The 55276-nt window shown below is 71.9% G+C and carries 53 protein-coding genes (2 of these 53 running past the window's edge); 20 read left to right on the top strand and 33 right to left on the bottom strand.

Annotated features, from left to right (window positions below):
- A protein-coding gene (locus ACFQ6X_RS12200) for a glycosyl hydrolase (RefSeq protein ID WP_383179867.1) crosses the window boundary here: on the top strand, positions 1 to 1665 show its 3' portion. The gene continues 1113 nt to the left of window position 1, outside the view; the window shows 1665 of its 2778 coding nt (coding positions 1114-2778); its start codon lies beyond the left edge, outside the window; its stop codon occupies positions 1663 to 1665.
- A 30-nt stretch (positions 1666 to 1695) separates the two neighbouring features.
- Here the strand turns inward: ACFQ6X_RS12200 and ACFQ6X_RS12195 are convergent, their stop codons facing one another.
- From ACFQ6X_RS12195 to ACFQ6X_RS12175, 5 genes are all read right to left on the bottom strand, one after another.
- A complete protein-coding gene (locus tag ACFQ6X_RS12195; RefSeq protein WP_383179864.1) occupies positions 1696 to 2736 on the bottom strand; it encodes a LacI family DNA-binding transcriptional regulator in 1041 nt (346 codons plus the stop codon).
- A 140-nt stretch (positions 2737 to 2876) separates the two neighbouring features.
- Positions 2877 to 3302 (bottom strand): ATP-binding protein, encoded by a 426-nt coding sequence (locus ACFQ6X_RS12190; protein ID WP_383179861.1) that lies wholly within the window; start codon positions 3300 to 3302, stop codon positions 2877 to 2879.
- Positions 3303 to 3427: 125 nt separating this feature from the next.
- Positions 3428 to 3838 (bottom strand): hypothetical protein, encoded by a 411-nt coding sequence (locus tag ACFQ6X_RS12185; protein ID WP_383179858.1) that lies wholly within the window; start codon positions 3836 to 3838, stop codon positions 3428 to 3430.
- Between the two features lie 186 nt (positions 3839 to 4024).
- Positions 4025 to 4867, bottom strand: a complete 843-nt coding sequence (locus ACFQ6X_RS12180) for an anti-sigma factor domain-containing protein (protein WP_383179855.1) — start codon at positions 4865 to 4867, stop codon at positions 4025 to 4027.
- Positions 4864 to 5454, bottom strand: coding sequence for a sigma-70 family RNA polymerase sigma factor (locus ACFQ6X_RS12175; protein WP_383179852.1), 591 nt, complete (start codon positions 5452 to 5454; stop codon positions 4864 to 4866). The genes ACFQ6X_RS12180 and ACFQ6X_RS12175 overlap by 4 nt, the downstream gene beginning before the upstream one ends.
- Before the next feature lie 320 nt (positions 5455 to 5774).
- Between ACFQ6X_RS12175 and ACFQ6X_RS12170 the strand changes: the two genes are divergently transcribed.
- Positions 5775 to 8363: a glycoside hydrolase family 9 protein gene (locus ACFQ6X_RS12170; protein ID WP_383179849.1), complete on the top strand. Its 2589-nt coding sequence runs from the start codon at positions 5775 to 5777 to the stop codon at positions 8361 to 8363.
- 64 nt (positions 8364 to 8427) lie between these two features.
- Here ACFQ6X_RS12170 and ACFQ6X_RS12165 read toward each other — a convergent pair whose 3' ends face one another.
- Positions 8428 to 9330 (bottom strand): hypothetical protein, encoded by a 903-nt coding sequence (locus ACFQ6X_RS12165; protein ID WP_383179846.1) that lies wholly within the window; start codon positions 9328 to 9330, stop codon positions 8428 to 8430.
- Positions 9331 to 9669: 339 nt separating this feature from the next.
- Between ACFQ6X_RS12165 and ACFQ6X_RS12160 the strand changes: the two genes are divergently transcribed.
- Positions 9670 to 10242, top strand: a complete 573-nt coding sequence (locus ACFQ6X_RS12160) for a dihydrofolate reductase family protein (RefSeq protein WP_383179843.1) — start codon at positions 9670 to 9672, stop codon at positions 10240 to 10242.
- Positions 10243 to 10262: 20 nt separating this feature from the next.
- Here the strand turns inward: ACFQ6X_RS12160 and ACFQ6X_RS12155 are convergent, their stop codons facing one another.
- Positions 10263 to 10472: a DUF397 domain-containing protein gene (locus ACFQ6X_RS12155; RefSeq protein WP_383179840.1), complete on the bottom strand. Its 210-nt coding sequence runs from the start codon at positions 10470 to 10472 to the stop codon at positions 10263 to 10265.
- Positions 10453 to 11295, bottom strand: a complete 843-nt coding sequence (locus tag ACFQ6X_RS12150; RefSeq protein WP_383179837.1) for a helix-turn-helix domain-containing protein — start codon at positions 11293 to 11295, stop codon at positions 10453 to 10455. Before ACFQ6X_RS12150 ends, ACFQ6X_RS12155 begins: the two co-directional genes overlap by 20 nt.
- 103 nt (positions 11296 to 11398) lie before the next feature.
- On the opposite strand from ACFQ6X_RS12150, the gene ACFQ6X_RS12145 reads away from it, so the two are divergent.
- Positions 11399 to 11668: a hypothetical protein gene (locus ACFQ6X_RS12145; RefSeq protein WP_383179834.1), complete on the top strand. Its 270-nt coding sequence runs from the start codon at positions 11399 to 11401 to the stop codon at positions 11666 to 11668.
- Positions 11658 to 11891 (top strand): hypothetical protein, encoded by a 234-nt coding sequence (locus tag ACFQ6X_RS12140; RefSeq protein WP_351174530.1) that lies wholly within the window; start codon positions 11658 to 11660, stop codon positions 11889 to 11891. Before ACFQ6X_RS12145 ends, ACFQ6X_RS12140 begins: the two co-directional genes overlap by 11 nt.
- Positions 11892 to 12024: 133 nt before the next feature.
- Here the strand turns inward: ACFQ6X_RS12140 and ACFQ6X_RS12135 are convergent, their stop codons facing one another.
- From ACFQ6X_RS12135 to ACFQ6X_RS12115, 5 genes are all read right to left on the bottom strand, one after another.
- Positions 12025 to 12378 carry a PRC-barrel domain-containing protein gene (locus tag ACFQ6X_RS12135; RefSeq protein WP_383179830.1) on the bottom strand — a complete coding sequence of 118 codons (354 nt, stop codon included), beginning with the start codon at positions 12376 to 12378 and terminating at the stop codon, positions 12025 to 12027.
- Between the two features lie 157 nt (positions 12379 to 12535).
- Positions 12536 to 12706 carry a hydrophobic protein gene (locus tag ACFQ6X_RS12130; protein ID WP_351174534.1) on the bottom strand — a complete coding sequence of 57 codons (171 nt, stop codon included), beginning with the start codon at positions 12704 to 12706 and terminating at the stop codon, positions 12536 to 12538.
- Positions 12707 to 12896: 190 nt separating this feature from the next.
- Positions 12897 to 13682, bottom strand: coding sequence for an ABC transporter permease (locus tag ACFQ6X_RS12125; RefSeq protein ID WP_383179827.1), 786 nt, complete (start codon positions 13680 to 13682; stop codon positions 12897 to 12899).
- Positions 13679 to 14647 carry an ATP-binding cassette domain-containing protein gene (locus ACFQ6X_RS12120; protein WP_383179825.1) on the bottom strand — a complete coding sequence of 323 codons (969 nt, stop codon included), beginning with the start codon at positions 14645 to 14647 and terminating at the stop codon, positions 13679 to 13681. Before ACFQ6X_RS12120 ends, ACFQ6X_RS12125 begins: the two co-directional genes overlap by 4 nt.
- A gap of 12 nt (positions 14648 to 14659) precedes the next feature.
- A complete protein-coding gene (locus ACFQ6X_RS12115; protein WP_383179823.1) occupies positions 14660 to 15328 on the bottom strand; it encodes a DUF4097 family beta strand repeat-containing protein in 669 nt (222 codons plus the stop codon).
- Positions 15329 to 15551: 223 nt separating this feature from the next.
- Here ACFQ6X_RS12115 and ACFQ6X_RS12110 point away from each other — a divergent pair, with 223 nt between their 5' ends.
- The gene (locus tag ACFQ6X_RS12110) at positions 15552 to 16319 is read left to right on the top strand and encodes a helix-turn-helix domain-containing protein (RefSeq protein ID WP_383179822.1); all 768 of its coding nucleotides are present in this window, start codon (positions 15552 to 15554) and stop codon (positions 16317 to 16319) included.
- Between the two features lie 74 nt (positions 16320 to 16393).
- Here the strand turns inward: ACFQ6X_RS12110 and ACFQ6X_RS12105 are convergent, their stop codons facing one another.
- From ACFQ6X_RS12105 to ACFQ6X_RS12095, 3 genes are all read right to left on the bottom strand, one after another.
- Positions 16394 to 17917 carry a PTS transporter subunit EIIC gene (locus tag ACFQ6X_RS12105; protein WP_383179819.1) on the bottom strand — a complete coding sequence of 508 codons (1524 nt, stop codon included), beginning with the start codon at positions 17915 to 17917 and terminating at the stop codon, positions 16394 to 16396.
- A gap of 47 nt (positions 17918 to 17964) precedes the next feature.
- Entirely contained in the window at positions 17965 to 18939 is a 975-nt protein-coding gene (gene murQ, locus ACFQ6X_RS12100; RefSeq protein WP_383179902.1) for an N-acetylmuramic acid 6-phosphate etherase, read from the bottom strand.
- 74 nt (positions 18940 to 19013) lie between these two features.
- Complete coding sequence (locus ACFQ6X_RS12095) at positions 19014 to 19931, bottom strand: MurR/RpiR family transcriptional regulator (RefSeq protein ID WP_329208596.1); 918 nt, start codon at positions 19929 to 19931, stop codon at positions 19014 to 19016.
- A 103-nt stretch (positions 19932 to 20034) separates the two neighbouring features.
- On the opposite strand from ACFQ6X_RS12095, the gene ACFQ6X_RS12090 reads away from it, so the two are divergent.
- Both ACFQ6X_RS12090 and ACFQ6X_RS12085 read left to right on the top strand, forming a co-directional pair.
- Positions 20035 to 20403 carry a hypothetical protein gene (locus tag ACFQ6X_RS12090; RefSeq protein ID WP_383179815.1) on the top strand — a complete coding sequence of 123 codons (369 nt, stop codon included), beginning with the start codon at positions 20035 to 20037 and terminating at the stop codon, positions 20401 to 20403.
- A complete protein-coding gene (locus tag ACFQ6X_RS12085; RefSeq protein ID WP_383179812.1) occupies positions 20400 to 20681 on the top strand; it encodes a DUF4031 domain-containing protein in 282 nt (93 codons plus the stop codon). The genes ACFQ6X_RS12090 and ACFQ6X_RS12085 overlap by 4 nt, the downstream gene beginning before the upstream one ends.
- Here ACFQ6X_RS12085 and ACFQ6X_RS12080 read toward each other — a convergent pair.
- Both ACFQ6X_RS12080 and ACFQ6X_RS12075 read right to left on the bottom strand, forming a co-directional pair.
- Entirely contained in the window at positions 20623 to 21906 is a 1284-nt protein-coding gene (locus ACFQ6X_RS12080; protein WP_383179899.1) for a Cmx/CmrA family chloramphenicol efflux MFS transporter, read from the bottom strand. The genes ACFQ6X_RS12085 and ACFQ6X_RS12080 overlap by 59 nt on opposite strands.
- A 72-nt stretch (positions 21907 to 21978) precedes the next feature.
- Positions 21979 to 22626: a hypothetical protein gene (locus ACFQ6X_RS12075; RefSeq protein WP_383179809.1), complete on the bottom strand. Its 648-nt coding sequence runs from the start codon at positions 22624 to 22626 to the stop codon at positions 21979 to 21981.
- A gap of 93 nt (positions 22627 to 22719) precedes the next feature.
- On the opposite strand from ACFQ6X_RS12075, the gene ACFQ6X_RS12070 reads away from it, so the two are divergent.
- The 5 genes from ACFQ6X_RS12070 to ACFQ6X_RS12050 all read left to right on the top strand — a co-directional run bounded on the left by ACFQ6X_RS12070 (position 22720) and on the right by ACFQ6X_RS12050 (position 28213).
- A complete protein-coding gene (locus ACFQ6X_RS12070; RefSeq protein WP_383179897.1) occupies positions 22720 to 23469 on the top strand; it encodes a LamB/YcsF family protein in 750 nt (249 codons plus the stop codon).
- Positions 23466 to 24101 (top strand): allophanate hydrolase subunit 1, encoded by a 636-nt coding sequence (locus tag ACFQ6X_RS12065; RefSeq protein ID WP_383179806.1) that lies wholly within the window; start codon positions 23466 to 23468, stop codon positions 24099 to 24101. The genes ACFQ6X_RS12070 and ACFQ6X_RS12065 overlap by 4 nt, the downstream gene beginning before the upstream one ends.
- The gene (locus tag ACFQ6X_RS12060) at positions 24098 to 24958 is read left to right on the top strand and encodes a biotin-dependent carboxyltransferase family protein (RefSeq protein ID WP_383179803.1); all 861 of its coding nucleotides are present in this window, start codon (positions 24098 to 24100) and stop codon (positions 24956 to 24958) included. The genes ACFQ6X_RS12065 and ACFQ6X_RS12060 overlap by 4 nt, the downstream gene beginning before the upstream one ends.
- A gap of 134 nt (positions 24959 to 25092) precedes the next feature.
- On the top strand, positions 25093 to 25788 hold the full coding sequence (locus ACFQ6X_RS12055; RefSeq protein WP_383179800.1) for a copper homeostasis protein CutC: 696 nt from the start codon (positions 25093 to 25095) through the stop codon (positions 25786 to 25788).
- A gap of 145 nt (positions 25789 to 25933) precedes the next feature.
- Positions 25934 to 28213, top strand: a complete 2280-nt coding sequence (locus tag ACFQ6X_RS12050) for an MMPL family transporter (RefSeq protein ID WP_383179797.1) — start codon at positions 25934 to 25936, stop codon at positions 28211 to 28213.
- Between the two features lie 48 nt (positions 28214 to 28261).
- On the opposite strand, the gene ACFQ6X_RS12045 is transcribed toward ACFQ6X_RS12050, so the two are convergent.
- Both ACFQ6X_RS12045 and ACFQ6X_RS12040 read right to left on the bottom strand, forming a co-directional pair.
- Positions 28262 to 29248 carry a lytic polysaccharide monooxygenase gene (locus ACFQ6X_RS12045; protein WP_383179794.1) on the bottom strand — a complete coding sequence of 329 codons (987 nt, stop codon included), beginning with the start codon at positions 29246 to 29248 and terminating at the stop codon, positions 28262 to 28264.
- Positions 29249 to 29525: 277 nt separating this feature from the next.
- On the bottom strand, positions 29526 to 31607 hold the full coding sequence (locus ACFQ6X_RS12040; protein ID WP_383179791.1) for a HelD family protein: 2082 nt from the start codon (positions 31605 to 31607) through the stop codon (positions 29526 to 29528).
- Between the two features lie 360 nt (positions 31608 to 31967).
- On the opposite strand from ACFQ6X_RS12040, the gene ACFQ6X_RS12035 reads away from it, so the two are divergent.
- Positions 31968 to 32156 (top strand): hypothetical protein, encoded by a 189-nt coding sequence (locus ACFQ6X_RS12035; RefSeq protein ID WP_383179788.1) that lies wholly within the window; start codon positions 31968 to 31970, stop codon positions 32154 to 32156.
- A gap of 1 nt (position 32157) precedes the next feature.
- Here ACFQ6X_RS12035 and ACFQ6X_RS12030 read toward each other — a convergent pair whose 3' ends face one another.
- Both ACFQ6X_RS12030 and ACFQ6X_RS12025 read right to left on the bottom strand, forming a co-directional pair.
- On the bottom strand, positions 32158 to 33801 hold the full coding sequence (locus ACFQ6X_RS12030; protein WP_329208587.1) for a DNA repair helicase XPB: 1644 nt from the start codon (positions 33799 to 33801) through the stop codon (positions 32158 to 32160).
- 169 nt (positions 33802 to 33970) lie between these two features.
- Positions 33971 to 36436 (bottom strand): helicase-associated domain-containing protein, encoded by a 2466-nt coding sequence (locus tag ACFQ6X_RS12025; protein ID WP_383179785.1) that lies wholly within the window; start codon positions 36434 to 36436, stop codon positions 33971 to 33973.
- Between the two features lie 64 nt (positions 36437 to 36500).
- On the opposite strand from ACFQ6X_RS12025, the gene ACFQ6X_RS12020 reads away from it, so the two are divergent.
- On the top strand, positions 36501 to 37577 hold the full coding sequence (locus tag ACFQ6X_RS12020) for a hypothetical protein (protein WP_383179782.1): 1077 nt from the start codon (positions 36501 to 36503) through the stop codon (positions 37575 to 37577).
- A 42-nt stretch (positions 37578 to 37619) separates the two neighbouring features.
- Here ACFQ6X_RS12020 and ACFQ6X_RS12015 read toward each other — a convergent pair whose 3' ends face one another.
- Genes ACFQ6X_RS12015 through ACFQ6X_RS12000 form a run of 4 tightly spaced genes read right to left on the bottom strand, consistent with a single transcriptional unit; the run spans position 37620 to position 41552 of the window.
- Positions 37620 to 38585 (bottom strand): ABC transporter substrate-binding protein, encoded by a 966-nt coding sequence (locus ACFQ6X_RS12015; protein WP_383179779.1) that lies wholly within the window; start codon positions 38583 to 38585, stop codon positions 37620 to 37622.
- Entirely contained in the window at positions 38582 to 39463 is an 882-nt protein-coding gene (locus tag ACFQ6X_RS12010) for an ABC transporter ATP-binding protein (protein WP_383179776.1), read from the bottom strand. The genes ACFQ6X_RS12015 and ACFQ6X_RS12010 overlap by 4 nt, the downstream gene beginning before the upstream one ends.
- Positions 39460 to 40545, bottom strand: a complete 1086-nt coding sequence (locus ACFQ6X_RS12005; protein ID WP_383179772.1) for a FecCD family ABC transporter permease — start codon at positions 40543 to 40545, stop codon at positions 39460 to 39462. The genes ACFQ6X_RS12010 and ACFQ6X_RS12005 overlap by 4 nt, the downstream gene beginning before the upstream one ends.
- Positions 40542 to 41552: a FecCD family ABC transporter permease gene (locus ACFQ6X_RS12000; RefSeq protein ID WP_383179769.1), complete on the bottom strand. Its 1011-nt coding sequence runs from the start codon at positions 41550 to 41552 to the stop codon at positions 40542 to 40544. Before ACFQ6X_RS12000 ends, ACFQ6X_RS12005 begins: the two co-directional genes overlap by 4 nt.
- 160 nt (positions 41553 to 41712) lie before the next feature.
- Between ACFQ6X_RS12000 and ACFQ6X_RS11995 the strand changes: the two genes are divergently transcribed.
- Complete coding sequence (locus tag ACFQ6X_RS11995) at positions 41713 to 42333, top strand: HAD family hydrolase (RefSeq protein ID WP_383179766.1); 621 nt, start codon at positions 41713 to 41715, stop codon at positions 42331 to 42333.
- 9 nt (positions 42334 to 42342) lie between these two features.
- Here ACFQ6X_RS11995 and ACFQ6X_RS11990 read toward each other — a convergent pair whose 3' ends face one another.
- Positions 42343 to 42579, bottom strand: a complete 237-nt coding sequence (locus tag ACFQ6X_RS11990) for a hypothetical protein (RefSeq protein ID WP_351165523.1) — start codon at positions 42577 to 42579, stop codon at positions 42343 to 42345.
- 167 nt (positions 42580 to 42746) lie between these two features.
- Between ACFQ6X_RS11990 and ACFQ6X_RS11985 the strand changes: the two genes are divergently transcribed.
- Positions 42747 to 43130, top strand: a complete 384-nt coding sequence (locus ACFQ6X_RS11985; RefSeq protein ID WP_329208578.1) for a cold-shock protein — start codon at positions 42747 to 42749, stop codon at positions 43128 to 43130.
- Positions 43131 to 43167: 37 nt separating this feature from the next.
- Here ACFQ6X_RS11985 and ACFQ6X_RS11980 read toward each other — a convergent pair whose 3' ends face one another.
- Genes ACFQ6X_RS11980 through ACFQ6X_RS11965 form a run of 4 tightly spaced genes read right to left on the bottom strand, consistent with a single transcriptional unit; the run spans position 43168 to position 46713 of the window.
- Positions 43168 to 44064, bottom strand: a complete 897-nt coding sequence (locus ACFQ6X_RS11980; RefSeq protein WP_383179761.1) for a 1,4-dihydroxy-6-naphthoate synthase — start codon at positions 44062 to 44064, stop codon at positions 43168 to 43170.
- Complete coding sequence (locus ACFQ6X_RS11975) at positions 44036 to 44749, bottom strand: futalosine hydrolase (protein ID WP_383179758.1); 714 nt, start codon at positions 44747 to 44749, stop codon at positions 44036 to 44038. Before ACFQ6X_RS11975 ends, ACFQ6X_RS11980 begins: the two co-directional genes overlap by 29 nt.
- A gap of 29 nt (positions 44750 to 44778) precedes the next feature.
- Entirely contained in the window at positions 44779 to 45261 is a 483-nt protein-coding gene (locus ACFQ6X_RS11970; RefSeq protein ID WP_329208575.1) for a DUF2771 domain-containing protein, read from the bottom strand.
- Between the two features lie 27 nt (positions 45262 to 45288).
- Positions 45289 to 46713, bottom strand: coding sequence for an MFS transporter (locus ACFQ6X_RS11965; protein WP_383179754.1), 1425 nt, complete (start codon positions 46711 to 46713; stop codon positions 45289 to 45291).
- A 447-nt stretch (positions 46714 to 47160) separates the two neighbouring features.
- Here ACFQ6X_RS11965 and ACFQ6X_RS11960 point away from each other — a divergent pair, with 447 nt between their 5' ends.
- Together ACFQ6X_RS11960 and ACFQ6X_RS11955 are read left to right on the top strand one after the other, a co-directional pair.
- On the top strand, positions 47161 to 48096 hold the full coding sequence (locus tag ACFQ6X_RS11960) for a DUF3027 domain-containing protein (protein WP_383179751.1): 936 nt from the start codon (positions 47161 to 47163) through the stop codon (positions 48094 to 48096).
- A gap of 598 nt (positions 48097 to 48694) precedes the next feature.
- Positions 48695 to 51883 (top strand): sacsin N-terminal ATP-binding-like domain-containing protein, encoded by a 3189-nt coding sequence (locus tag ACFQ6X_RS11955; protein ID WP_383179749.1) that lies wholly within the window; start codon positions 48695 to 48697, stop codon positions 51881 to 51883.
- A 10-nt stretch (positions 51884 to 51893) separates the two neighbouring features.
- Here the strand turns inward: ACFQ6X_RS11955 and ACFQ6X_RS11950 are convergent, their stop codons facing one another.
- Positions 51894 to 54296: an HAD-IC family P-type ATPase gene (locus ACFQ6X_RS11950; protein ID WP_383179746.1), complete on the bottom strand. Its 2403-nt coding sequence runs from the start codon at positions 54294 to 54296 to the stop codon at positions 51894 to 51896.
- Between the two features lie 115 nt (positions 54297 to 54411).
- A complete protein-coding gene (locus ACFQ6X_RS11945) occupies positions 54412 to 54708 on the bottom strand; it encodes a DUF2530 domain-containing protein (RefSeq protein ID WP_383179743.1) in 297 nt (98 codons plus the stop codon).
- A 236-nt stretch (positions 54709 to 54944) separates the two neighbouring features.
- Between ACFQ6X_RS11945 and ACFQ6X_RS11940 the strand changes: the two genes are divergently transcribed.
- A protein-coding gene (locus ACFQ6X_RS11940; RefSeq protein ID WP_383179740.1) for an NCS2 family permease crosses the window boundary here: on the top strand, positions 54945 to 55276 show its beginning. Its footprint extends 1126 nt past the window's final position; the window shows 332 of its 1458 coding nt (coding positions 1-332); the start codon lies at positions 54945 to 54947; its stop codon lies off the right edge, out of view.

Here is a 55276-nt window from a genome sequence, read left to right as displayed (position 1 = left end):
TCCGGGGCCAGTGACACGTACTGGACGGGCAAGGCGCTCGGGCGCCTCGCCCAGCTGGTGCCCGTCGCCGACCAGATCGGCCAGACGGGCATCCGGGACAAGCTCCTCGGCCTGATGAAGGGCCGCCTCCAGGAGTGGTTCACGGCAGGCGGGGCCAGCGAGTTCAGCTACGACAAGGACTGGAAGACGCTGACCGGCTACCCGGCCTCGTACGGCAGCGACACCGAGCTCAACGACCACCACTTCCACTACAGCTACTACGTGTACGCGGCGGCGATCGTCGCCCAGTACGACCAGGCATGGGCCGCCGACTCCGCCTGGGGCACCATGGTCAAGACCCTGGTGCGGGACACCGCCAACCCCAGCCGTACCGACACCGCGTACCCGTTCCTGCGCGGCTTCGACGTGTACGCGGGCCACAGCTGGGCCTCCGGCCACCAGGGCTTCGCCGCGGGCAACAACCAGGAGTCCTCGTCGGAGTCCATCAACCTCAGCGCGGGCCTCGTCCTGTGGGGTGCGGCGACGGGTGACACCGGGCTGCGCGACCTCGGCAGCTACCTGCTGACCACCGAGTCGGAAGCGATCACGCAGTACTGGTTCGATGCCGACCAGCAGGTCTTCCCCGGCTCCTTCGGCCACGACACGGTCGGCATGGTCTGGGGCAGCGGCGGCGCGTACTCCACCTGGTGGACCGCGAACCCGGAGGAGATCCACGGCATCAACGTCCTGCCCGTCACCGGCGGTTCGCTGCACCTGGCCCGTGAGAAGGCCGCCATCAAGCGCAACATCGCCGAGATGGAGCGCGAGAACGGCGGACCGGCCGTCGAGTGGCGCGACCTGCTGTGGCAGTTCGAGTCGCTGGCCGATCCGGCCCTGGCGAAGGCCAAGTGGGACGCGGGCAACGCGGGCTACACCCCGGAGCAGGGTGAGTCCAAGGCGCACACGTACCACTGGATCACCACGCTCGACACCCTGGGCGCACCCGATCTGACGGTCAGCGGGAACATCCCGACGTCCGCCGTCTTCGCCAGGAACGGCGTCCGTACCTACGCCGCTCACAACTACGATTCCACCGCCCGCACCGTCACCTTCTCCGACGGCAAGACCCTCTCGGTGCCGGCCCGCTCCACGGCCACCGGCACGGGCGCCGGCGGCGACCCGGATCCCGAGGAGCCGGGCCCGTCCACGGGCAACACCTTCCGGCTGAAGTCCGGCGGCACCCTCACCACCGCCACGGACGGCGCGGCGGGAGCCGACACGCTGGCCTCGGCGGACGGCGTCAACCGGGACGGTACGCCGTACAAGCCGACGGTCTACGAGATCAAGAAGGTCGACGGGACCCTCGCGGCGGGTGCGTCCACCGCGTTCCGCCTCCGGGTCGACGCGGGTACGAAGGTCGGGCTCGCCCCGCAGGTCAGGGTCAGCTACGACCTCACCGGTGACGGCACGTTCGACCGGGTCGAGACCTTCCGCTACTTCGCGACCGACCCGGTCACGGGGTGGGAGGAGTACACCCAGGCGGTGGGCACCGCGGCGGTGACCGGAAGTCTGGGCAACCTCACGGCCGGAACGGTCCGTCTGGAGATCTGGAACGCGCTGGGCAACGGCACGTCCCAGGTGCAGACCGGCACGGACGCGGCGGTCGTGAAGATCCCGTACGTCTGAGCGTGACCCTGTGCGGCGGGTCCCGGCCTTTCAGGCCGAGGCCCGCCGTACGAGTGTGGTCGGTGTGATCACCGAGTCGGGGGCGCCCGCCCCCGCACGGTCCTTGTGCAGACCGCGCAGCAGCAGCCGGGCCATCAGCCGGCCCTGGCCCTCGATGTCCTGGCGGACGGTGGTCAGCGGAGGGTCGCAGACCTCGGCCACCGAGTCCATGTCGTCGAATCCGACGAGTGCCACCTGCCCGGGCACCGCGATCCCGTGTTCGCGCAGCACCCGCAGCGCACCCGTGGCCATCAGGTCGTTGGCCGCGAACACCGCGTCCAGATCGGGCCGCCGCTCCAGCAGTTCCGCCATCGCCCGCGCCCCGCTCTCCACGGTGAACGCCCCCTCGGCGACGAGCGTCGGGTCCATCTCCAGCAGGATGTCCCGGTAGCCGTCGAGGCGGTCCATCGACGAGGTCTGGTCGGGCGGCCCCCCGATGTACGCGATCCGCTCCCGCCCCAGGTCCCGCAGGTACTGCACGGCCACCCGCGCCCCGCCCCGGTTGTCGGCGTCCACGTACGGGACGGCCTGATCGCCCGGGGCCGCGGTCCAGCTCGGCCGGCCGCCGTACACCGTCGGAATCCCGGCCCGCCGGGTGATCGCGGGCAGCGGGTCGTCGGTGTGCAACGAGAACGCGAGGGCCCCGTCGACATGGCCGCCGGACAGATAGCGCGCGATCCGTTCGAAGTCCGCGGGCCCTTCCACGATCAGCAGCACCAGCTGGGTGTCGTGGGCGGCCAGTTCCTTGCTGATGCCGCGGAGCTGCTGGGAGAAGAACGGGTCCGAGAAGATCCGGATCTCCGGCTCCGCGATGACCACGGCCACCGCCCCGGTCCGCCGGGTGACGAGTGTCCGGGCGGCGTGGTTGGGGATGTACCCGAGCTCCTCGACGGCCCGGAGCACCTTGTCGACCAGCGGTTTGCGGACGCCCTCGCCCCCGTTGACGACCCGGGACGCGGTGGCCCGGGAGACACCCGCGAGCGCCGCGACGGCTTCCAGGGTGGGCCGGGACCCGGGATGCTGCTCGTCCAAGGCGGGCGCTCCTCGTTGCTGGGCGGCGGCACGGGCAGACGTGGCACCGCCGGATCGCCTACAGCCTAACGCCGGGCCCGGTCAGCAGACTGAGAGCGCTTCCAATCGGTGGTCCCGGGCGCCGGTGTCCCCGGTCCGCTTCAGGCGTCGTCGAAGGCCGCGTGCACGCACTTGCCGTCCGCGAGCGGCTCGGTGAACACCCGGGCTCCCAGGTCCTCCGCGATGTGCAGGCCCATGCCGCCGGTGCCGTCGGTCAGATCCGGGGCACGGGGGGCCGGTGGGGCGCAGGAGCAGTCGGTCACCGCGATGTCCAGGGTGCCTGCGGCGGTGGTCAGGGTCAGGGTGCTGGGCCCGGGGGCGTACCGGACCGCGTTGGTGACCAGCTCGGACACGATCAGCAGGACGTCGTCACGGCGGCCCGGGTCGAGCGAGGGCCAGATCCGGTGGAGGAAGGCGACGGCTGCCCGGCGTGCGTGCGAGGGGGCTTCCGGGCCGGTCGGCAGGGGGATGGTCTGCGTGCCCAGTCGGCCGGGCGTGACGGGTGGGGGTGCGGTCGTTGTGGTCATGACGGTGTCCCGATGAGGACGCGGCGTCCTTGCGGGACGCCGGACGGAGTGGTGCCGGAGTAAGCGAGGGGGTTCCCGGGCCTCGGCCCGGGAACCCCGTTCTGAGCGGAGGGGATACGGAACGCTCACCTGTGGTGGCAGTTCCAGTGGCCCTTGACCCAGTGCGTGTCCCAGTGGCCGGGGACGTAGACGTTCTTCCAGTGGCCCTTGTGCAGCTTGCCGTCGTGCTGCCAGTAGCCCGCGTGGGACTTGCCGTGGTGGTCCTTGTAGGCGGGGTGCCAGCTCTTGTGGTCCGAGCGGTACTCCTTGTGCCACTTCTTCTCCCAGTGGCCCTTGACCCACTTCTTCTCCCAGTGCCCCTTCTTCCAGGTGCAGCGGTCGTTGTGGTCGTGGTCGCCGGTGACGGACGAGGTCGCGGCCGTGGGGGCGGGGGCAGCGGTCGCTGTCCCGGCGGCGCCCAGGGCGGCACCACCGGCCAGCAGGCCGGCTGTCGCGGCTCCGGCCACCAGGCGGCGGACTCGGACGGAAACAGTCATCGGACTCACCTTCCTCTCACTGGTCGGCCACCCGCGTCAGCGGCGTACTCCCGTATTCAGTCCGGGAACTCGGGTCCCGTCCTTGCCGGATACGGCACCGAGGCCGTGAGTGGCTCTACACAAGGGATTCGGAGGCACCGGGGAGAAGGTTTGGGGTGAATCGCGAAAAATATTCAGGCGTCCGTCTCAGGCAGGGAGGTCGACCGAGCCGAACGGAACGGTGGTGGGCCGCGGGGACCCTCCGGCCGGTTCGACGGACAGGGCCACCGCTGTGGCATCGTCCACCGGTCCTTCCAGCAGGGACAGTTGACGCCCCGGATTCCGGCTGAGCAGCCCGGCAGGCACGGGTGCTCCGTCCTCGATGAACCAGGCCTCGTAGACCTTGTCCGCAGGAAGTTGCGGCAGGCCGGACACGGCGAGCGTGGCCGCGTCCTCGCTGCGTGACACGGCGACCGTGGCTGTGCCGCCGCCGCGCAGCTCCTGCGTCTCGACCCGGACGTCGGGGGCCGTGAGCACCCGCGCCACGTTGTCCTGCCGCTCCTGCGCCCGCTGGGTCGCCGCTCTGGCGTCCTCCGCTTCCCGGTGCTGCCACGTGGCGACGCCGACGGCTGCCAGGACGGCAGCCACGGAGGCCGCGAGCGCCAGGCGCGGCAGCTGCCGCGCCTGGCTGCGGGCCGTACCGTCGGCCTGCGGCAGGGGTACCTCCTGCGGCCCGGGCACCTCCTGCGGCCCGGGTGCCTCGTGGGGTCGGGGCGCCTCGTGCGGCCCGGGCACCTCGTGCGGTCCGGGTGTCTCCCGCGCCTCCTGCGGTGTGTCGGCCACCTTGCGGAGGACCTCCTCCCGCAGGGCGGCAGGCGGCGTCACCGCCGTGGCCCGGCCCAGCAGCGCGGCCGTGGCCTGCAGTTCGGCCACCTCCCGGCGGCAGGACTCGCACTCCTCCAGATGCCGCTCGAAGTCCAGGCGCTCGTCCTCGGTGAGCGCGTGCAGGGCGTAGGCGCCGGACGACTCGTGCGGGTCCACGGGGCTCACGGCTTCGCCCCCAGGCAGTCGCGCAGCCGGATCAGCCCGTCCCGCAGGCGGGTCTTGACCGTCCCCAGCGGTACGGACAGAGACTGCGCCACTTCCTTGCAGGTGAGCCCTCCGTAGTAGGCGAGGGTCACGGACTCGCGCTGGATGTCGGTGAGGGCGCGGACGCAGCGGCGCACCTGCTGCCACTCCAGACGGGTCTCCACCCGCTCGGTCACCTCGTCGAAGGGCGTCCCGGAGTTCAGCAGCGCGGCCCTGCGCTCACGGTCCGCGCCGGCCTGGGCCGCCCGTACGCGGTCCACCGCCCTGCGGTGCGCCAGGGTCATGATCCAGGTCATCGCACTGCCGCGGTCGGGCTTGAACCGGCCGGACGTACGCCACACTTCGAGCAGCACGTCCTGGACCACCTCCTCCGACTGCGCCGGATCCCGCAGCACCCGGTGAACCAGGCCCATCACCGGCCCGGCGGCCCTGTCGTAGACGCCGGTGAAGGCGTCCCGGTCCCCTTCGGCGGTCCAGAGCATCAGCTGGTCCAGATCGGGCTCCTCCGTGGCTTGCCCGGCTTCCCCTCCGCGATCGGCGGATTGCACCTGGATACCTCGCTGACCTGTCGACGTGGGCACGGCGACCGCTCCCTGAGCGATATAAGCACCCAATGGCCACGAAGGCTCTGTATGTGTATCGAAGCGGTGAATTCCCGCCGCGGGGCAAGGCCTGCCCGGACCCTCGCGGCATTCTCTGTCATGACCCTGGCGGAATTGGCGATCCGCCCCCACAATGCTGTGGGAGCGCTCCCATTTCTCTGTTCCCGGCCCCACCCAGCCGACGAAAGGTCCTCCCGGTGAATGCCTCACCACTCTCCGCGCGGCCCGCGCCCGCCCGCCCCCGGCACGGACGGCGCGGGTTCGGAATGTCAGCCGCCGCCTTACTGTTCGCAGCGGCACTGGCGGTGCCCGGTACGGCCGGTGCCCAGGAGGCCGACCCCGGCCCCGAACAGATAGCCAACGGCGACTTCGCCGCCGGCACCGCTCCCTGGTGGTGGACGGCCAACACGTCCGGCGCCGTGACCGAGGGCCGGCTCTGCGCCGCGGTCCCGGCCGGCACGGTCAATCCGTGGGACGTCATCATCGGCCAGAACGACATCCCGATCGTGGCGGGCGAGAGCTACGCGCTCAGCTACACGGCCTCCTCGACCGAACCCCTCACCGTCCAGACGCGCGTCCAGGAGGCCACCGCTCCGTACGCCACGGAGCTCGCCACCGCCGACCCCGTCGGACCGGACGCCGTGACGGTCACCCACGTCTTCACCGCCTCGGCCGACCGTGCGGGCGCCCAGGTCGCCCTGCAGATCGGGGGCGGTGACAGCGCCACCACCTTCTGCCTCGACGACGTGTCGCTGCGCGGCGGAGCCGAGCCGCCCGTGTACGAGCCGGACACCGGGTCGCCGGTCCGCGTCAACCAGGTCGGATATCTGCCCCACGGCCCCAAGAAGGGCACGGTGGTCACCGACGCCGACGCACCGCTTCCCTGGTCCGTGAAGGCCGCCGACGGTTCGACGGCCGCCACCGGTACGACCGTTCCGCAGGGAGAGGACCCGAGCTCCCGCCAGAGGGTCCACACCTTCGACTTCAGCAGCCTGACCACCGCGGGCGACGGATACACCGTCGAGGTCGACGGCCAGGTCAGTGAGCCGTTCTCGCTGCGCGCCGACCTGTACGACAGCCTGCGCTCCGACGCGCTGGCGTACTTCTACCACAACCGCAGCGGCATCCCCATCGACGCGGACCTCGTCGGCGACGCCTACGCGCGGCCCGCCGGACACATCGGCGTGGCGCCCAACAAGGGGGACACGGACGTCCCGTGCCAGCCCGGAGTCTGCGACTACCGGCTGGACGCCTCGGGTGGCTGGTACGACGCCGGCGACCACGGGAAGTACGTGGTCAACGGCGGGATCTCGGTGGCCCAGCTCATGGCCACGTACGAGCGCACCCTGACCGCCGCCGATGCCGAATCCGCGGAGCTCGGGGACGGCGCGCTGCGGGTGCCGGAGCGGGGGAACGCCGTACCGGACATCCTCGACGAGGCGCGCTGGGAGCTGGAGTTCCTGATGCGGATGCAGGTCCCGGCCGGTGAGCCGCTGGCCGGCATGGCCCACCACAAGATGCACGACGCCGAGTGGACCGGGCTGCCGCTGGCCCCGCACCTCGACCCCCAGCAGCGTGAGCTCCACCCGCCCTCGACGGCCGCCACGCTCAACCTGGCCGCCGCGGCCGCCCAGTGCGCCCGGCTCTACGCCCCGTTCGACGCGGCCTTCGCCGGCCGCTGCCTGAAGGCCGCCCGGACCGCCTGGGCCGCGGCCGAGGCGCACCCGGAGGTCCTCGCCGACCCGAACGACGGCACGGGCGGCGGCACCTACAGCGACGGCGATGTCTCGGACGAGTTCTACTGGGCCGCCGCTGAGCTGTTCACCACGACGGGAGAGGACGCGTTCCGTCAGGCCGTGCTCTCCTCCGCCCTGCACGGCGACACCGACGCGGTCTTCCCGGCAGGCGGCGGAATCTCGTGGGCCTCCACCGGCGGACTGGGCGTACTCACGCTGGCCACCGTGCCGAACGGCCTGACCACGGCACAGCTCGGTGAGGTCCGCTCCGTCGTCACCACGGCCGCCGACCGCTACGCCGCGCAGTCCCGTGCGCAGGTGTACGGGCTCCCGTACGCCCCGAAGGACGAGGACTACGTCTGGGGTTCGAACAGCCAGGTCCTGAACAACATGGTCGTGCTGGCCACGGCCCATGACCTGACCGGCGAAGCCGCGTACCAGGACGCGGTGCTGAGCGGTGCGGACTACCTCCTCGGCCGCAATCCCCTCAACCAGTCGTACGTCACCGGCTACGGCGAGCGGGACTCCGACAATCAACACCACCGCTTCTGGGCGCACCAGAACGACCCGGACCTTCCCCACCCCCCGGCCGGCTCGATCGCGGGCGGACCGAACCTCACGGCCGTCGCCGCCGGTGACCCGGTCGCCGCGGAGAAGCTGGGCGGCTGCGCACCCGCGATGTGCTACCTCGACGACATCGGCTCCTGGGCCACCAACGAGGTGACCATCAACTGGAACGCGCCGCTCGCCTTCATCGCCTCGTACTTGGACGACGCGGGCGACGGACGGGGGACCACGTCGCGCACGTGCGCGGTCTCCTACACCTCGCACCCCTGGAACAGCGGCTCGACCGTCACGGTGAAGCTCAAGAACACCGGCCCGGAGCCCGTTTCGCCGTGGCAGCTGACCTGGCTGCTGCCCGGCGAGCAGGCGGTCAGCCACACCTGGAGCGCCGAGTTCGACCAGCACGGCAGGACGCTCAGCGCCCGGCCGCTGTCCTGGAACCGGGTGATCGCGCCGGGTGCCACGGTCGACTTCGGGTTCAACACCAGGGCTTCCGGCGCGGCGGCCGCCCCCAGCGCGTTCAAGTTGAACGGCCGTTCCTGCACCTCGGGCTGATCTCCCGCCCGCGATCGTGCCCGGGTGCGGTGTCCGCCGGAAGGCGGGCCGCGCCCGGGCACGATCAGTGCCGGGTGCGCGCCATGGACTCCCTGGCCCTGACGGTCCGGTCCTGGCGGGGGACGAGGCCTGCCCGGACCGCCGTCATCCGCTCGCGCACCCCGGTGGTGGGCACCGCTCCGGGGGGACCTGAGGGGCCCTCCACCGGTTCGTCGCGGCACGGACCGCACCGGCCGCCGCGCAGCGCCTCGGGGCTGCCGGGCGCACGGCACACGCTGCACTCCAGGGTGCGCAGGACGGTCCGGGCGGCCGGGTGGGTCCGCTCGGGCGGCAGCTTGTCGATGAGGCGGCGCCGGACGAGGGACGCGGGGTGGTGGACGACGGCGGGGAGCCCCTCGGTCAGGGCGCGCAGCGTTTCCGCCTCGGTCGCGCCCCGCTCGAACCACTCGCCGACCTGTGGTTCCAGGCTCACGCAGTCCGCCGCCGACAGGCTCAGCGAGGGTGCGGTACGGCCCAGGGCGGCCAGCAGGACGAAGGCCCGTGAGCGGGTGGGGCGCTGAGTCTCCTGCGGTACGTCGCCCCGGGTGAAGGCCGCCCACCAGTCGTCGTCGCGCGCGGTCCGGGAGAAGAACGTCCGGGTGACCCAGAGCAGTACCTCGTCCGTCGCGACGCACTCACTGCCCCGGCGCAGGTACCCGGCCGCCTGGATCCGGTTGAGGGCGGTACGCAGGGCGCACTGCCCGTACGGGAGCCACTTGGCCAGCGTCTTCACGGAGATGTCGGCGCCGTCGGGCAGCCGGTCGATGTACGCGGCGACGGCCGCCTCACGAGGCGGAAGCCGCGCGAAATCGCGCTCACTGCGGGGTCGTTGGCCCGGAGCCGAGCGCTTGCCGTAGCCGGGGCCGGCCATCGGGTGCGGGGGCTCGTACGGGGTGGAGGGGGCAACACTAAACTGGCTCGCAGCCATCGGATCGCGCTTTCGATCGAGGTGGTCAGACCCCTGTCAGGTGTTCCAGCACCGGGCGGGGGTCGCTCGTTATTCGGAACGCTAGAGCGTCGCAACCCTCCGTCGCAAGTCGGTCACGAAAAGTCAACCCGCCAGGCAGGGAGGGCGGGTGGGAAACAATCCCTCCACCCATTCCGCTGAAAGAGCGCTCGGGACTCGCCGCTTGAGCTCCGGCCGGCCGGCGCCAAAAGGGGGTGCGCCGAGAAGCGGGCGGGTGATCGTCGATGAGTTTCTCCACGATCCGCAGTCAACCCCGTTGAGAATCGACACAAGAGACACCGACACTTCTGGAGACCTTCGATGCGCACCCTGATCACCACCGCCTTCATCTCACTCGACGGCGTCGTGGAGGCCCCGGGCGGCGAGCCCGGCTACCGGAACTCGGGCTGGACCTTCAAGGACATGGAGTTCCTTCCCGAAGCGTTCGAAATCAAGGGCCGGGAGCAGAAGGAAGCCGCCGCGATGCTGTTGGGCCGGGCCAGCTACGAGGCGTTCAGCCCGGTCTGGCCGGGCATGGAGGACTTCGCCGACTACAAGGTCATGCCGAAGTACGTCGTCTCCACCACGCTCACCGAGGACGCACTCGTCTCGGACTGGGGCACGACCACGATCCTGCGCTCGCTCGACGAGGTCGCCGCGCTGAAGGAGACGGACGGCGGCCCGATCATCGTCCACGGCAGCGCAGCCCTCAACCGGAGCCTCTCGGACGCCGGTCTGATCGACCGTTACCACCTGCTCGTCTTCCCGCTCCTGCTCGGTGCGGGCAAGCGCCTGTTCAGCGACACGGACAAGGACACCCAGAAGCTGCGGCTCGTCGAGCACGAGGCGTACCCCAACGGTCTGCAGAAGAACGTCTTCGACGTCGTCCGCTGACCGAGGCTCACCCGACCCGCCTACGTGTGCTTGAGGTCGGTGACGAAGGCCGCCCACGCGGCGGTCCGGAACACGAGCGCCGGGCCGTCGGCCACCTTGGAGTCCCGGACGGGAACGATGCCGGGGTGGCTTGTCGCGACCTCCAGGCAGTCACCGCCGCTGGCTCCGCTGTACGTGGACTTGTGCCAGGTCGCCGTGGACAGGTCGTAGTCAGAGCTGCTGATCTTCATGGGCGTAATCCTCCGCCACCGACTCGATCAGGGCCAGGGACGCTTCCGGTGACAATGCGCTGGCCGCAACGAGATCGTAGGTCAGTTCGTAGTGCCTGACGGTTGCTGGATCGTCCTGCAAGTGGCCTGTGCCCAGGCCCTGGAGGTAGGCGAGCGGAGGGGCGTCGGGGAACGACATCAGTTTGAGCTGGCCTTCGAGGGCCATATGCGCCCCTGCCGAGAAGGGCAGCACCTGGACAATCACCCGACGCCGGTGGGCCAGCGTCGCCACGTGCTGCAGTGCGCCCGCCATCACGGCTGCCCCGCCCGACTTCCTGCGTAATACGGCCTCGTCCAGAACCGCCCACAACATGGGTGTTGTTGGATCGCTGAGCAACCTGGCACGCTCCAACCTCGTTGCCACCAGTTCGTCGATTGCTTCTTCTGGATGTGTCGGAAGCCCTCCTCTGAACACGGCTCGCGCGTAGGCCTCCGTCTGCATGAGCCCTGGGATCAGCTGGGGCGCGTACTCCCGGATCGTCCCGGCGACCGCCTCCGCCTCCGCCGCCTCCGCGAAGTGGTCCGGGTACTTCGACTGCTTCAGCGCGACGCAGTTCCGTGCGAAGAATCCGCCCGCGCTCAGCACCTCGTCCAGCTTCTGGGCCTGGTCCGTCTGCATCCGTCGCGTTCCGGCCTCCAACTGGCCGATGAAGGAGCCGCTGACGAACAGGGGTATGCCCAGCTCGTCCTGGGAGAGGCCCGCCGTCTCTCGTCTGTGGCGGAGCTCGGCGCCGAGGAGGGCGCGGGGCGAGGACGAGGGATCGAGCTTCTTCGGTCCGGGCAAGGCGACTCCCTGTGACACACGTACGGGTGTTGGAACTGCACCTCTTCCACGGTAGCGAGGAATTGGACACGCTGAGTAGGCATGGCAACTACTCAGCGTGGAAATGGGGAAGATCATGATGACGGCTACAGAACGGCGCAAAGAGGCGGCAGGCAGAGTACGGGCGGCTGAGGACGCGGTGGCGCGCCTGCGGGCCGGGCTGGCGGGGGTCGGCGTGAAGCTGCCGTCGCTGCGGATCGACCTGGTGTCGTGTGCGGGCAGCGGGCCGGTGCCGCTGGTCGACCTCGGTCGCTGCACGATCGACACGGCCCTGCGGCTGAGTGCCGAGCTGGAAGAGAAGAAGCGGGAAGCGGCGGCGGCTCATGACAGTTGAAGGACTGGAACCGTGCCTGCCGGAGCCCGGATCATTCGCGGTGGACGGCCGCGACGGGCGGGTGGGCCGGGTGATGGGGCGCGTCGGACCGTACGTACAGCTGCGTCCGCCGGGCGGCGGTGCGGAGTGGGACTGCCCGCCCGAAGCCGTCCGGCCGGCCCCGCCGGGGCTGGTGCTGCGGGCCCGGGTGACGGAGATCAACCGGGAGGGCCGGTTGCCGTGACGGGGAGGGGTGGCGGTGCGGGCGCCCGGGTGCGACGCCGCTCTGCGGAGCCGTCCCGGCCACAGCTGAACGGCGGGGGTCCGCCCGTGTGTCCGGGCCGGACCCCCGCCTCTCCCAGCGGTGGCGCGTGGCCTCACATGAGGCGGTAGCTCATGTAATAGCTGTCGAGCTGGGCGTGGTAGCCCGGGTCGGTCGTGTGACTGTGCCGGTTGAACTCCGGGGAGTCCTTGATCTGGTCCTTGGTCAGGTCGACGAAGATCGTGCGGTGTTCGGTGTCGATGCCCTTGACCGTGCCGGCGGGCAGCAGGACGTCCTTGCCGAAGATCCAGACGCCGGTGTCGACGACGAGGTAGGCCGAGCCCGCCTCGTCGGAATGCTTGTCGACCTTTCCTACGCTTCCGTCCGTCGCCTCGACCGAGTAACCGGTCAGGTCGGCGCCGGAGGTGTGACCACTTGTCGGCTGGTAACCCCACAGATGGCTGTTCATCATTGGCTCCTTTCGCGACGGTCTTTTCGTGTTCGCTGACTCGTGTGCCCTCATTCAGGGAAGGCACGCATGCCGCTCCACGGGAAATGAAGAATGCGGGTGGGCCCGGAATCGGAGTCCGGGCCGACCCGCATCGTCAGGTGCTGGTGGAGGCGTTCTACCAGCGGTACCACCGGCCGCGTCGGCCACCGCTCGCCGTCGGGCGGACGACGAAGCCGATCAGCCACACGACCAGGACGATAATTGCAATCCACCACAGCGCCTTGAGTGCGAATCCGGCACCGAAGAGAATGAGAGCGAGCAGAAGAACGAGGATAAGGGGAACCATTGTTATCAACCTCCAAGGCTTCTGGTGCCCTTGAAGTAATTACTTACACCCGGATCATCCATGGATTCTTCTCGGGACCGCCACGGGACGGCCGGCGGTGGTGCGGGCGAAAGGCCCGTGGCCGCCATCGGGAGACGGCGGCCACGGGCCTTGTCGGGGTGGGCGGGGTGCGGCCCGTTCGGCATGTCGACTACTTGGGGTCGCGGTCGAACTGCGCCTTCGACCAGCGGTAGCCGAGGACGGTGAGGCCCAGGCACCAGGCGATGGTGATCCACCAGTTGTTGCCGATCTCGGTGCCGAGGAGGAGTCCGCGCAGGGTTTCGATGGCGGGGGTGAAGGGCTGGTACTCCGCGATCGGCTGGAACCAGCCGGGCATGGAGTCGACCGGGGTGAAGGCGCTGGAGATGAGCGGCAGGAGGATCAGCGGCATGGCGTTGTTACTGGCCGCCTCCGCGTTGGGGCTGCCCATGCCCATCCCGACCGCGATCCAGGTGAACGCCAGGGAGACCAGCGCCAGCAGCCCGAAGGCCGCCAGCCACTCCAGGAAAGTGGCATCCGTGGAGCGGAAGCCCATGGCCACGCCGACGGCGCCGACGAGGACCACGCTGATGATCGCCTGCAGCACACTCCCGGCGACGTGTCCGAAGAGCACGGACCCGCGGTGGATGGCCATGGTGCGGAAGCGGGCGATGATGCCCTCGGTCATGTCGCCCGAGACGGACACCGCGGTGCCGACCACGGTCGAGCCGATCGTCATCAGCAGGATGCCGGGGACGATGTACGCGATGTAGGCGGAGCGGTCCCCGCCGCCGATGCCGGCGCTCATGGTGTCGCCGAAGATGTAGACGAAGAGCAGCAGCAGCATGATCGGGGTGAGCAGCAGGTTCAGGGTGAGGGACGGATAGCGGCGCGCGTGCAGGAGGTTGCGGCGGAGCATCGTGGACGAGTCGCGGACGGCAAGGGAGAAGGAGCTCATCGGACAGCCTCCTTGGGCTGGCTGGGCTGGGTGGGCACGCTGGCGCCGGTGAGGGCGAAGAAGACGTCGTCGAGGTCGGGGGTGTGCACGGTCAGTTCGTCGGCCTCGATGCCGGCCGAGTCCAGCCGGTCGAGGATGGTGCGCAGTTCGCGCTGGCTGCCGTCGCTGGGGATCTGCAGGGACAGTGCCTCGTCGTCGCGGGTGATGTCGGTCAGGGCGGAGGTGGCGGCCCGGTAGGCCGCCGGGTCGGTGAAGCGGAGCCGGACGTGCCCGCCGGGGATGAGCCGCTTGAGCTCGTCGGCACTTCCTTCGGCGGCGATCCTGCCGTCGTTCAGGACCGCGATGCGGTCGGCGAGTTCGTCGGCCTCCTCCAGGTACTGGGTGGTGAGGAAGACGGTGACGCCGCCCGTGACGAGTTCGCGGATGATCTTCCACATGTTGTGGCGGGAGCGGGGGTCGAGGCCGGTGGTCGGTTCGTCGAGGAAGATGATCCGCGGGTTGCCGACCAGGGTCATCGCGATGTCGAGGCGGCGCTTCATGCCGCCGGAGTAGGTGGACGCGGGCTTCTTGGCGGCCTCGACGAGGTCGAAGCGCTCCAGGAGCTCGGCGGCGACCCGGCGTCCCTCCTGCCTGGACAGGTGGTGCAGGTCCGCCATGAGGAGCATGTTCTCCTCGCCGGTGATCAGCCCGTCCACGGCGGAGAACTGACCGGTGACACCGATCGCGGCACGTACCGCCTGCGGGTCGGCCGCGAGGTCGTGGCCGCCGACGCGGATCTCGCCGGAGGCGGGGTCGGGGGTGATGAGGGTGGAGAGGATCTTGACGGCGGTGGTCTTGCCGGCGCCGTTCGGGCCGAGCAGGGCGAAGACCGTTCCTTCGGGGACGGTCAGGTCGACGCCGTCGAGTACGAGCTTGTCGCCGTAGGACTTGCGCAGCCCGTTCGCCGCGATGGCCAGGTTGGTCATGATGCGTGCTCCTCAGAGGCTGCGGGCGGTGATGTCGCCGTAGGAAGTGGTTGCGTGGATGTTCAGACCGGCGGTGCCGTCGGTGTTCTTGAGCGCGTTGTTGATCCGGCCGTAGGCGGTACCGGCGTCCAGGGATGCGGAGACGCCGCGGGCGGCGCCGACCGAGATCTCGCCGGACTCGGTGCGCAGGGTGACCGTGCCGCCCATGGCCTCGGTGATGCGGAGGTCGCCCTTCTGGGTGCTGATCTCCGCGGGTCCGCCCAGTCGGCCGACCTCGATGTCGCCGGCCAGGAGGGCGAGGCGGGCACTCGCCGTCTCGTCGAGCTTGACCGAGCTCTGCGCGCCCTCGAAGACGACGTTGCCGAGCCGTCCGACGCCCCGGAGCTCGGAGTCGGCGGCCTTCGCCTCGACGTCGGAGCCGGCGGGCAGCTGGACGGTGACCTCGACGGATCCGGAGCTGCCGAGGATCCGGTTCTTCGCCGGGGCGGCCGCGATCCGCAGGACGCCGTCGGCGTATTCGACGGTGATGTGCTCCGCCGCCTTGATGTCGCGGCTGTTCGAGGCGTCGGCGGGCAGGACCTCGACCGTGGTGTCGGCCCGGTCGGCGGCGATGAACCGGATGCGCCCTGCGGGGATGTCGAGGACGGTCGAGACCTGGTTGGGGGTGTCGAACTTCTGCATTGTTCTCTCCTTCGACTTTGTGTTTCTGATGAGTGAAACGCTACGTTGCGTTCGAAGTTCTGGCAACGTACCCGTTGCGCAAAATCGCCATCAGTACTGGTCAGAGTCGAGAAATCGTTGCAACGGCTTGTCCTCTAATGCAACGGCTGACACTCGTTGCGTTGCAATGGAATGAGTGTGAACGCTATGCTGGCGGCATCAAGGAAGAACGAAGGAGATCGCGATGCCGGGAGGCAGGCTCACTCAGCAGGAACGCCAGCAGATCGCGCTGGGGCTGGCCGACGGACTCGCCTACGCGGAGATCGCCAGAGGGCTCGACCGTCCGACCTCGACGATCACGCGTGAGGTGATGCGCAACGGCGGTCCCGCCGCCTACCGCGCCGACCTGGCCCACCGCGCCACCGAACGCCGCACCCACCAGCGCAGGCAGGCCGCGCCCCGGGACCCGAAGGCATCTCCGCAGCCCTACGGACGCGACGCCGAAGCCGTGCGCGCGTACGAGGAGACGTTCACCGACGTCCTCATGCAGACGGGCCTGTCCAACAAGATGATGGCCCGGGTGCTGGGCTGTCTCTACACCACCGACGCGGGCAGCCTCACCGCGTCCGAGCTCGTGGAGCGCCTCCAGGTCAGCCCGGCGTCGATCTCCAAGTCGATCGCGTTCCTCGAGGGCCAGGGCCTCGTCCGCCGGGAACGCGACGAACGCCGCCGCGAGCGCTACATCGTCGACGACGACGTCTGGTACCAGTCGATGATGGCCAGCGCCCGGTCCACCGCACAGCTCGTCGAGACCGCACGGGAGGGTGTGGGCGTCCTCGGCCACGACACCCCGGCAGGCGTCCGCCTCGAGAACATCGCCCGCTTCCTCGACTTCGTCAACGAGAGCATCACCCGCGCCGCGGAGCAGGCCCGCGACATCCTCTACGCGGCACGCGAAGCGACCCCGGGTGCCGCTGCCGAGCAGCCTTCGGACGACGTACAGCCGTCCTGAAAACGCGCGTCGGCGGTACCCGGTCGCCGCGGACCGGGTACCGCCGACGGATCAGGCGGGTGTGCGTGGGTCGATCAGACTCCGGCGGGTTCCTTCGCCGGGGCGCCGGGGGCGGTGCCCGGGTCCGTCGTCGCCTGGCCGCCCGTGGCGGCGACCGTCGACGGGACCGGTTCCTGGGAGACGTTGAACTCCGTCAGCAGGGCCTGGCTGAAGCCGAAGAAGTACGTGGCGACGAAGCCGGCGACGTAGCCGACCGCCAGACCGCCCGCGTAGATCGCGATCGTCGAGCCGAGGCCGTGGTTGCCGTCCAGGAGCGGGAACAGGGCCCAGCCGGACGGGCCGATGGCCGTGGAGCCGACCGAGTCGCCGAGCTGGTTGAACAGGCCGACGAAGCCGCCGCCGAAGGCACCGCCGACACAGGCCGTGATGAACGGGCGGCCGAGGGGGAGCGAGACGCCGTAGATCAGGGGCTCGCCGACACCCAGGATGCCTGCGGGGAGGGCGGACTTGATGGTCCGGCGGATCGACTCGTTACGGGGCAGGCGCAGGTAGACCGCGGCCGCCGCGCCGACCTGGCCGGCGCCGGCCATGGCGAGGATCGGGAGCAGGACGGTGAAGCCCTGCTGCTCGATGAGCGTGGTGTGGATCGGGATCAGGGCCTGGTGCAGGCCCAGCATCACCAGCGGGAGGAAGAAGCCGCCGAGCAGGAAGCCCGCGCCCGCACCGCCCGTGGAGAGCAGCCAGTCGGCGAACGTACCGATGGCGGAGGAGACCTCACCGGCCACGTACATCAGGCCGAAGATCGTGACGAGGCCGGAGATCAGGACCGTCAGGGTCGGGGTGACCAGGACGTCCAGGGCCTCGGGCACCCAGCGGCGGCACCACTTCTCCACGTACACCGCGAGGACCGCGGCACCGAGTGCGCCGAGGACGCCGCCCTGGCCGGGGGAGAGGGTCTGGCCGAAGGCGTCGATGTTCGCGACGCCGGGGAAGACGATGATCGCCGCGACCGCACCGCCCAGGATCGGCGTACCGCCGAACTCCTTCGCCGTGTTGTAGCCGACGAAGACCGCGATCAGCGCCATGAAGCCGGAGGCCATCGCGGCCAGGGCGGGCGTGACCGTGGTCAGCCAGCCGAGGTTCACCAGCAGGCCGTTGAGGCCGGCGATGATGCCGCAGCCGATGAGGGCCGGGATCAGCGGGACGAAGACGTTCGCGATCTTGCGCAGGAACAGCTTGAACGGGGTGGCGTTCTTCGCCTTCCGCTGCGCCTTGATGGCCGCACCCTGCGCCGCCAGCTCCTCGGAGGTGTGGACGACGGGAGCGGCCGAGGCGCGCTCCTGTTCGACCAGCTGCTCGAACTCCGGGGTCACCCGGGCGACGGTGCCCGGACCGAGGACGATCTGGTACGTGTCGTCGTCGACCACGCCCATGACGGCCGGGAGGGCCTTGAGGGCGTCGTCGTCGACGAGCGAGCGGTCGTGCAGGCCCAGCCGGAGCCGGGTCATGCAGTGGGCGATCGAGCTGACGTTCGCTGCGCCACCGACGAGCGGAAGGATCGCGGCGGCGGTGGCGCGGTTCTTGTCTTCAGTAGCCATGGTGCGTGGTGCCTTGCTGTGCGGGGGGTGGGGGCGGTGCAGCGGGGTCAGGTGGTGCGGACGGCCGCGAGGGCGGCGCGGAGGTGGCCGTGGGAGTCGGCCAGGAGCGTGGCGGCGGTGGGGCCGTCGACCTCGCCCAGGATCGTGAGGATGGCGTTCTTGACCTCGCCGTCGGTGGCGGCGAGCGCCGCCTCGATCTCCTGGTCGGAGGCGCCGGTGGCGAGGGAGACGATCCGGCGGGAGCGGGCGCGCAGCTTCTCGTTGGAAGCGCGCACGTCGACCATCAGATTCCCGTACGTCTTGCCGAGCCGGATCATCGTGATCGTCGACAGCATGTTGAGGACGAGCTTCTGGGCCGTGCCCGCCTTGAGACGGGTCGAGCCGGTGAGCAGCTCGGGGCCGACGACGATCTCCAGGCCGTGTTCGGCGGCTGCGGCGAGCCCGGAGTCCGCGTTGCAGGAGAGGCCGATGGTGAGTGCGCCCTTGGCACGGGCGTGCTCGACGGCCCCGATGGCGTACGGCGTACGGCCGGAGGCGGAGATGCCGACCACCGTGTCGTCCGCGGTGAGGCCCAGCTCGTCCAGGTCCGCGGCGGCCAGCTCCTTGCTGTCCTCCGCGCCTTCGACGGCCTTGACCATGGCGGACGGGCCGCCCGCGATCAGTCCGACGACCTCGGACGGGTCGGTGTTGAAGGTGGGCGGGCACTCGCTGGCGTCGAGGACGCCGAGGCGGCCCGCGGTGCCGGCGCCCGCGTAGATCAGCCGGCCGCCGCGCGCCATGCGCTCGGCGGTGGCGTCGATCGCGGCGGAGATCTGCGGCAGCTTGTCGGCGACCGCTGCGGGGACGGTGGCGTCCTCGCCGTTCATGATCCGCGCGATGTCCTGCGTGGGGAGCTGGTCGATGTCGGCGAGCTCGGGGCGGAACGCCTCGGTGGTCAGCGTGGCGAGCTGGGCGCGCAGCTCGCCGTATCCGCCGGCGGCGGAGTCGGCGGTCGTGGCGTCGGTGTCGGCGGTGGAGGTCATGGACAGCGGCTCTGCTTTCTCGTTCATGTGCGGTTCAGCGGGTGCGGGTGCGGGTGCGGTTCAGCCGGTTCGGTTCAGCGGGTGCGAGGGGTACGGCGGTGGGCGAGCGCCTCGTACGACGCGGCCAGTGCAGGGGCGGCCGTCTCGTACGTGCGCTGGGCGACGCCTATGAACAGGCAGTCGACGACGAGGAGCTGGCTCGTACGGCTCGACATGGCGGCCGGCCGCAGCTCGCTCTCGCGGGCGGTGGACGTGGTGAGGACGTGGTCGGCGTACTGCGAGACCGGTCCGTCGGGGCGGCCGGTGATCGCGATGGTCGTCGCGCCGCGGTCGAAGGCGACCCGGAGCGGCTCGATGACGTCACCGGTCGAACCGGAGTGCGTGATCGCGATGGCCACGTCGCCGGAGCGGAGCTGCACGGCGTTGGTCACGGCGAGGTGCGGGTCCATGTGGGCATGGGCGATCAGCCCGATGCGGAGCAGCTTCTGCGCCAGGTCCTGGCCGACGAGGGAGGAGGCGCCGACGCCGTAGATGTCGATGCGGCGGGCGGTCGCGGCGGCGGCGACGGCGGCGCCGAGCTGGACGGTGTCCAGACCGGCGGCGGTGTCGGCGAGGGTCTGCTGCTCGTCGTAGGCGAGCTTGGTCACGACGTCGGCGATCGGGTCGTCGACCGCGATGTCGGCGGTGACGGCCGGTGCGCGGCCGGACAGCTGGTGGGCGGCGAGGCCCGCGAGTGCCAGGCGCAGGTCCCGGTAGCCGGGGTAGCCGAGGAGGCGGGCGGTGCGGACCACGGTGGCCTCGCTGGTGCCGGTGAGTTCGGCGAGACCGGTGACGGTGAGGGCGGCGCACCCGGCGGGGTCACCCGCGACGGCTTCGGCGACCCGCTGCATGGAGCGGGTCATGGACGGGGCGAGGGTGCGCACCTTGGCCGCGAGTGCCGCCGGCGCGGGCGGTGAATCGGCGCTGAAACTTTCCTTCACGTCATTGGTCACATTTGAAAGATATTTTCAAGACGGAAGGCCGTCAACCCCCCTTTGGTCCCTACCTCTGAAGGATCAAGGCCGGCGCCCGCGGCGCCCGGGTGACAATGGGGCTATGGAGTTGAACACCCTGGAGCAGGAGCTGCACACCGCGCGTGCGCTGGTGATGGCCGACCTCGTCGCGGGCGACGTCGCCGAGGCCGAGATCGTCTCGCTGGTCGAGGACGCGGTGACCCACCGGCGGTGGTGGGTCGAGCAGTGGCCCGAGGGCGTGTCCTTCGTCACCGGCCTGATAGCGCAGGACGTCCAGGACGCGCTGCTGGAGCGCTACGGCCGCTGGCCGCTGTGCCCGGTGTGCACGGAGGACGGGCCGCACGCGCTCGACGTGGAGCCGGAGCTCGGCCCCGATCCGCACTGGGTCTGCACGAAGGCGACCGTGTCCGTGGCGCCCGTGGGGGCGCTCGCCGAGGTGCTGGGCCGGTGACCGTCTATATCGACCCGCCGACCTGGCCGGGGCACGGACGCCTGTGGTCGCACCTGGTCAGCGACGTGTCCTTCGAGGAGCTGCACGCCTTCGCCGCCGGGATCGGCTGCCCGCCGCGTGCCTTCGAGCGCGACCACTACGACGTACCCGAGGCGCATTACGCGGACGCGGTGCGCGCCGGGGCGAAGGAGGTCGGCTCGAAGGAGATCGTGCGCCGGATCACTGCCGCGGGACTCCGACGGCCGAAGGGGCGCCCAGCCCCGTCCGTTCCGCAGTGACCTGAGTGACCTGTGCGGGCACACCCGCGCCCGCACGTGCGCCCGTGTCCTTCCCGCCCGCGATCCGCCGCGACGGCCTGCCGCCGCCGCCGAGCCGCAGCGAGACCACCACGGCGGCCAGGCCGAGCACCAGCATCCCGGCTCCCGCCCAGGCCGTGGCCGGGAAACCGAAGTCCGCGTCGATGACCGTGCCGCCCAGCCACGGGCCGCTCGTGTTGCCGAGGTTGAACGCGGCGGTCGTCGTCGCACCGGCCAGCGTCGGGGCCACGCCCGCGACGTTGAACATCCGGGCGTTGAGCGCCGGGGCCGTGTAGAACGCGGACAGGCCCAGCAGGAACGCCAGGACGACCACGGCGACCGGGTTCGACGCGAACAGGGCCAGGGCCACGAGGAAGACCGTCGACGCCGTGATGCCGCTCAGCAGCACCCCGAAGAGGTGCGCGTCCGCGACCCGGCCACCGATCGCCGTACCGATCACCGCACCGACCCCGAACAGTGCGAGCACCCACGGCACCCAGCCCGAGCTCAGCCCCGCGACGTCCGTCAGCAGGGGTGCGAGATAGCTGAACGCGCAGAAGACACCGCCCGCGGCGAGCGCCGTGATCACGATCGAGAGCCACACCTGGCGGTCCCTGTAGATCGCGACCTCGCGCCTGAGCTGCGGCTTCTCGTCCGGCAGCGGAATGCGCGGAATCCGGGTGGCGACCCCGGCCAGGGCCACGGCGGACGCAGCGCCCACCGCCCAGAACGCCGAACGCCAGCCGAAGTGCTCCCCGAGGAACGCCCCCAGCGGCACCCCCAGCACGTTCGCGATCGACAGCCCGCCGATCATGACGGCCATCGCCCTGGCCCGCGCGTTCATCGGCACCATCGCGATGGCGACCGCCGCCCCGACCGCCCAGAAGCCCGCGCACGCGAAGGCGCTCACCACCCGGGAGACGAAGAGCACCTCGTACGTCGGAGCCAGCGCGCCCGCGATCTGGCCCAGGCCGAAGACCGCGATGAGGGCGATGAGTGTCGTGCGGCGTGGCAGCCGGAGCGTGGCCACGGCCAGCAGCGGGGCGCCGACCACCATGCCGATCGCGAACGCGGATATGAGGAGTCCGGCCTGCGGGATCGACACATCCATGTCGTCGGCGATGGGTGGCAGCAGCCCGGACAGCATGAACTCGCTGGTACCGAGAGCGAAGACCGAGAGGCCGAGGATGTACACGGCCAGTGGCATACGGGGACGGCTGGAAGCAGAGTCGGGCATGACAGTCACCAACAGTGCCCCCTACCTGGGAATTCCCGCGTCTCAGTGGGTGAGCAGCTCCAGCTCCGTCGTGAGGTTCTGCCGGGCCCGCGGTTCCCAGGCGGCGACCCCGTGGGGCGTACGGAACAGCCGGGGCAGTCCGAGCAGCTGCCGCAGGACGGCGGCACGGCCCTCACGGAACGCGTCGTCCGGCACGAAGCCGTACTCCTCGCGGACCTGTGCCGCGTACGTCCCGTACTCCTTCGGGGCCGCCGCCAGGATCGCCAGGTCCGCGTCGCAGAGCACCTCGCCATTGGTGTCGCCGTCCGCCGGATCGTGGGTGACGGTCAGCCGGACCAGCCGGGCGACCTCGGCCGTGGCGGCCCGAGGGACGCCCGCCTCGGCCAGGGCGCGCTCGGCGAGGGTGGCGCTGCGTTCCTCGTTCTCGGTGCGGTCGGGGCGGTAGACGGCGTCGTGGAACCAGACGGCGAGGCGCACCAGGTCCGGGTCGGCTGCGTGGCCGGCGAGGGTGTCGACGCGGTCCAGGACCTGGGTCAGGTGGGCGGTGGTGTGGTAGCGCCGCTGCGGTTCGGCCCAGCGGACCAGGAGGTTGTCGGCGTACGGCAGCGGGTCGGGGCCGGGGGCTCCGCCCCGCGCGGCGACGAGGGCGTCCTGCCAGCGGCTGCGGAGGGTGTCGGCGGTGTCGGTCATGGGACGACCTTAGAACTGCCGGATCTTGTCGGTTCACCGAACTCTCGTTAGCGTGCGGCCGTGAAGGAACCGGTGGACCCCACGCACATCCTGATGGATCTCAACGCGGACCTCGGCGAGGGGTTCGGGCGCTGGACCCTCACCGAGGACGAGGCGCTCCTGACCTGTGTCACCAGCGCGAACGTGGCCTGTGGCTTCCACGCGGGCGACGCCTCCGTGATGCGGCGCGTCTGCGACACGGCGGCGGCCCGGGGGGTACGGATCGGGGCGCAGGTCTCCTACCGTGACCTCGCCGGGTTCGGGCGCCGGGCCATGGACGTTCCGTCCGCCGAACTCACCGCCGAGATCGCGTACCAGATAGGCGCCCTCCGGGTCTTCGCCGAGGCGGCGGGCTCCACGGTCTCGTACGTCAAACCGCACGGTGCCCTGTACAACCGCACCGTCCGGGACGACGAGCAGGCCGCGGCCGTCATCGAAGGCGTGCTGCTCGCCGGCGGCCGTCCGGCAGTCCTCGGGCTGCCCGGATCGCGGCTGCTCGACCGTGCGGAGGCGGCCGGCCTGACGGCCGTCGAGGAGGCCTTCGCCGACCGTGCGTACACCCCGCAGGGCACGCTCGTGCCGCGTGGCGAGGAGGGCGCGGTGCTGCACGACGCGGACGAGGTCGTACGCCGCAGTGTCGGCATGGCCGTCGAGCGGGCCGTGACGGCCGCGGACGGCAGCCGCATACCGGTCGGTGCGCGTTCCCTGTGCGTCCACGGGGACACCCCCGGGGCGGCGGCGCTCGCCCGACGGGTCCGGGCGGCGCTGGAGGAGGCCGGCGTGTCCGTGCGGGCGTTCGCATGAGCGCGATACGGGTGCTTCCCGCCGGCCCCGGGGCCCTCCTGGTCGAGCTTCCCTCCGCGGAGGCCGCGGAGGCCTTCCACGCGGAGCTGCTGCGCCGCCGGGCGGACGGCGCCCTGCCCGCGGTGCGCGAGATCGTCCCGGGCGCCCGGACGGTACTGCTGGACGGGGTGGAGGACCGCTCGCTGGCCGGTCGGCTGCCGGCCTGGGAGATACCGCCGTTGCACCGGGGCGCCGGGGAGGCCGTCGAGATCCCCGTCGTCTACGACGGCCCGGATCTCGGCGACGTGGCCGAGGCCTGGGGCGTCGCCGTCGCCGACGTACCGCTCATCCACGCCGGTACGGAGTTCCGGGTGGCCTTCTGCGGATTCGCACCCGGGTTCGGGTACCTCACGGGGCTGCCGGAGCATCTGCACGTACCGCGCCGGGCCACCCCGCGGACCCGGGTGCCCGCCGGTGCGCTAGCCCTCGCGGGGCCGTACACCGGGGTGTACCCGCGCCCCTCGCCCGGCGGCTGGCAGATCGTCGGCAGGATGCCGGAACCGGGCGCCCTGTGGGACCCGGCCCGCGAACCGGCGGCGCTGCTCGGCCCGGGGGCACGGGTGCGCTTCGTGGCGGCAGGGGTACGCGGATGAGCCCCCGGCTCCAGGTTGTCCGGGCCGGGGCACTGACGACGGTGCAGGACGAGGGACGGACCGGCTGGGCACACCTCGGGGTGCCCCGGGCGGGGGCGCTGGACGGGCCCGCCCGGCGACTGGCCAACCGGCTCGTCGGCAACACGCCGGACGCGGCGGTCCTGGAGACCACGCTCACGGGCTGCGCGGTCCGCCTGTCGGGTACCCGGTCCGTGGCCGCCGTCGTCGGCGGCGCGGGCTGCCGCGTGACGGTCGACGGGCGGCCGGTGGCCTGGGGTGCGCCCGTGCGCGTACCGGAAGGGGCCGTGCTGGAGGCCGGGCCCGCGGTGCACGGCCTGCGCAGCTACCTGGCGTTCGGGGGCGGCCTGGTGCCGGAACCGGTGCTCGGCAGCCGGTCCGCCGACCTGCTCTCCGGGCTCGGCCCGCCGGTCCTGCGCGACGGTGACGTACTGCCCCTGGGCCATGGGCACGGCTGCCCGCCCGCCGACGCGGTGCCGTGGCCGGGTGCGCCCGCCGAACTGGTCCTCCCGCTGCACCTCGGCCCCCGCCACACGTGGTTCACCGGGGCCGCGCTCCGCACACTGACGACCGCCGCGTACCGGGTCTCGGCGCAGAGCAACCGCATCGGACTGCGTACGGAGGGGCCCGCCCTGGAACGCGCCCGCGACGGGGAACTGCCGAGCGAGGGCATGGTGCTGGGCGCCGTCCAGGTGCCGCCGGACGGGCGGCCCGTGGTGTTCCTCAACGACCATCCGACGACGGGCGGCTACCCGGTCGTCGGTGTGGTCGCCGACTCGGCGCTGGCGGGGGCCGCACAGGCGGTTCCCGGGACGCGCGTGAGGTTCGTGCGGGCGTAGCGCCGGGAAGCCGTCGCCCTCGCACGTTATGTTCAGGAGCCATGCGTTCTCATGGGGAGCTGCGCCCTCGGGCGACCGCCCCGTAGGCTGGTCATTGGACTAGACCTGCAGCCGCTCCGAAGGAATGGAACCCCATGAGCAACCGTGCAGTCCTGGAGGTGATCGCTCTCGACGCGGAGGACGCGGTCGCAGCTCAGGCCGGTGGTGCGGACCGCCTCGAAGTGGTCACCGACATGGCCGCGGACGGCCTGACACCGTCCCCGAAGACCCTCGCGGAGATCCGGTCCGCCGTGGACATCCCGCTGCGCGTGATGCTCCGGGTCGCGGACGGGTTCGCGGTCGGCGACATCGACGTCCTCGTGGAGAAGGCGCGCGAGATGCGGGCCGAAGGAGCCGAGGAGTTCGTGCTCGGCTTCCTCGACCGGGACGGCCACGTCGACCTCGTCGCCGTCGAGCGCCTCGTCGCCGAGCTGAACGGCTGCCGCTGGACCTTCCACCGCGCGATCGACCGGGCTGTTGACCGGGACGCCCTGCGCAAGCACCTCGCGGAACTCCCCGGCCTGGACACATACCTGACGGCGGGCTCGGCGGCCGGCGTCGACGAGGGCATTCCGACCCTGCTGGACGAAGCGGCTCGCGCGGCCTCGGGCCAGCCCGGTTACGAACCGCAGATCCTGGTCGGCGGCGGACTGCGCCTGGAACACCTGCCGCGCCTGCTCGCCGCGGGCATCGACGCCTTCCACATCGGCGGCGCGGCACGGCCGGGCGGCTGGTCGGGGCCGGTGGACGTGGCGGCCGTACGGGAGTGGCGCGCCGTGCTCGACAGGTGAGGTGCGGCTGCCCGGCGTCCTGACCCGTGAACTCCGGCAGGCGCCGGGCGCGTCACCCGTTCCGTCACTCCGGGAGTGCCGGGGGAGTCGAACGGCACTTGAATGCTGAGTGTCCCTGGTGCGCCGCTCCACCCCCGGAGGCCACATGCCACTCTCCCAGTCCGTCCACGGCCGCGGTGCGCGGTCGAGCCGTGCGGGCGTGCTGCGCAGGACCGGGGAATGGTGCGCCCGCCACTTCGTGATCGTCATCGTCCTGTGGCTGGCCGCGCTCGCCGGGGCCCAGGCCCTGCAGCACGTGTACGGGGGCGACTACTCCGACGACTTCTCGATCCCCGGCACCCAGTCGCAGGACGGGCTGGATGTGCTCGAGGCGCACGCTCCCGCGGCGGGCGGCTACAGCAGCCAGGTGGTGCTGCACGATCCGGGCGGGCCGCTCAGCGCGGTCAGCAGCGAGGTCTCGACCGTCGTGGCAAGTCTTCAGAAGCTGCCGGACGTGCTGTCGGCCCAGAACCCCCTGTCGTCGGACGCCCCCGCCACCACGCCGAACGTCGGGCCGCTCTCCACCGACGGGAAGACGGCGTACATCACCGTCCGGTTCAGCGTGCAGCCCTCCACCCTGGGCTCCGGCTACCTCGACGGGGTGGACGCGGCCGTCCAGCCGCTGCGCGCCGAGGGCGTTGAAGTGGAGTACGGCGGTCCGCTGGGCGAGCTGGCCCGGCCCGAGGCGAACGACCGGACGAGCGAGGCCATCGGGTTCGCGGTGGCCGTACTGGTGCTGCTCATCGGCTTCGGCAGCCTCCTGGCCGCCCTGCTGCCCCTGGTGACCGCCCTCGTCTGCGTCGTCTTCGGGCTGGCCCTGCTGGGGCTGCTGGCCGCCGCGATGACCTTCGCCACCGTCTCACCGACACTGGCCACGATGATCGGGCTCGGGGTCGGGATCGACTACGCGCTGTTCCTCGTCACCCGGCACCGCCAGAACCTCATGGACGGCAGGGATCCGGTGACCGCCGCCGGGATGGCCACCGCCACCAGCGGGCGGGCCGTACTGCTCTCCGGATGCACGGTGATCATCGCCCTCTGCGGACTGTGGGTCTCCGGGATCTCGTTCATCGGCAAGCTCGGCCTGGCCGCGGCCGTCACCGTGGTCACGGCCGTCCTCGGCGCCCTCACCCTGGTGCCGGCCATGCTCGGCCTGATCGGGCGGTACATCGACCGGATCCACGTACGCAAGCCGGTGGCGGAGACGGAAGCGGATCCGCAGGAGGAGGCGGGTGCGGACACCGGGAAGGCCGCGCACGGCAACGCCGGCGGCGGCACCTGGCACCGCTACGCGCAACGCGTCGAGCGCAGGCCGTGGTGGTTCCTGGCCTGCGGTGTCGTGGTGCTGGCCGTCCTCGCCATCCCGCTCTTCTTCATCCAGCTCGGCCACATCGGGGACGGCGCCGACCCCAAGTCCTTCACCGACCGGCGCGCCTACGACCTGATGTCCTCGGCGTTCGGACCGGGTTCGAACGGCCCGCTGACGATCGTGATCGACCAGAGCGCGGTCGCGCAGGACGACCGGTCCGCGCTGGAGTCCCAGGCCCAGCAGGCCCTGACGAAGGTGCCGGACGCCGCCCTCATCACCCCGCTCACCCCCACGTCGGACGGGGACGTCCTCACGGCCACCGCGTACTCCGTGGCCGCGCCGCAGGACGAGAGGACCACGGAACTGACCAACCGGCTGACGGACGACGTCCTGCCGGACGCGGTCTCCGGCACCTCGGCGAACACGTACGTCACCGGCACGACCGCCGCCCAGGTCGACTTCCTGGACATCGTCTCCAGCCGGCTGCCCCTGATCATCGTGGTGGTGGTCGGCCTCGCCTTCCTCGTGATCCTGGCCGTGTTCCGGGGACTGCTCGTCGCGGTCAAGGCGGCGGTGCTCAACGTGCTGTCGATCGCGGCCTCGTACGGGGTCGTGGTGGCCGTCTTCCAGTGGGGCTGGGGCGGGCCCGCACTGGGGGTGTCGGGCGATGTCCCGATCGAGAGCTACGTGCCGATGATGATGTTCGCCATCGTCTTCGGACTGAGCATGGACTACGAGATCTTCCTGCTGTCCCGGATCCACGAGGCCTGGCTGCGTACTCAGGACCCCAAGGCCAGCGTGGCGCACGCCCTGGAGATCACGGCCCGGGTCATCACCTGCGCGGCCCTGATCATGGTCAGCGTCTTCGCCGCGTTCCTGATCAGCGACAACATCGTCGTGAAGATGCTGGGCCTCGGACTCGCGGCGAGCGTGCTCATCGACGCCACCGTCGTCCGGCTGCTCCTCGTGCCCGCCGTGATGACCCTGCTGGGCCGCGCCGCCTGGTGGTCGCCGCGCTGGCTGGACCGGATCCTTCCGCGTCTCGACGCGGAGGGCGAGGCCAAGGCTGACGCGTGAACCCGGGCCGGTGGTCACCGGCCCGGGTCCACGAAGGCTTCCTCGCGGTCAGAGGTCCTGTCCGGTCTGCCGACGGCGGCGCCGGCTCTGCGCCACGGCTCCTGCGGCGAATACCAGGGCGGCGCCGGTCAGTGAGACCGCCGTCGCGGCGGGAAGGTAGCCGGCCGACGGGTCATGGGCGGAGGCCACCGGACCGGTCTCGTCGACCGGGGCGGCGTGGCCGGCGTGCTCCGCGTGCACCGGTGCGGCCCGGGTTCCGGACTTCTCCGCGGCCGCCGCCAGTTCGCCGGCGGACATCCGGCTGCCGTTCATGCCGGTGACCTCACCGCTGCCGCCGTCGAAGACGACGTCGGAGCAGGAGTAGAAGTTCTCCTGGCTGTCCGAGCGGATCCAGTGGATGAAGATCATGTGCTTGCCGGACTTGCCCTGCGGGAGCTGGAGGTTCCAGTAGTAGTTGCCGCCGTCCGAGCCCGCGCCGCCCGCCTGCGGGGGGTTGTCCACGGTCTGGGTGAGCGTCAGGTCGCCCCACGCCAGGGCCTTGTTCGGCGTCCAGCCGTCCTTGGTGATGTAGACGTTGAACTTGCCCGGGTGCGCGGCCCAGTTGCTGTACTTGATCTGGGTGGTGGCGCCCGCGGTGAGGTGTGTCGTCGGCCAGTCGCTGCGGGCCGCGTTGTAGGAGGAGAAGTTGTACGGGCCGTTGTGGCCGCCGCTGCAGAGCTCGCCGTCGGGGATGTAGCCGGTGGTCCGCCCGCCGCCGTTGGAGTCCAGGACGCCGAACCAGTTGTACAGCGGTGTGGTGCCGGTCTGCGCGACCGCGGCGGCACAGGCCGGGTTGGACGGGGTCTGGTTCCCGCTCGCGATCATGTCCTTGTAGCACAGGAAGCTGCGTGAGCCCGGCTCCATGGCGACGCCGTGAGCGGATGCGGGGGAGGGCAGGCCGGCCAGGGTGAGGCCTAACAGGCCCGCTCCCAGGAGGCTCAGCGCGCGAGGTGCGCGCAGGGGGGACCTTCTGCGGGGGGTGTTTCGCACAGCCATGAGGTTGATCTCCTTCGGGGGGATTCTCTGTTGGGGCAGATAACCCAGGTGCCGGGCGGGGCCGGCCGGTGCAGGAGGGGGGAGGAGAGGTGCAGGGGGTGCGCAGGGTGCGTGGGAGCGCTCCCAAAAACGTAGCGCGCGCCGGGTGGTCTGTAAACGCCCCGTGCGGCGCCCGTCACAACTTCCTCTGAACGTACGGGACTTACGCCGTGTGACGCGGCCGGCGGGCAGGGCGGCGCGGCCCCGTGCCCGCCGGCGCCACGCGCGCGCCGCAGGCTTACGCCAGCTGCTCCGGCAGCGTCGCGGCGTGCAGCACGATCAGGCCCGACACCGCACGGGTCAGCGCCACGTACAGCCGACGCAGGCCCGTGCGTTCGTCGGGCTCACCGTCGACCACCGCGGACGGTTCGTCCAGCACCACGTAGTCGTACTCCAGGCCCTTCGCCAGCGATGCCGGTACCAGGGTCAGGCGCGAGGCCGCCGTCGTCTCCTCACCGGGGGAGAGGTACGCGTGGCCGGCCGCCGTGAGGGCGTCGGCCAGCGCGGGGATGCGGGCGTCGGCGGCGATCAGGCCGATCGAGCCCTCGTGGACCAGCGACTCCTCGCAGGCCGCGACCACTGCCGCGTCCAGACCGTCCGCGGCCACCGCCCGTACGGCCAGCGAGCCGGGCGACTCACGCACCGACTCCACGGCGGCCAGGCCCGGCGAGATCGCGGGGAGCAGCCGGGAGGCGTACGCGATCACCTCGCGCGGCACACGGAAGCCTGCGGTCAGCTCCTCCACCACCGCGTCCGCCTTGCCGAGGTGGAACAGCGCCTGCGCCCAGCTCTCCGTCGACCACGGCGTCGTCCCCTGCGCCAGGTCGCCCAGCACCGTCGCCGAACCGGTCGAGCAGCGGCGTCCCACCGCCCGGTACTGCATCGGGGACAGGTCCTGGGCCTCGTCGATGACGACATGGCCCAGCGAGTGCGTACGGGCCACCAGGTCGCCCGCCTCGTCGATGAGGACCGCGTCCGCCGCCGACCACTTCGCCGACTTCACGCTCCGGGCGGGCCTGGCCATGAGGATCTGCTTCTGCTCGTCCCCGGTGAGGATCCCCTCCGCGTGCGCGGCCAGGAACTCGGCGTCCGTCAGGAGCCGCAGCACCAGCTTCGACGGATCCACCGCCGGCCAGACCGCCTTCACGGCCGCCTTCACCGCGGGAGTCCGCGCCACCGCGTTCTGCACCCGGTCGTCCGGCGCCTCGCCCGCCTCCTCCATCCGTACGAGGACGGCGTGCGCGATGCGCTGCGGAAGCGCCTCGTGGGCGGCGCCGTAGCGCATGTCGCGGGCCAGCAGCTCGCCCACCATCTCCTCGATCTCGTACGCCGGCACCCGCCAGCGACGTGAGCCGCGCACCACCACGACGCCCTCCGTCGGCAGGGTGACGTGCGAGCGGAGCGCGCGCCGCAGGACCTCCGCCATCCGGGCGTCGCCCTTGATCACGGCGGCGGCGGCCTCGTCCGCGCCGCGCACCTCGACCTGCGCCGTCACGAGGTCCTCGACCGTCGCCTGCTTCACCTCCAACTCGCCCAGCGCGGGCAGGACCTGCTCGATGTAGTGCAGGAACGACCGGTTCGGGCCGATGACGAGGGTGCCCGTGCGGGCGAGCCGCTCGCGGTGCGCGTACAGGAGGTAGGCGACACGGTGCAGGCCGACGGCCGTCTTTCCGGTACCGGGGCCTCCCTGGACGCACACCGTTCCGCCGAGCCCGCTGCGGACGATCTCGTCCTGCTCCGGCTGGATCGTCGCCACGATGTCGCGCATCGGGCCGACGCGGGGCCGCTCGATCTCCGCCTGGAGGAGCTTGCTCGTGTGTTCCGTCTCCGCCGGGTCGGTGAGGTGCTCGTCCTCGTACGCGGTCAGCTCGCCGCCGGTGTAGCCGAAGCGGCGCCGCCGGTCGACGTCCAGCGGGTTGTTCCTGGACGCCTGGTAGAACGGCTGGGAGACCGGGGCGCGCCAGTCGATGACCATCGGGTCGCCCTGGGCGTCGTGGACGTGGCGGCGCCCGATGTAGAACTGCTCGCCCTCGGCGCCCTCCGCCTCCTGGGCGCCGACCGGGTGCCGGTAGTCGAGGCGGCCGAAGAAGAGCGGGGTGTGGGAGAGGTCGGCGAGCGCCTTGATGCGGTCGTCGATCTGGGCCTGCAGGACGGCGGCGTTGACCCAGTTCGCCGTGACATCGCGGATGTCGAGGGCCTGTACGTCCTCGCGCATGGCGCGCAGTGCGGCGCGGGAACCGGCGAGGTGGGCGCGTTCCCCGTCCAGTGGACTGCTGGTCGCTTCGCTGGTGACTTCGCTTGTCTCTTCGTGCGCGGGCACGGTGTTGCCTCCGGCTTTTCAACGCAGGACGGCGGACCCGGCTCAGAGGGCCGGGTCCGCTCAAGGACGTTCACAGGTGCGCACGCAGAGGGCCGCGTGCGGCTGTTGTCGGCCGGTTTCCGTCCGGTCGGCGGCGCTCCCCCGGCTGCCGGCCGCTCAAGGAGGCGGACCGGTACCACGGTGCGGGAGGCGGGCAGACCGGCGATTGTAGCGACCGCGGTCCGCAGCGTCGAACGATTAAGAGCGGTGTCCGTACGTCCCGTAGGGGACGGCATGCGACCTGCGGCCTACCCGTGCCCCCGCGCGCTTCCCTCCGCAGGCCGATGCCGCCACGGGCCGGGGCGGCGCACCATGGAAGGCATGAGCACCGTTTATCTGAACCCGCGCAGGACCGGGCCCGCGCACGGCGCGACCGCGGCCACCGGTCACACCCGACACCGCCTCGGCGACGCGGTGCGCGCCGTCACCGTCTTCGCGCGCACCGCGTTCGGGGTGGTCGTCCTCGGTGAGTACGCCGAGGAGGCGGGCATCGTCCGCCGCCACCGCTGAGTCAGTTGCCCGCCAGCAGCTCGTCCGCGTCGACGATCCGGTACGCGTACCCCTGCTCGGCCAGGAACCGCTGGCGGTGCGCCGCGAAGTCCTGGTCGATCGTGTCGCGGGCGACGACCGAGTAGAACCGGGCCTCGTGCCCGTCCGCCTTCGGCCGCAGCACCCGGCCGAGCCGCTGCGCCTCCTCCTGGCGCGAGCCGAACGTTCCCGACACCTGGATGGCGACCGTCGCCTCCGGCAGGTCGATCGAGAAGTTCGCGACCTTGGACACGACCAGCACGCTGATCTCGCCCTCGCGGAACGCGCCGAAGAGTTTCTCGCGCTGCGCGTTGCTCGTCTCGCCCTTGATCACCGGGGCGTTCAGGTGCTCACCGAGCTCGTCGAGCTGGTCGATGTACTGCCCGATGACGAGGGTCTGCTCTCCCTGGTGCTTGCGGACGAGCGCCTCGGTGACCTTGCGCTTCGTCGCGGTCGTCGCGCAGAACCGGTACTTCTCCTCGGTCTCGGCCGTCGCGTACGCGAGACGTTCCGTGTCCGTCAGATTGACGCGGACCTCGACACAGTCGGCGGGCGCGATGTAGCCCTGTGCCTCGATCTCCTTCCACGGCGCGTCGAACCGCTTGGGCCCGATGAGCGAGAAGACGTCCGACTCGCGGCCGTCCTCGCGCACCAGCGTGGCGGTGAGCCCGAGGCGCCGCCGGGCCTGGAGGTCGGCGGTGAACTTGAAGACGGGTGCGGGCAGGAGGTGCACCTCGTCGTAGATGACCAGACCCCAGTCGCGGGAGTCGAACAGCTCCAGGTGCGGGTAGATGCCCTTACGCCGGGTCGTCAGCACCTGGTACGTGGCGATGGTGACCGGCCGGATCTCCTTGCGGGTACCGCTGTACTCGCCGATCTCGTCCTCGGTCAGCGAGGTCCGCTTCACCAGCTCGTGCTTCCACTGCCTGGCCGAGACGGTGTTCGTGACGAGGATCAGCGTGGTCGCCTTGGCCTCCGCCATCGCACCGGCTCCGACCAGCGTCTTTCCGGCGCCGCAGGGGAGGACGACGACACCGGAGCCGCCGTGCCAGAACCCTTCGACGGCCTGCCTCTGGTACGGGCGGAGCGCCCACCCGTTCTGGTCGAGCTCGATCGGGTGCGCCTCGCCGTCGACGTACCCGGCGAGGTCCTCGGCCGGCCAGCCCAGCTTCAGCAGCGTCTGCTTGATCTGCCCGCGCTCGGAGGGGTGCACGGCCACGGTGTCCGGGTCGAGGCGTGCCCCGACCAGCGGCTGGACCTTCTTCGAGCGGAGGATCTCCTCCAGGACCGGCCGGTCGTTGGAGGTCAGCACCAGCCCATGGACCGGGTGCTTGGAAAGGGTGAGGCGGCCGTACCGCGCCATCGTCTCGGCGATGTCGACGAGGAGCGCGTGCGGCACGGGGTAGCGCGAGTACTCCACGAGGGCGTCGACGACCTGCTCGGCGTCGTGCCCGGCGGCGCGGGCGTTCCACAGGCCGAGCGGGGTGAGCCGGTAGGTGTGGATGTGCTCGGGCGCACGCTCCAGCTCCGCGAACGGGGCGATCGCACGACGGCAGGCGTCGGACTGGTCGTGGTCGACTTCGAGGAGCAGCGTCTTGTCGCTCTGGACGATGAGGGGTCCGGTCACGCGCGTCGGCCCTTTCTGTTCTGCTTCTGCCCTGCTGCTGGAATCTGCCGCGGGGCGGCCGCGAACGGCCAAACGTCCAGTGTGCCGCATCGGGGGCGTGAGCGGGTGAGTCGTGTGACCGATCAGTCGGGCGCCCTCCGCGCCGGGCCCGACGTGCCGGGCCCGGCGGCTACGGTGTCGCGTCGTCGGCCAGTTCCGCGACACCCGTGATGCGGTGCAGCGGGTAGGTGCGGACCTCGTCGGCCGTGTGGTCGTACGCCGTGACGAAGCCGCCCTCGACCTTGACCGGCGCGATCACGCGCTGGCTGGCCGCGCCGTCCGCGTTGACGTAGCCGATCCAGACGGCGGACCCGGTCATCGCGGCGGCCTGCACCGTGGCGAGGGTCTCGGCGGAGGTGGTGCGGGGGAGGGACCCGGCCGCAGCCGTGTCCGCGGAGTCCTTGTGGACGGCCCTCGCCGCCGAGTCACCGGCCCTGATGGCCCGTACCGCCGCGGTCAGCAGGGTCGCGTCCGGCACCGGCGGCCCCTCGGGCACGGGGGCGGGTGCCGTACGCGGCGGGGTGCGGCGGGCGCCCGCGCGGGTGATCAGGACATCGCCCTCGGCGGATTCGGCGGCCGGGGCGTACCCCATCTCGCGCAGCCCCTCCAGCAACGAGCCCGGATCGGTCTGCGCGGCCAGGACCGTCGGTGCGAGGCGGCGCAGCCGCAGGGTGGCCGAGCGCTTGTCGGCGAGGATCTCGTTCAGCACGGCCTCGTCGTCGCAGCGCACGTACGCGGAGGCGGCGCCGATCCGCAGATGGCCGTGGCGGCGGGCCACGTCGTCGATGAGGTAGCTCAGCGGCTGCGGCACCGGGGTGCGGCTGTGCGTCGCGAGGAAGGCGTGCAGGTCGGACGCGGCCTGGCCGGCGTCCAGGGCGCGGCGTACGGAACCGGGCGTGAAGCGGTAGACCGTCGCACCGCCCTTCGACTCGATGTCCGCGAGGACCGAGAGCATCTCGGCGAGCGGGCGTTCCAGCGGGCCGGGGGCCACGGCCGTCAGGTCGGCCTGGAGCAGCACGTGGTCGAGGGGCTCGGGGATCAGGGGCGCGAGACGGGCGGCGGCCTCGTCCGGGCCCTGTTCGAGCAGCGCCCGTGCCTGGGAGGAGAGCGCTCCGCGGCCGGTGATCCCGAGCAGCTCCGCCTCGTTGACCGTCCACAGGGCGATACGGGAGCGCAGGTCGGAGGTGTCCGAGGGGGCCGGTGCCGCGCCGGACGCGGACGAACGGAGTGGCCGTTCCCAGCGGAGCCGGGCGAGCAGGGTCTGCGGGTCGGGGGCGGTGCCCGGCGGGAGCGAGGAGAACAGGGCCAGCACCCGGTGGCGTACCTGGGGCGCGGCCGAGCGGTCCAGGTCGGGGCCGAGCGTGGAGAGCGCCCGGCCCTTGGCGTCCTGTCCGCCGACCAGTCCGGCGGTGCGGGTGGCGGCGAGCCAGGCGGCGGCGAGGTGGGTCCAGCGGTCCTGGGCGGGGAGCTCGATCCACTCGTCGTACGCGGGCGTCGCCGCGTACCGTTCGTCGGTCTCGCCGTCCGGGGCCAGCAGTCCTGCGGCGTACGCGAGTTCGACCCAGAAGGCGGCGATCGCCTCGGACACGTCGAGTGCGCTCGCGACCCGCTTCAGCTCGCGCACGCTCAGGCCGCCCGCCCGAAGGATGGCCGGACCGCCGTTGTTCCAGAGCTTCAGCAGCTCCTCGATCGTGGACAGGGCCGTGTGCGCCTGGCCGGCCGCCGCTCTGTCCACAGCCTGGGGATCGCGCTCGGCGGCATGGGCGAGGGCCGGGGGCACGGGTTCCGGTACCCGGTGGGCGCGCCCGGCCCGCAGGTGCAGCGCGGCCTCGCGCGGCAGGACCACGGTGCGCGTCGACACGGGCAGCAACAGCCCCCGGTCGCGCAGCCACTGAACGGGCGGGGTGGGATTCGGGGTCACTTCACCGTACGGCGGGCCCCACACCAGCCGGTCCAGCACGGACAGCGCCTCGGCGGGGGCGGTGTCCAGCAGGGTCGCCATCCTGGTCCGGTCCGTGAAGAGGCCGGTCAGCGACGCGACGGCGGAGACCGGGTCGTGGGTGGCGGGCAGTCCGGCCGCGGTCAGGATCTCCTGCAGCCTGCCCGGCGACATACCGGCCGTCGCCTCGGAGACGGTCGGGCCGAGACCGGTGGGGGAGGCGTGCTGCGGTGACGGGGCGAGCAGCTCGCGTGCGGTGCGCACGAGGTGCAGCCGGTCCTCCTCGCCCCAGACGAGGGCCTGTTCGCGCAGGGCTGCGAGGGCGGCAGGCAGCGCGGCGGTGATCGCGGCCCCGGAGTCGGCGCGCCCTTCGCCGTCCCCCTCGCCGTCACCGGTGAGGAGCGCGAGCAGGGTGCCGTACGGAGCCGGGTCAGGCGCCACGGCCAGGGCCTCCGCGGTCTGCAGGGCGAACCGGTCGAGGTGTTCCAGCGCGCGGACGACGGAGGCGCGCGTGCCGGCCCGCGTCGCCAGCTGGGTGATGTCGTTCGGCACGGGGCTGAGCAGGTCGGGGCGGGCACGCAGCAGCCCCGCCAGCGATTCGTCGCCCCGGGCGCGCAGAGCTTCGGCGAGCGTGCGCGGTGGTGTGGTCGTCCCCATCCGTCCCACGGTAGCCCCTGGAACGCTACCGTCGGGGCAGGGCGGGTAGAGGGAGAACGATCGCGTGGGCATCGAGAGCGACCAGCTTGTCTACGACTATCTGAGCCGGGTCGGTGACCTGGCGCAGCAGCAACAGCTGTCATCGGGTGCCCGGATGAGACTCGTCTCGGCACTGCGGGGCGAGATCGACCGGCAGCGCGGGACGGACGGATCGGACTCTCCGGCGGTGGTGCGGCGCATCATCGGCAGGCTCGGCACACCGGCCGAACTGGTCGCAGCGGCAGCCGAGTCGGGCGACGGAGCGGTGTCCCTGCCCTCGCCGCGGGCGGGGTCGGAGCCGGCCGCCGCGGAGCCGCGCGGGATTCCCCGGCCACGACGGGGGCTGCTCCGGAAAGACGCATTGCGCAAGGGCGCGTCGGACGGGCGCGAGGCGCAGGAGGAGGCCGGGGACGAGGGGCCGGTGCCCGGCTGGCCCTCGGCGTCGGCGCCGCACATGACGGGGCTGGCCGAGGCGGGGCCGCCGGGCGGTGAACCCGACTGGTGGCGGATCGAACCGGGACCGTTCGGCGAGGGCACCTCGGTGCCGGGGTTCGTGGGAGGACTGGAGAGCCCGGAACTGCTGCGGCCCCCGAGGCCGGCCCAGGAGGAGGAGCCCGGGGCCGGCGAGGCGGCCGAAGCACCCGGCAAGGCGGCCGAGGAGGCCGCCGCCGTACCCCGTCCGAGGCGCTTTCGGCTCCGCCGCCGCAGGGTGGCCGCGTCCGCTCCCGCCGCTCCGGAGGCCGCCGCCGGGGCGGGAGCGACCCGCTTCGCGCATCCGTTCCTGCTGCTGTCCGCGGCGCTGCTCGTCGCCGGTGCCGTACTGGGGTCCTGGGTGGCCCTCGCGGGCGGCTGGCTGCTCGCGTACAGCTCGCGCAAGCTCTCGCGCACGGAGGCGAAGTGGGTCGCGATGGGGCTGCCGGGTGTGGTGGTGGCCGGGGCCTTCGTCTGGCTGTGGGGGCGCATGGACGGGCGCTGGGGGCAGCCCATCGCGGAGGGGGCGATGAAGGACGCGATGTCGGATGTGTGGCCGGTGGTCGTCCGCACGGCGGCGGTGGCCTCCGCGCTGTACCTGGTGTGGCGGTCCCGGAGGCTGCCGGGCTGAGGTGCGGCGCGGGCCGAGCGCGCCGCACCCGTCGCGGGGCGGCTACTTCGTCAGGTCGGCCCGGAGCTCGTCCAGGATCTTCTCCGCCGCCGTGTAGCCGATGCCCTGGATCCACAGCTGGTCGTCGACCGGGAACACCTTGCCGTTCTTCACGGCGGACATGTTCTTCCACAGGCCGCTGCCGACGGTCTGCGTCTGCTTGGACTTCTTCGCGTCGCCGTATGTCGAGTGGAAGACGGCATCCGCGTCCGCCAGGTCGATCTTCTCCGGGCTGACGTCGTAGGAGAAGCCGTCCTTCGCCCTGTCCGTGATCGCGGGCCGGCCCAGGCCGACATCGGCGAGGATCGTCGCGATGTAGTTCTGCTTGCCGTAGATGCGGATGTCGGCGCCCTCGACGAACCGCACCATGTTGACCTCGGTGTCCGCCGCCTTCGCCGCGCCGCCGAGCGCCCGCGTGACCTCCGCGGTGTGCGCGGTGTAGGCGGCGGTGACCTTCTTCGCCTCGGCCTTCCGGCCCAGCGCGTCCGCGTGGACCTGGAAGTTCGCCTTCCACGGGTAGCCGGTGTTCTCCGTCATCACGGTCGGCGCGATCGCTGCCAGCTCGGCGTACTTGTCACCGTGGCGGATCTTGCTCGTCAGGATCAGATCGGGCTGGAGCGCGGCGATGGCCTCGAGGTTCGGCGTCATCATCTCGCCGACGTCCTTGATGCCGGCGACCTGGTCCTCGGGCAGGTAGTCGAGGAAGCCCGACTCCACGTCCGCGTGCGTGGCGCCGACCGGCTTCACTCCGAGGGTGAGCGCGGAGTCCAGTTCGGCGGTGTCCAGCACGACGACCCGCTTCGGCGCGTCGGGGACATTCACGTCCCCCATCACGGTCTTCACGGTGTGCGTGGACGCCGGCGGGGCGGAGTCCGGGCGGTCGGAGGAGCCGCACGCGGTGAGCGCGAGCGCGGCGGTCACGGCCAGCGGACCGGCCACGAGGCCGCGGCGGGACGGGGAGGTCGTCATAGGAGTGAGGCCTTTCCGGGAGCGGGCAGGGACGGTGACGGGGACCAGGGCGCACCGGGCACGACGAGCGGTGAACCCGTCACCGGGTCCGGGACGATCACCGCCTCCAGCCCGAAGACCTCGCGTACGAGTTCGGCGGTGACGATGTCGCCGGGGCGGCCCTCGGCGACGATCCGGCCGGCCTTCATGGCGACCAGGTGGTCGGCGTAGCGGGCGGCCTGGTTGAGGTCGTGGAGCACGGTGACGACGGTGCGCCCGCGGGTTCCGTCGGCCGCCGGGGCCGCGAGCCGGCGCACGAGGTCCAGGACCTCCACCTGGTGGGCGATGTCGAGGTACGTCGTCGGCTCGTCGAGCAGCAGCAGGTCCGTCTCCTGCGCGAGCGCCATCGCGATCCACACGCGCTGGCGCTGGCCGCCGGACAGCTCGTCCACCGACCGGTCGCCGAGCGCGGAGATGTCCGTGCGCTCCATCGCGTCCGTGACCGCGCGCTCGTCCTCGTCCGACCACTGCTGCCACCACCGCTGGTGCGGCTGGCGGCCACGGGCGACCAGGTCGGAGACAGTGATCGCCTCGGGCGCCACGGGTGTCTGCGGCAGCAGCCCGACCGACTGCGCGATCTTCCTGGTGGGGATCCGGGAGAGCTCCGTGCCGTCCAGGAGCACCGAGCCGCCGGCCGGCTTCAGAAGCCGGCCGAGCGCCCGCAGGGTGGTCGACTTGCCGCAGGCGTTCGGGCCGACGATGACGGTCACCTGCCCGTCGGGAACGGCCAGGTCCAGCTCGTGCACGACGGTGCGGTCCTCGTAGGCGAGGGTCAGTTCACGCGCCGTCAGCCTGCTGGGCACGGCGTCCGTGAGGGGACCGGGGCCGGTCGTGCTCATGCGTTGCCTCCAGTGCGGCCGCCGTGGCCGCGGATGATGAGCCAGATCAGGTACGGGGCGCCGACCGCGGCCGTCAGCACACCCACCGGAAGTTCGGTGGGGGAGAAGAGCCTGCGCGCCAGGAGGTCGGCGAGGACGACGACCACGGCGCCGAGGAGCGCGGAGCACAGCAGCGGGATCTGCGCCGTACGGGTCATGCGGCGGGCGATCTGCGGGGCGAGGAGCGCGACGAAGTCGACCGGCCCCGCCGTTCCCGTCGCCACGGACGCCAGGACCACCCCGAGGGCGACGAGCCCGAGCCGCACGCGGCCGAGCCGTACGCCGAGCGCGGTCGCGGTGTCGTCGTCCATCGAGACGCTGCGCTGCGCCCGCGCCGCCCACAGCACGGCGGGCAGCAGGACCAGCAGCGTCCAGCCGATCGGGGCGGCCTCGTTCCAGCCGCGGCCGTTGAGGGAACCCGTCATCCAGATCTGTGCCTGCTGGGCGACCAGGTAGTCGCCCTTCGTCAGGAACAGGGTGGTCACCGACCGCAGGGCGATCGCGAAGCCGATGCCGATGAGGACGAAGCGGGTCGCGTGCAGCCCGCCCCGCCAGGCGAACACGTACACGAGCGCCGCCGCTGCGACCCCGCCGATGACGGAGAGGTACGGCAGCACGGTGTACGAGGTGACGCCGAAGGTCATCGCGCCGACCGTGAGCGCGCTCGCGCCCTGGCTGATGCCGATGATGTCGGGGCTCGCGAGCGGGTTGCGGGCGACCGTCTGGATCAGGGCCCCAGCGATGCCGAAGGCCGCGCCGACGAGCAGGCCGACCACCATGCGGGGCAGCCGCAGGGTGCCCACGACCAGTTCGTCGGGCGACGGCTGTCCCAGGACGACCTTCACGACCTCCGCGGGTGCCACGAAGCTCTCGCCGACGCAGAGGTAGGCGACACAGACCGCTGCCAACAGCACGGCGAGAGCCGCCGCGACGGTCGCGGCCCGCCGGTGGAGCAGGAAGCGGGCGCGCTTCCCGGCCCGTACGACGCTGTAGCCCGCGGGCCGGACCCCGGCAGGTACGGGCACTGCCGTGTCCGCGCTCATGCGGGCACCGCCTTCCGGCGTACGAGGGTGACCAGGAACGGCACACCGATCAGTGCCGTCATCACACCGGCGGGGACCTCGCCCGGTGGGAGGACGATCCGGCCGATGACGTCGGACACGAGGAGCATCACGGGGCCGATGAGGGCCGCCATCGGCAGCACCCACCGGTGGTCGCCGCCGACGATCGCGCGGGCGATGTGCGGAACGGCGAGGCCGACGAACGCGATCGGCCCGGCCGCGGCGACCCCGGCGCCGGTGAGGACGGTGGCGCCGATGCCGCCGACGATCCGTACGGTCGCGACGTTCTGCCCCAGGCCCTTGGCGACGTCCTCGCCCAGTGCCAGCGCGTCGAGTCCGCGTGCCACCGACAGGACGAGCGCCACACCGAGCAGCAGGAACGGCCAGATCTGCTGGGCGACCTGGGCCTCCCGGCCGGCGATCGAGCCGACCTGCCAGAAGCGGAACTCGTCCAGGGCGGACGCCTCGGTGGTGAGCACCGCCATGGTCACCGAAACCAGCAGCGCGTTGATCGCCGCACCGCCCAGCGCGAGTTTCACCGGCGTCGCACCGCCGCGTCCCCTGGAGGCGATGGCGTACACGGCGACGGACGCGACGGCGGCGCCCGCGAACGCGAACCACACGTACCCGGTGAGGGTGTGGATCCCGGCGTACGCGATCGCCAGCACGACGGCCACCGAGGCGCCCTGGCTGATGCCGAGGATGCCGGGGTCGGCGATGGGGTTACGGGTGATGCCCTGGAGTGCCGTGCCCGCGACGGCCAGCGCGGCACCGACCATCAGCCCGATCAGGGTGCGGGGCACCCGCATCTGGCGGATGACCTCGGCGGCGTCGGAGTGGCCGCCGTGCAGCAGGGCGTCGAGGACCGCGGTCGGCGCGATGGTCCGCGCCCCCACGGCAAGGCTGAGCAGCACGGCCAGCAGCAGGGCGACGACGGCTGCCGCCGTGGCGCATGCGCGTCTGGACAGGCGTGGTGCGGCGGCTGGCATCGGGACCAATCGGGGGTGCGGCGGGGGAACGGCAGGGGTGCGGCGAGGCAGCGGCAGGGGTGCGGCCCGGGAGGAGAAAGCGGACAAAGGGAGGTAAGGCTTGGCTAAGTCTAAGCACCGCCGGGATCGGGCGGCCCGGCCCCCTCGGCACAATGGCCTCATGCCCTCACACGCCCCGACGGTCGGCTTCGACCTCGATATGACGCTCATCGACTCCCGCCCCGGCATCAAGGCCAACTACCTGGCCCTCTCGGCAGAGACCGGGGTCCCCATAGACGCCGATCTGGTGGTGAGCCGGCTCGGCCCGCCCGTGGAGGACGAACTCGCGAACTGGTTCCCGGCCGATGCGGTCGCCGCGACGGCCGACCGGTACCGCGAGATCTATCCGCAGCACGCGATCACGCCGACGTTCGCCCTGCCCGGCGCGCGGGAGGCCATCGAGGCGGTGCAGGCGCTCGGCGGACGGGCGATCGTCGTCACCGCCAAGTACGAACCGAGCGCCAAACTGCACCTGGCCCACCTGGGGATCGCACCGGACGCGGTGATCGGCCGGCTCTGGGCCGAGGCCAAGGCGGAGGCGCTGGTGGAGCACGGGGCGCACATCTACGTCGGCGACCACACCGGTGACGTACGCGGGGCGCGCGCCGCGAACGCCCTGGCGGTCGGCGTCACCACCGGCCCGTGCGACGCGGAGGAGCTGCGCAGGGCGGGCGCCGACGTGATCCTGCCAAATCTCACCGAGTTCCCGGCCTGGCTGCGGACCTACGCGGAACGCGCCTGACGGGCCCCGCTAGCGGGCGGCGGCGCGCTTCGGCGCGTTCTTCCACACCGACCGGACCACCCCCGCCGCGGCGATCAGGAAGCCCAGTCCCATCAGCATGCACACGGCATAAGCGACAGAGGGGAACGGATCGGTGCCCAGGAACAGCGGGGCCACAGTGACCAGCGTGGCCAGTGCGCCGATGAAGAAGACGATCGCGCCGACCTGTACGAGCCGGTCGCCTGCGCCGGAAGGAGTAGTACTCACCCGGCCAGGGTAGTTCCCAGCTCGGCGGAACCATTCGGCGACGTCTTGTCTCCGGCTCCTGGGCCATTAGCCTTGGACCCGGCGGGTCATGGAGACCCGCTGTACTGCTATCCGGAGCCGTTTCACGGCTCTCCCGCACACCGACGAGTACGAGGACGAGGACAGACGTGCCCACGGGTAAGGTCAAATGGTTCAATTCGGAAAAGGGCTTCGGCTTTCTTTCGCGCGACGACGGCGACGACGTCTTCGTCCACTCGTCAGTACTCCCGGACGGCGTCGATGCCCTCAAGCCGGGTCAGCGCGTCGAGTTCGGCGTGGTCGCCGGCCAGCGCGGTGACCAGGCCCTCTCCGTCGTGATCCTTGACCCCACCCCGTCCGTCGCGGCCGCACAGCGGCGCAAGCCGGACGAGCTGGCGTCGATCGTGCAGGACCTGACGACCCTGCTGGAGAACATCACGCCGAGCCTGGAGCGGGGCCGCTACCCGGACAAGGCCGCGGGCGCACAGATCGCGGGCCTGCTGCGGGCGGTGGCCGACCAGCTCGACGTCTGAGCGGACACGGACGGAAGAGCCGCGCCGCCCGTTGTCGTCAACGGGCGGCGAACGCCAGCGCGTCCGGGGCCAGCGGCGGTACGAGACCCTCCGCCGCCGCCCGGGTCAGCAGCCCGCGGATCGCCGCGTAGCCGCTCTCGCCGAGGTCGGCGGTGAACTCGTTGACGTAGAGCCCGATGTGCTGGTCCGCCACGGCCGGGTCCATCTCCTGGGCGTGCTCCAGGACATAGGGACGCGACCGCTCCGGGTCGTCCCAGGCCATCCGCACCGACGTGCGGATCGCGTCCGCCAGCTCCTGGAGCGCCCGCTCGCCCAGCGAACGCTTGGCGATGATCGCGCCGAGCGGGATCGGCAGACCGGTGGTCGACTCCCAGTGCTCGCCCATGTCCGCCAGGCTGTGGAGGCCGTAGTTCCGGTACGTGAAACGGGCCTCGTGGATCACGAGCCCGGCGTCCACCCGGCCGTCGCGCACCGCGGGCATGATCTCGTCGAACGGCAGCACGACGATCTCGCCCACGCCGCCCGGCACCACCTCCGCCGCCCAGAGCCTGAACAGCAGGTACGCGGTGGAGCGCTCGCTCGGGACGGCGACGGTCTTCCCGGTCAGGTCGGTGCCCGGCTCCTTCGTGAGGACGAGCGGTCCGCAGCCGCGCCCCAGCGCACCGCCGCACGGCAGCAGCGCGTACTCGTCGAGCACCCACGGCAGGACGGCGTACGAGACCTTCAGGACGTCCAGTTCGCCGCGCTCGGCCATGCCGTTGGTGAGGTCGATGTCGGCGAAGGTGACATCGAGGGCGGGCGCGCCGGGGACCCTTCCGTGCGCCCAGGCGTCGAAGACGAAGGTGTCGTTCGGGCACGGCGAGAAGGCGATGCGCAGCTTCGAGGGCTGCGCCCCGCCGGCGGGGTCAGTCACGGATTCGGTCACGTCGGTCATGGTGGGTCCAACCTTCCACTACGGGTGCGAGCTTCCCGAACGCCCCGGTGAGCGCGGCCAGGGCCTCGCCGATGCGCCAGGCGTCCCGGTCGCGCGGTCCCACGGTGTTCGAGACGGCCCGGAGTTCGAGCACGGGAACGCCGATCCTGTCGGCCGCTTCCGCGACACCGAAGCCCTCCATGGCCTCGGCGACGGCTCCGGGATGTGCGGCCAGCAGCGCGGCGGTGCGGGCCGCGCTGCCGGTCACGGTGGAGACGGTGAGCACGGGGCCCGGGACGGCGCCGGTGGCGGCCGCGACCTCCCGCACGAGGGTGTCGGGCGGCAGGAGGACGTCCCTGCCGAAGCCGAGACCGGTGACGGGCACGAAGCCGTCCGGGGTCTCGGCGCCCAGATCGGCGGCGACGATTCCGGTCGCAACGACGAGGGAGCCGACCGGGGCGGCGGGAGCGAAGCCGCCGCCGATGCCCGCCGATACGACGAGACCGTACGGCTCGGGCGCGGCGGCCAGGGCGAAGGCCGCGGCGGCTGCCGCGGCGGCCGGACCGACACCGCCCGCCAGGACGTCGAAAGGACCGGCGCGGTGCACCTCGGCGCCCGGCACCTCACCTACCTGTGCCGGACCCCCGAACGCGCGCGTGACCGCGTCCCGTTCGGCAGGGACAGCGGTCACGACAAGCACCCGCACAGCGGTGGTCCTCGGAGATCCAGGGGGGTTCAGGAAGTCTTCTTGAGCTGGAAGTGCCAGACGCCCGTGAGCTTCTGACCCTTCGCCTCCACGATGCTGATCTGCGTCTTGTCCGACGGCGTCTCGCCCGTCTGGCTGGCGAAGAACGCGCTGCCCGGGATGGACCGGTAGGTCTTCTTGTACGGCTCCTGCTCGGCCTGCTGGCCGTTGATGAACAGGGTCCAGCCGACGTCCGCGATCTCGGGGTCGACGCCGAAGCGGACCTTGTCGTCCATCGCGACCTTGACGGACTTCTCCGCCTTCTTGTTGAGGCAGCCCTGGATCTCGGACTCCTTGAGGGGCTTGCCGTCGTTGTAGCAGGCCGCCTCGGTGCTCACCGAGTTGTCGCCGACCGTCACGGTGGCGAGCGGCGTCGGCTTGTCGCAGGCGGACAGGACAAGGAGTCCCGCGGACACGGCACCAAGAGCGACGCCGATTCGACGGCCCTTACCTGAGAAGAACGCAACGGTCATGGGCCGAAGGCTATCGGTCGCCCCGGCTCACGCCACGCGGGGGTGCGGCGAGCCGCGCCGCGCGGCACCCAGGAGACCCCGTACGGAGGCGCCGGCGCCGAGGGCGAGGATGCCGGCCGCGACGGACATGCCGAGTACTCCGTTGAGGGGGAGTGCGATACCGATGGCGCCGCCGACCACCCAGGCCATCTGGAGCAGGGTCTCGGACCGGGCGAACGCCGACGTACGCACCTCCTCCGGAACGTCACGCTGGATCATGGCGTCCAGTGACAGCTTCGACAGCGCCTGGGTGAATCCGGCGACCGCTCCGAGCGCGGCGACCATCAGGGTGCTGAAGAACACCGCGGCGAGCACGGCGACTCCGAGGGCCAGCCCCAGCACGGTCGCGACGATCACCTCGGGTCCGCGTGCCTTGAGCCAGGAGCCCACCGCCGTACCGAAGGCGTTGCCGGTACCGGCCGCCACGCCGACGATGCCGAGCGACACGGCGGCGCTCTGCCCGGCGAGCGGGTGCTCGCGCAGGAGGAACGCCAGGAAGAAGATCAGGAAGCCGGAGAGCGCGCGGTGCGAGGCGTTCGCCTGGAGGCCGTGCAGGACGGACGGCCCGACGGACCGCAGCCCCGGGGGTTTTCCCTTCTTGGCCCCGCCCTTCGTGCTGCCGTTCTTCCTGGTGCTCCCCCCCGGGCGCGGGTCGGCCGGGCGCTCCTCGCCGTGCGGGACGACGAGGCGGGCCTTGCGCTCGCCCTTCGCCGAGTCGACCTTGTGCGGGAGGGTGAAAGCGAGGACGGTCCCGCCGATGAAGATCGTGCAGGCGCCGTAGAGCGGCCACGCGGATCCGATGCTCTGGAGGCCCGCTCCGATCGGGGCCGCCACGCCCGTGGCCAGCAGACCGGCGAGGGTGACTCGGGAATTGGCCTTCACCAGCGAGAAACGGGGTGGCAGCAGCCGGGGCACGACGGCGCTGCGCACGACTCCGTACGCCTTCGAGCAGACCAGGACGCCCAGTGCCGCGGGATAGAGCTCCAGGCCGCCCGTCGCGACGGCGCCGGACATCGTCAGCGCGAGCACCGCCCTGGCGAACATCGCGCCGGCCATCGCCGCGCGGCGGCCGTGCGGAAGCCGGTCCAGGAGCGGACCGATCACCGGGGCGAGCAGGGTGAAGGGAAGCATCGTGACGGCGAGGTAGAGGGCGACCCGGCCGCGTGCCTCGTCCGTGGGAACGGAGAAGAACACCGTGGAGGCGAGCGCGATGGTGATCATCACGTCGCCCGCGCCGTTGACCGCGTGCAGCTCGATCAGCTTGCCGAGACCGGACTCCCCGGCTCCGTGGGCGTGCGTCGCCTTCCGGATTCCCTTGGCGGTACCGGTGAACGGGGTGTGCAGGGCATGACCCACCACCCGGCCCGCCTTGCGGAGCGGACCGGACCCGTCGGACGACCTGGCGGCAGCCACTTGGCCATAGTGCCCCACCCCCCGGCGTTGCGAACCATGATCGGGCGGGGGCGCGGCGCGGGACGCCCTGTCGGGTGAGTGGTCCACGAGATGCCCGGAGAGAAATTCTGGCCGGGAGTCGCGGTCGATCCGTGCCGGATTCGCACGGGTTCTGTCCCTCTCCGCCCCTGCTCAGCTGTGGATCCGGTGCTGTTTGGGGTGGGCAGGTGGGCTCGGGGCGGCGGAGAGGGTAGCGTGCGTAACGCGCCACCGGCGGTTGTTCTTGGCCGCGCGCCTCTCCGCGATCCCGCAGAATGGGTGGCAGAAGGCGCGCCCGAGGCAGGCACAACGGGTGTGGACGTCGACGCGGCCCCCAGGTCCGCTCCGCCCACAACTGTCATGGCCGAAATCGGACATCGATGGAGCTGCTGGCGCGCTCGAGACGGCGTATGGAGAGAAGCGAGACCTGTGAGTGCTGCGACGACGCGAAGCCGTACGGCCCGTACCCCCGCCCCTGACCGTCTGTGCGCCGAGGCGGTAGACCTCGCCCGCACCGCGGCCGAGGAGGCCGCCGCGCCCGGAGTGGTCGGTGAACACGTGGCCCTGGTCTCCGAAGGGGACCGGGTCGTCACGCACTACTTCGAGTGCAAGGAACCCGGCTACCGGGGCTGGCGCTGGGCGGTGACGGTCGCCAGGGCTTCCCGGGCCAAGAACGTCACCCTTGACGAAACGGTGCTGCTGCCGGGCTCCGACGCGCTGCTGGCCCCCGAGTGGGTGCCGTGGAGCGAGCGGCTGAGGCCCGGCGACATGGGCCCCGGCGACCTGCTGCCGACCGAGGCGGAGGACCCGCGCCTGGAGCCGGGTTACACCGGCGAGGACGAGCCCCTGCCGAACTCCCCGGTCTCCGACGTGTCCCAGGAGCTGGCGGCCCTGGTCGACGCGGAGGACGCGGAGCTGATGACGCGTCCCGGGGGGACGAGCCGCGGCTCGATCGCCTCGGTCGCGGAGGAGCTCGGCACGCGGCGGGCGCGGGTGCTGTCCCGGTACGGGCTGCGGATGGCGGCCGACCGGTGGGACGAGGAGTTCGGCGCGAAGACACCGATGGCGCAGGCCGCGCCGGCGTCCTGTGTCACGTGTGCGTTCCTCGTTCCGATGACGGGTTCTCTGCGGCAGGCCTTCGGGGCGTGCGCCAACGAGTTCGCTCCGGCCGACGGCCGGGTGGTCTCGCTGTCGTACGGCTGCGGAGGGCACTCCGAGGCCGCGGTGATGCCGAAGCCGCCGAAGCCGGCGCCGCACGCGCTGGACACGCTGCAGGTGGACGACTACCCGCTGCGTCCGGCGGACGACACCGGCTCGGTCCCGGCCCAGGCGGACGGCCCCACGGAGGATCTGGGCCACTCCTGACGCTCCTGGCCGCTGGGGGGCCCGGGCTTGCGGTGCCCGGGCGCCGCGCGGTCCGGGGTGCGCCGGTCACTGCTTTGTCCTCAAGCGCCGGACGGGCTTGATCGGCTGTCCTGTTCCGGGGCGTCGGGTTCTCCGGCTGCAGGGTTCCGTCCTCGAGCGCCGGACGGGCTTGATCGGCTGTCCTGTTCCGGGGCGTCGGGTTCTCCGGCTGTGGGGTTTCGTCCCCAAGCGCCGGACGGGCTTGATCGGCTGGCCTGTTCCGGGGCGTCGGGTTCTCCGGCTGTGGGGTTTCGTCCTCAAGCGCCGGACGGGCTTGATATGGCCGGGCTTGGTGTGGGCGGGTTGGCTTGATGTGGGTGTCGGGTTCTCCGGCTTGAATGTGACGTCCGGGCTGCGTATTTCAGCCTGTCCGGCGCTTGAGGACGGACGCCCCGCTCCGGGGCGGGGCCGGGCGGCCGGTGCGCTCAGGTGGGCACACGCGGCCGGTCCCGTGCTGGGGGACGGAACCCTTGCCCGTGGAGGCGGCTCCGCTCGCGGTACCTTCGGGCGCACACTGGGCGTCACGGGTCACCGGAAGAGCGGAGTTACGAGCGTGGGCATGAATGCGACCGAGGGGGCCGATCCGTTCGGGACGGCACGGCTGCGGCGCGGCGTGCTCGACGCCTGGGGGGCGGGCCCCGCCCGTTTCCGGGAGGACGCCAACGCCGAGGAGGACCTCGTCCTCGGCGGCTACCGCGACCGCCTCGTCATCGAGCTGGCCCAGAACGCCGCCGACGCCGCCGCCCGCGCGGGCGTGCCCGGCCGGCTCCGCCTCACCCTGCACGAGGCCGGTGACACCCCTGCCGTCCTGGCCGCCGCCAACACCGGCGCGCCGCTGGACGCGACCGGCGTCGAGTCCCTGAGCACGCTGCGGGCCTCCGCCAAGCGTGAGGGCCACGAGTCGTCCGTCGGGCGGTTCGGTGTCGGGTTCGCGGCCGTGCTCGCCGTCAGCGACGAGCCCGCGGTCATCGGCCGGCACGGCGGCGTCCGCTGGTCCCTCGCCGAGGCCCGCGACCTCGCCCGACAGGCCGCCGTGGGCAGCCCCGGCCTCGGCGACGAGCTGCGCCGCCGCGACGGCCACGTACCGCTGCTCCGGCTGCCGCTGCCCGCCGAGGGCGCCGCACCCGACGGGTACGACACCGTCGTCGTGCTGCCGCTGCGCGACGGCGTCGCCGAGGACCTCGTCGCACGGCTGCTCACCGGCGTCGACGACGCGCTCCTGCTCACGCTCTCCGGACTCGACGAGATCGTCATCGAAGTCCCGGACGGCGTACGGACGTTGCGCCGCTCGCAGCACGGCCCGTACACCCACATCGACGACTCCGCGCACGGCACCCACCGCTGGCGCACCGTCGCCCGCCACGGCCCGGTCGAGCCCGCCCTGCTCGCCGACCGCCCCGTCGAGGAGCGGCTGCGCCCGCACTGGTCGGTCACCTGGGCGGTGCCGGTCGGTGAGGACGGGGCGCCCGAGAACCCCCGTACCGCCCCCGTCGTGCACGCGCCGACGCCCACCGACGAGCCCCTCGGTGTGCCCGCGCTGCTCATCGCCTCGCTGCCGCTCGACACCACCCGCAGGCACCCCGCGCCCGGTCCGCTGACCGACTTCCTGGTGCAGCGCGCGGCCGACGCGTACGCGGAACTGCTCGCCGCGTGGGAGCCCGTGTCGATCACCACGATCGCGCTCGTGCCCGGGCCGCTCGGCAAGGGCCGGCTGGACGGTGCGCTGCGGGCCGCGATCCTGGAGCGGCTGCCCCGGATCGCGTTCCTGGAGGCCGCCGCGCCCCGGGACCCGGCCGCCGAGCCCGACCGGTGGGCGGACTGGGAGGCCGCCGGTACGGATGCGCCCGGCAGGGCGACGACCGCGCTGCGGCCCATCGAGGCCGAGGTGGTCGAAGGGGTGGGTGCCGAGACCGTGAAGGTCCTCGCCGAGGTGCTGCCCTGTCTGCTGCCCGCAGGGCTCGAGCGCCGCGTCGAGCTCCGTACGCTCGGCGTCGCCCGTGTCCCGCTGACCGAGGCCATCGACCGCCTGGCAGGGCTGGAGCGCGCCCCGGACTGGTGGCGGCGGCTGTACGACAGCCTGGCCGGGGTCGACCCCGACCGGCTCACCGGTCTTCCGGTACCGCTCGCCGGGGAGGGTTCGACCGATGAGGCGCCCCGCACGACCATCGGCCCCCGCCAGGTACTCCTCCCGCTCCCCGACGCGCTGACCGCCCCCGTCCTCGCCCGGCTGGCCAGGCTCGGGCTGAAGGTCGCCCACCCGGACGCGGCCCATCCGCTGCTGGAGAAGCTGGGCGCCCTGCCCGCCACCCCCCGAGCCGTCCTGACGACCCCGCAGGTGCGGGCCGCCGTGGCCGGCTCGCTGGACGCGGGCGAGATCTGGGACGAGGACGCCCTGGACGGCGACGAGCTCGCCGAGACCGTCCTCACGCTCGTGCGCGACGCGGACCTCGAACCCGGCGACGAGCCGTGGCTGGGGGCTCTCGCCCTGCCCGACGAGGACGGCGAGACCGCGCCCGCCGGTGAGCTCGTGCTGCCCGGCAGCCCGTTCGCCCAGGTCATGCGCGAGGGCGAACTGGCCCTGTGCGACGGGGAGCTGGCCGAACGCTGGGGCGAACAGCCCCTCACGGCCTGCGGGGTGCTGGCCACCTTCGCCCTCGTGCGGGCCGCCGATGTCGTCCTGGACCCCGACGAACTCGAGCCCCGCGACAGCGACTTCGCGGAGCCGGACGACGCCGGGCTCCTCGACGCCGTCGACGTGTGGTGCGAGGACGTCCTGGACCAGCTGCCCGACACCCCGGTGCCGCCCGTCGCCACCGAACTCGTCGCCGTACGCGACCTGGACCTCGTGGACGACGACGCCTGGCCGCAGGCGCTCGCGATGCTCGCCCGGCCGCCGCTGCGCGACGCGCTGACCCAGCCGGTGCGCGTTCTGCTCCCGGACGGTACGACGCAGTCCGTGCGCCCCTACACCGCCTGGTGGCTGCGCGACCACCCGGTGCTCGACGGCCGCCGTCCGGCGGGTCTGCGCGCGGCGGGCGGCGACCCGCGCCTCGCGGGCCTGTACGACTCCGTCGACGCGACGGGCTTCGACGACGCGCAGGTGCTGCGTGCACTGGGCGTACGGACCTCGGTAGCCGCGCTCCTGGACGAGCCGGGCGGTGCGGCCGAGCTGCTGGGCCGGCTCGCGGACGAGGAGCGTCCCGTCGGCCCCGTCCAGCTGCACTCCCTCTACACGGCACTCGCCGAGCTGGACCCCGAACAGGTCACCCTGCCCGACGAGTTGAGGGCCGTCGTCGACGACGAGGTACGGGTGGTCGACGCGGCGGACGCCGTGATCGCCGACGCGCCCGATGTGCTGCCGCTGACCGCGGGGCTCCCGCTGCTGCCGGTTGCTCCGGCCCGTGCGGCCGAGCTGGCGGAGCTGCTGCAGGTGCGACGGCTCGGCGAGAGCATCGAGGCGGAGGTGACGACGAAGGGCGAGGAGCACCAGGTGCCCGAGTCGGTGCGGATCCTGCTCGGTGCGGGGACCCCGGACACGTACATCGAGCACGGTGAACTGCGCGCGGGCGGCGTCGAGCTGGACTGGCGCCGCACCCCGGACGGGGTGGTCCACGCCTCGACGGTGGAGGGCGTGGCGGCCGGTCTCGCCTGGGCGGCCGGTCAGTGGCCGCGCCGCTTCGAGGTGGCCGCGCTGCTGGAGGACCCCTCCCGCACGGAGGAGCTGGCCCGGGACCGCTGGTTCGACTGACCGGCAGGACTCACGCGGGGAAGCGGCGGCTGACCAGCCGCCAGGAGAACTCCAGGGCGGCTGCCGCGACCGCCGCGATCGCGACGGCCGTCCACGGCATGGACGCCCCCACCAGCTTCAGCGCGAAGAAGTCCTGGAGCCACGGCACCACCAGCACGACGAGGAAGCAGAGCCCCATCGTCGCGACCAGGGCGACCCGCCACCAGGTGTAGGGGCGGGCGATGATCACCAGGACCCACATCGAGACCAGGAACAGGGTGAGCGTCGCCGCGCTCGTCTCGGCGTCCAGCGCGTCCTGTCCGGAGTACGCGTGCCGGGCCACCAGGTACGTGGTGAAGGTGGCCGCCGCGGCGATGGTCCCGGACGGGATCGCGTACCGCATGACGCGGCGTACGAAGTTGGGCCGGGCCCGCTCCTTGTTGGGCGCGAGCGCCAGGAAGAACGCGGGGACACCGATCGTCAGCGTGGAGAGCAGTGTGAGGTGGCGGGGCAGGAACGGGTACTCCACCTGGAAGCAGACCACCAGGATCGCCAGCAGCACCGAGTAGACGGTCTTGGTCAGGAACAGGGTGGCGACCCGGGTGATGTTGCCGATGACCCGGCGGCCCTCGGCCACCACGGACGGCAGGGTCGCGAAGCTGTTGTTGAGCAGCACGATCTGGGCCACGGCGCGGGTCGCCTCGGAGCCCGAGCCCATGGAGACCCCGATGTCGGCGTCCTTCAGCGCGAGGACGTCGTTGACGCCGTCACCCGTCATCGCGACCGTGTGGCCGCGCGACTGGAGGGCCGCGACCATGTCCCGCTTCTGCTGCGGGGTGACCCGGCCGAAGACCGCGTTCTGCTCGATGGCGGTGGCCATCTCGTCCCGATCGGCGGGCAGCCGGCGGGCGTCCAGGGTGTGCTCGGCGCCCGGGAGGCCCAGCTTCTTCGCGACCGCGCCGACGGACACGGCGTTGTCGCCGGAGATGACCTTCGCCGCGACGTTCTGGTCGGCGAAGTAGGCGAGGGTCTCCCCGGCGTCGGGGCGCAGCCGCTGCTCCAGGACGACCAGCGCGGTGGGGACGGCGCCGGCGGCGGCGTCGGGTGCGTCCAGCTCGCCGGGCACCCGGGCCAGGAGCAGGACGCGCAGGCCCTGCTCGTTGAGGTGCCCGGTCTCGGTGAGCGCGGGGTCGTCGGCGGGGAGCAGCACGTCGGGGGCGCCGAGGAGCCAGGCGGAGGCGTCCCCGTTGCCCTCGGCGAACGAGGCGCCGCTGTACTTGCGGGCCGAGGAGAACGGCATCGCCTGGGTGACCTTCCAGCCCTCGCCGTCCGGGTACGCGTCGATGATCGCCTGGAGGCTGGCGTTGGGCCGCGGATCGGAGGCGCCGAGGGCGCCGAGGACGCGGTGGACGTATCCCTCGTCGGAGCCGTTCAGGGGCCGTACCCCGGTGACGTCCATGCCGCCCTCGGTGAGGGTGCCGGTCTTGTCGAGGCAGACGATGTCGACGCGGGCCAGCCCCTCGATGGCGGGGAGCTCCTGCACGAGGCACTGCTTGCGGCCGAGACGGATGACGCCGATGGCGAAGGCCACCGATGTGAGCAGGACGAGGCCTTCGGGGATCATCGGGACGATGCCGCCGACGGTCCGGGCGACGGAGTCCTTGAAGTTGTTGTCCTTGACGACGAGCTGGCTGATGATCAGCCCGATCGCGGTCGGCACCATCATCCAGGTCACGTACTTGAGGATGGTGCTGATGCCGCTGCGGAGTTCGGACTGGACGAGGGTGAAGCGGGACGCCTCCTCGGCGAGCTGCGCGGCGTACGCCTCGCGGCCGACCTTGGTGGCGGTGAAGGCCCCGCCGCCCGCGACGACGAAGCTGCCGGACATCACGGGGTCGCCGGGGCGCTTGACGACGGGGTCGGCCTCGCCGGTCAGGAGCGACTCGTCGATCTCCAGGCTGTCGGCCTCGGCGACCACGCCGTCCACGACGGCCTTGTCCCCGGGGCCCAGCTCGACCAGGTCGCCGAGGACGATCTCGGAGACGGAGACCTCGGCGGCGACCCCGTCCCGCCGCACCGTGGGTTTCGCCTCGCCGATGACGGCGAGGCTGTCCAGGGTCTTCTTGGCGCGCCATTCCTGGACGATGCCGATACCGGTGTTGGCGACGATCACGAAGCCGAAGAGGCTGTCCTGGATCGGCGCGACGAGCAGCATGATCACCCAGAGGACGCCGATGATCAGGTTGAACCGGGTGAGGACGTTGGCCCGGACGATCTCGGTGACGGAGCGGGACGAGCGCACCGGCACGTCGTTGACCTCGCCGCGCGCGACCCGTTCGGCGACCTCGGCGGTGTTCAGTCCGCCGGGGCGCAGAGGCTGTACGAGGCCGGGTTCCGGCTGCTCCCCGGAGGGTTCGAGTGCCCGCTGAGTCATGGTTCCGACCGTACGGGCGGAAGGACCGATTCACCCGCCGGAGGCGCGAAGATCCGACCGGGGTACGAGGCGGATGGTCCCGTGGTCGTACGTCGGCGCGGAGCGCCGGGGTGCGTCAGTGCTGAACGCCGCTGTCCGGGGCGTCCCGGTCGGCCGGCGAGGAAGCCTCCGCCGCGGCCCGCTTGATCGCGGCGTCCCGTCCCCGTACGTACCAGATGCCGATGAGCCCGAGGCCGGCCCCGGCGAGGCAGGTCCACACCCACCAGGTGCTGCCGTGGTCGTCGAACCACCCGTAGAAGGGGAGCTGAACGAGGAAGAGGACGAACCAGAGGATCGTGCCCCCGGTGACGGTGGCGACGACGGGCCCCTCAAGGGGTTCGGGTGCCTCGTGCTTCGGTGTCCACTTCGCCATGGCCACAGTCTAGGGCCCTTCCGATCGCACCCGGTCGGAGCGGTCGGTCGGGCAGTCGGCCCAAGGGTCTACGCGCGGAGATAGCGATATTCCGTTTATGTATTCATACTGAATCTGCTTACGGGTGTCTCGAATTATTCGTGTGAACATCCAAGGCTGACTGGTTTCACCCCCCTGGTTCCACCCCTGGTTCCACCCCTGGTTCTCATCCCCCGATGCACGACTGAAGGTCATACATGTCCCCCTCGGCCACCGCTCAGGTCGACCCCGAGCAGCCTCCGGCTCCGCAGCAGCCGCACGGCGGCCTGGACCGCTATTTCAAGATCTCCGAGCGGGGGTCGTCGGTCGCGCGCGAGATCCGTGGCGGATTCGCCACCTTCTTCGCGATGGCGTACATCATCGTGCTCAACCCGATCATCCTCGGCAGCGCGAAGGACATGTACGGGCACCAGCTCGACGGTGGCCAGCTCGTCACCGCCACCGTGCTCACCGCCGCGTTCTCCACGCTCCTGATGGGCGTCATCGGCAATGTGCCGATCGCGCTCGCGGCCGGTCTCGGTGTCAACAC

Origin of the sequence: Streptomyces sp. NPDC056452 (genome assembly GCF_042796085.1) — a bacterium.
GTDB lineage: Bacteria > Actinomycetota > Actinomycetes > Streptomycetales > Streptomycetaceae > Streptomyces.
The sequence above is the reverse complement of the archived record's forward strand: the minus strand, read 5'-3'. Positions and strand labels throughout refer to the sequence as shown.

Excerpts from the sequence above, each read along its gene's own strand:
- ACFQ6X_RS12105 (WP_383179819.1), bottom strand. The coding sequence starts at position 17,917 with ATGGCTACTGAAGACAAGAACCGCGCCACCGCCGCCGCGATCCTTCCG.
- ACFQ6X_RS12070 (WP_383179897.1), top strand. The coding sequence starts at position 22,720 with ATGGATCTCAACGCGGACCTCGGCGAGGGGTTCGGGCGCTGGACCCTC.
- ACFQ6X_RS11970 (WP_329208575.1), bottom strand. The coding sequence starts at position 45,261 with ATGACCGTTGCGTTCTTCTCAGGTAAGGGCCGTCGAATCGGCGTCGCT.
- ACFQ6X_RS12140 (WP_351174530.1), top strand. The coding sequence starts at position 11,658 with ATGACAGTTGAAGGACTGGAACCGTGCCTGCCGGAGCCCGGATCATTC.
- ACFQ6X_RS12055 (WP_383179800.1), top strand. The coding sequence starts at position 25,093 with ATGAGCAACCGTGCAGTCCTGGAGGTGATCGCTCTCGACGCGGAGGAC.
- ACFQ6X_RS12115 (WP_383179823.1), bottom strand. The coding sequence starts at position 15,328 with ATGCAGAAGTTCGACACCCCCAACCAGGTCTCGACCGTCCTCGACATC.
- ACFQ6X_RS11980 (WP_383179761.1), bottom strand. The coding sequence starts at position 44,064 with ATGACCGACGTGACCGAATCCGTGACTGACCCCGCCGGCGGGGCGCAG.
- ACFQ6X_RS12110 (WP_383179822.1), top strand. The coding sequence starts at position 15,552 with ATGCCGGGAGGCAGGCTCACTCAGCAGGAACGCCAGCAGATCGCGCTG.
- ACFQ6X_RS12160 (WP_383179843.1), top strand. The coding sequence starts at position 9,670 with ATGCGCACCCTGATCACCACCGCCTTCATCTCACTCGACGGCGTCGTG.
- ACFQ6X_RS12125 (WP_383179827.1), bottom strand. The coding sequence starts at position 13,682 with ATGAGCTCCTTCTCCCTTGCCGTCCGCGACTCGTCCACGATGCTCCGC.
- ACFQ6X_RS12025 (WP_383179785.1), bottom strand. The coding sequence starts at position 36,436 with ATGGGGACGACCACACCACCGCGCACGCTCGCCGAAGCTCTGCGCGCC.
- ACFQ6X_RS11945 (WP_383179743.1), bottom strand. The coding sequence starts at position 54,708 with ATGGCGAAGTGGACACCGAAGCACGAGGCACCCGAACCCCTTGAGGGG.
- ACFQ6X_RS12135 (WP_383179830.1), bottom strand. The coding sequence starts at position 12,378 with ATGAACAGCCATCTGTGGGGTTACCAGCCGACAAGTGGTCACACCTCC.
- ACFQ6X_RS11950 (WP_383179746.1), bottom strand. The coding sequence starts at position 54,296 with ATGACTCAGCGGGCACTCGAACCCTCCGGGGAGCAGCCGGAACCCGGC.
- ACFQ6X_RS12155 (WP_383179840.1), bottom strand. The coding sequence starts at position 10,472 with ATGAAGATCAGCAGCTCTGACTACGACCTGTCCACGGCGACCTGGCAC.
- ACFQ6X_RS12000 (WP_383179769.1), bottom strand. The coding sequence starts at position 41,552 with ATGCCAGCCGCCGCACCACGCCTGTCCAGACGCGCATGCGCCACGGCG.
- ACFQ6X_RS12130 (WP_351174534.1), bottom strand. The coding sequence starts at position 12,706 with ATGGTTCCCCTTATCCTCGTTCTTCTGCTCGCTCTCATTCTCTTCGGT.
- ACFQ6X_RS12015 (WP_383179779.1), bottom strand. The coding sequence starts at position 38,585 with ATGACGACCTCCCCGTCCCGCCGCGGCCTCGTGGCCGGTCCGCTGGCC.
- ACFQ6X_RS12045 (WP_383179794.1), bottom strand. The coding sequence starts at position 29,248 with ATGGCTGTGCGAAACACCCCCCGCAGAAGGTCCCCCCTGCGCGCACCT.
- ACFQ6X_RS12090 (WP_383179815.1), top strand. The coding sequence starts at position 20,035 with ATGGAGTTGAACACCCTGGAGCAGGAGCTGCACACCGCGCGTGCGCTG.
- ACFQ6X_RS12170 (WP_383179849.1), top strand. The coding sequence starts at position 5,775 with ATGTCAGCCGCCGCCTTACTGTTCGCAGCGGCACTGGCGGTGCCCGGT.
- ACFQ6X_RS11995 (WP_383179766.1), top strand. The coding sequence starts at position 41,713 with ATGCCCTCACACGCCCCGACGGTCGGCTTCGACCTCGATATGACGCTC.
- ACFQ6X_RS12050 (WP_383179797.1), top strand. The coding sequence starts at position 25,934 with ATGCCACTCTCCCAGTCCGTCCACGGCCGCGGTGCGCGGTCGAGCCGT.
- ACFQ6X_RS12065 (WP_383179806.1), top strand. The coding sequence starts at position 23,466 with ATGAGCGCGATACGGGTGCTTCCCGCCGGCCCCGGGGCCCTCCTGGTC.
- ACFQ6X_RS12060 (WP_383179803.1), top strand. The coding sequence starts at position 24,098 with ATGAGCCCCCGGCTCCAGGTTGTCCGGGCCGGGGCACTGACGACGGTG.
- ACFQ6X_RS12080 (WP_383179899.1), bottom strand. The coding sequence starts at position 21,906 with ATGCCACTGGCCGTGTACATCCTCGGCCTCTCGGTCTTCGCTCTCGGT.
- ACFQ6X_RS12190 (WP_383179861.1), bottom strand. The coding sequence starts at position 3,302 with ATGACCACAACGACCGCACCCCCACCCGTCACGCCCGGCCGACTGGGC.
- murQ (WP_383179902.1), bottom strand. The coding sequence starts at position 18,939 with ATGACCTCCACCGCCGACACCGACGCCACGACCGCCGACTCCGCCGCC.
- ACFQ6X_RS12005 (WP_383179772.1), bottom strand. The coding sequence starts at position 40,545 with ATGAGCGCGGACACGGCAGTGCCCGTACCTGCCGGGGTCCGGCCCGCG.
- ACFQ6X_RS12145 (WP_383179834.1), top strand. The coding sequence starts at position 11,399 with ATGGGGAAGATCATGATGACGGCTACAGAACGGCGCAAAGAGGCGGCA.
- ACFQ6X_RS12075 (WP_383179809.1), bottom strand. The coding sequence starts at position 22,626 with ATGACCGACACCGCCGACACCCTCCGCAGCCGCTGGCAGGACGCCCTC.
- ACFQ6X_RS12035 (WP_383179788.1), top strand. The coding sequence starts at position 31,968 with ATGAGCACCGTTTATCTGAACCCGCGCAGGACCGGGCCCGCGCACGGC.
- ACFQ6X_RS12120 (WP_383179825.1), bottom strand. The coding sequence starts at position 14,647 with ATGACCAACCTGGCCATCGCGGCGAACGGGCTGCGCAAGTCCTACGGC.
- ACFQ6X_RS12185 (WP_383179858.1), bottom strand. The coding sequence starts at position 3,838 with ATGACTGTTTCCGTCCGAGTCCGCCGCCTGGTGGCCGGAGCCGCGACA.
- ACFQ6X_RS11955 (WP_383179749.1), top strand. The coding sequence starts at position 48,695 with ATGAATGCGACCGAGGGGGCCGATCCGTTCGGGACGGCACGGCTGCGG.
- ACFQ6X_RS12165 (WP_383179846.1), bottom strand. The coding sequence starts at position 9,330 with ATGGCTGCGAGCCAGTTTAGTGTTGCCCCCTCCACCCCGTACGAGCCC.
- ACFQ6X_RS12010 (WP_383179776.1), bottom strand. The coding sequence starts at position 39,463 with ATGAGCACGACCGGCCCCGGTCCCCTCACGGACGCCGTGCCCAGCAGG.